Annotated in this window: 47 protein-coding genes, 3 tRNA genes and 1 pseudogene (2 of these 51 cut by a window edge); 23 read left to right on the forward strand and 28 right to left on the reverse strand. The window is 66.0% G+C overall.

The features are described 5' to 3' along the window. From CFB40_RS10500 to CFB40_RS10520, 5 genes are all read right to left on the reverse strand, one after another. Nucleotides 1–1,055, reverse strand: the 5' portion of a protein-coding gene (locus CFB40_RS10500; RefSeq protein WP_089431187.1) for a GGDEF domain-containing protein. Its footprint begins 346 nt before the window's first position; only the first 1,055 of its 1,401 coding nucleotides appear in the window; the start codon lies at nucleotides 1,053–1,055; its stop codon lies off the left edge, out of view. 261 nt (nucleotides 1,056–1,316) lie between these two features. Then, nucleotides 1,317–2,495 carry an acetyl-CoA C-acyltransferase gene (locus CFB40_RS10505; protein WP_089431188.1) on the reverse strand — a complete coding sequence of 393 codons (1,179 nt, stop codon included), beginning with the start codon at nucleotides 2,493–2,495 and terminating at the stop codon, nucleotides 1,317–1,319. 51 nt (nucleotides 2,496–2,546) lie between these two features. Next, complete coding sequence (gene pncA / locus CFB40_RS10510) at nucleotides 2,547–3,179, reverse strand: bifunctional nicotinamidase/pyrazinamidase (protein WP_046545910.1); 633 nt, start codon at nucleotides 3,177–3,179, stop codon at nucleotides 2,547–2,549. Between the two features lie 40 nt (nucleotides 3,180–3,219). Continuing rightward, complete coding sequence (locus tag CFB40_RS10515) at nucleotides 3,220–5,304, reverse strand: 3-hydroxyacyl-CoA dehydrogenase NAD-binding domain-containing protein (RefSeq protein WP_089425613.1); 2,085 nt, start codon at nucleotides 5,302–5,304, stop codon at nucleotides 3,220–3,222. Between the two features lie 187 nt (nucleotides 5,305–5,491). After that, a complete protein-coding gene (locus CFB40_RS10520) occupies nucleotides 5,492–7,135 on the reverse strand; it encodes a 3-(methylthio)propionyl-CoA ligase (RefSeq protein WP_089431189.1) in 1,644 nt (547 codons plus the stop codon). Between the two features lie 146 nt (nucleotides 7,136–7,281). Here CFB40_RS10520 and CFB40_RS10525 point away from each other — a divergent pair, with 146 nt between their 5' ends. The 5 genes from CFB40_RS10525 to CFB40_RS10545 all read left to right on the forward strand — a co-directional run bounded on the left by CFB40_RS10525 (nucleotide 7,282) and on the right by CFB40_RS10545 (nucleotide 11,093). After that, nucleotides 7,282–8,850: a protein adenylyltransferase SelO gene (locus CFB40_RS10525; RefSeq protein ID WP_089431190.1), complete on the forward strand. Its 1,569-nt coding sequence runs from the start codon at nucleotides 7,282–7,284 to the stop codon at nucleotides 8,848–8,850. Between the two features lie 44 nt (nucleotides 8,851–8,894). Then, a complete protein-coding gene (gene msrB, locus CFB40_RS10530; RefSeq protein ID WP_046545914.1) occupies nucleotides 8,895–9,326 on the forward strand; it encodes a peptide-methionine (R)-S-oxide reductase MsrB in 432 nt (143 codons plus the stop codon). A gap of 125 nt (nucleotides 9,327–9,451) precedes the next feature. Continuing rightward, nucleotides 9,452–9,982 (forward strand): septation protein A, encoded by a 531-nt coding sequence (locus CFB40_RS10535; protein ID WP_011352350.1) that lies wholly within the window; start codon nucleotides 9,452–9,454, stop codon nucleotides 9,980–9,982. A gap of 1 nt (nucleotide 9,983) precedes the next feature. Next, nucleotides 9,984–10,292 (forward strand): BolA family protein, encoded by a 309-nt coding sequence (locus CFB40_RS10540; RefSeq protein WP_021163397.1) that lies wholly within the window; start codon nucleotides 9,984–9,986, stop codon nucleotides 10,290–10,292. Between the two features lie 18 nt (nucleotides 10,293–10,310). Next, nucleotides 10,311–11,093, forward strand: coding sequence for a peptidylprolyl isomerase (locus CFB40_RS10545; RefSeq protein WP_089425616.1), 783 nt, complete (start codon nucleotides 10,311–10,313; stop codon nucleotides 11,091–11,093). A gap of 181 nt (nucleotides 11,094–11,274) precedes the next feature. Here CFB40_RS10545 and CFB40_RS10550 read toward each other — a convergent pair whose 3' ends face one another. After that, complete coding sequence (locus tag CFB40_RS10550) at nucleotides 11,275–11,820, reverse strand: GNAT family N-acetyltransferase (protein WP_089425939.1); 546 nt, start codon at nucleotides 11,818–11,820, stop codon at nucleotides 11,275–11,277. 5 nt (nucleotides 11,821–11,825) lie between these two features. After that, a complete protein-coding gene (gene purL / locus CFB40_RS10555) occupies nucleotides 11,826–15,890 on the reverse strand; it encodes a phosphoribosylformylglycinamidine synthase (protein WP_089431191.1) in 4,065 nt (1,354 codons plus the stop codon). 332 nt (nucleotides 15,891–16,222) lie between these two features. On the opposite strand from purL, the gene CFB40_RS10560 reads away from it, so the two are divergent. The 3 genes from CFB40_RS10560 (at nucleotide 16,223) to pgi (ending at nucleotide 20,858) form a co-directional block, all read left to right on the forward strand. Beyond that, complete coding sequence (locus tag CFB40_RS10560; protein WP_089431192.1) at nucleotides 16,223–17,524, forward strand: FAD-dependent oxidoreductase; 1,302 nt, start codon at nucleotides 16,223–16,225, stop codon at nucleotides 17,522–17,524. A 52-nt stretch (nucleotides 17,525–17,576) separates the two neighbouring features. Beyond that, a complete protein-coding gene (locus tag CFB40_RS10565; RefSeq protein WP_089431193.1) occupies nucleotides 17,577–19,124 on the forward strand; it encodes an NAD(P)H-hydrate dehydratase in 1,548 nt (515 codons plus the stop codon). A gap of 111 nt (nucleotides 19,125–19,235) precedes the next feature. Further along, the gene (gene pgi, locus CFB40_RS10570) at nucleotides 19,236–20,858 is read left to right on the forward strand and encodes a glucose-6-phosphate isomerase (protein ID WP_089425620.1); all 1,623 of its coding nucleotides are present in this window, start codon (nucleotides 19,236–19,238) and stop codon (nucleotides 20,856–20,858) included. Between the two features lie 68 nt (nucleotides 20,859–20,926). Here the strand turns inward: pgi and CFB40_RS10575 are convergent, their stop codons facing one another. Further along, a complete protein-coding gene (locus tag CFB40_RS10575; RefSeq protein WP_089431194.1) occupies nucleotides 20,927–21,640 on the reverse strand; it encodes an ABC transporter ATP-binding protein in 714 nt (237 codons plus the stop codon). Here CFB40_RS10575 and CFB40_RS10580 point away from each other — a divergent pair. Next, entirely contained in the window at nucleotides 21,639–22,313 is a 675-nt protein-coding gene (locus CFB40_RS10580) for an arylesterase (RefSeq protein ID WP_089425623.1), read from the forward strand. The genes CFB40_RS10575 and CFB40_RS10580 overlap by 2 nt on opposite strands. A gap of 70 nt (nucleotides 22,314–22,383) precedes the next feature. Here CFB40_RS10580 and CFB40_RS10585 read toward each other — a convergent pair whose 3' ends face one another. The 7 genes from CFB40_RS10585 to tig form a co-directional block, all read right to left on the reverse strand. Continuing rightward, a complete protein-coding gene (locus CFB40_RS10585; RefSeq protein WP_089431195.1) occupies nucleotides 22,384–24,318 on the reverse strand; it encodes a SurA N-terminal domain-containing protein in 1,935 nt (644 codons plus the stop codon). Nucleotides 24,319–24,574: 256 nt separating this feature from the next. After that, a tRNA-Asp gene (locus CFB40_RS10590) sits at nucleotides 24,575–24,651 on the reverse strand. Nucleotides 24,652–24,674: 23 nt separating this feature from the next. Next, nucleotides 24,675–24,750: transfer RNA gene (locus CFB40_RS10595), tRNA-Val, on the reverse strand. A gap of 204 nt (nucleotides 24,751–24,954) precedes the next feature. Further along, nucleotides 24,955–27,378, reverse strand: a complete 2,424-nt coding sequence (lon, locus tag CFB40_RS10600) for an endopeptidase La (protein WP_011352361.1) — start codon at nucleotides 27,376–27,378, stop codon at nucleotides 24,955–24,957. A 199-nt stretch (nucleotides 27,379–27,577) separates the two neighbouring features. Then, a complete protein-coding gene (clpX, locus tag CFB40_RS10605) occupies nucleotides 27,578–28,849 on the reverse strand; it encodes an ATP-dependent Clp protease ATP-binding subunit ClpX (protein WP_006489345.1) in 1,272 nt (423 codons plus the stop codon). Between the two features lie 163 nt (nucleotides 28,850–29,012). After that, nucleotides 29,013–29,666, reverse strand: coding sequence for an ATP-dependent Clp endopeptidase proteolytic subunit ClpP (gene clpP, locus CFB40_RS10610; protein ID WP_010092137.1), 654 nt, complete (start codon nucleotides 29,664–29,666; stop codon nucleotides 29,013–29,015). Nucleotides 29,667–29,806: 140 nt separating this feature from the next. Next, a complete protein-coding gene (gene tig / locus CFB40_RS10615; protein WP_089425625.1) occupies nucleotides 29,807–31,153 on the reverse strand; it encodes a trigger factor in 1,347 nt (448 codons plus the stop codon). 388 nt (nucleotides 31,154–31,541) lie between these two features. On the opposite strand from tig, the gene CFB40_RS10620 reads away from it, so the two are divergent. Together CFB40_RS10620 and CFB40_RS10625 are read left to right on the forward strand one after the other, a co-directional pair. Continuing rightward, nucleotides 31,542–32,687, forward strand: a complete 1,146-nt coding sequence (locus tag CFB40_RS10620; protein WP_089431196.1) for a glycerate kinase — start codon at nucleotides 31,542–31,544, stop codon at nucleotides 32,685–32,687. Between the two features lie 62 nt (nucleotides 32,688–32,749). After that, nucleotides 32,750–33,199, forward strand: a complete 450-nt coding sequence (locus CFB40_RS10625) for a MarR family winged helix-turn-helix transcriptional regulator (protein ID WP_089431197.1) — start codon at nucleotides 32,750–32,752, stop codon at nucleotides 33,197–33,199. A 133-nt stretch (nucleotides 33,200–33,332) separates the two neighbouring features. Here CFB40_RS10625 and CFB40_RS10630 read toward each other — a convergent pair whose 3' ends face one another. Next, entirely contained in the window at nucleotides 33,333–34,331 is a 999-nt protein-coding gene (locus CFB40_RS10630; RefSeq protein ID WP_089431198.1) for a 2-dehydropantoate 2-reductase, read from the reverse strand. 109 nt (nucleotides 34,332–34,440) lie between these two features. Then, the gene (locus CFB40_RS10635) at nucleotides 34,441–35,586 is read right to left on the reverse strand and encodes a helix-turn-helix transcriptional regulator (RefSeq protein WP_089431199.1); all 1,146 of its coding nucleotides are present in this window, start codon (nucleotides 35,584–35,586) and stop codon (nucleotides 34,441–34,443) included. 302 nt (nucleotides 35,587–35,888) lie between these two features. Between CFB40_RS10635 and CFB40_RS10645 the strand changes: the two genes are divergently transcribed. The 4 genes from CFB40_RS10645 to CFB40_RS10660 all read left to right on the forward strand — a co-directional run bounded on the left by CFB40_RS10645 (nucleotide 35,889) and on the right by CFB40_RS10660 (nucleotide 39,633). After that, nucleotides 35,889–36,935 carry a porin gene (locus CFB40_RS10645; RefSeq protein WP_089431201.1) on the forward strand — a complete coding sequence of 349 codons (1,047 nt, stop codon included), beginning with the start codon at nucleotides 35,889–35,891 and terminating at the stop codon, nucleotides 36,933–36,935. 20 nt (nucleotides 36,936–36,955) lie between these two features. After that, on the forward strand, nucleotides 36,956–38,164 hold the full coding sequence (locus tag CFB40_RS10650) for an MFS transporter (RefSeq protein ID WP_089425632.1): 1,209 nt from the start codon (nucleotides 36,956–36,958) through the stop codon (nucleotides 38,162–38,164). A 16-nt stretch (nucleotides 38,165–38,180) separates the two neighbouring features. Then, nucleotides 38,181–39,290: a class II histone deacetylase gene (locus CFB40_RS10655; protein ID WP_089431202.1), complete on the forward strand. Its 1,110-nt coding sequence runs from the start codon at nucleotides 38,181–38,183 to the stop codon at nucleotides 39,288–39,290. 112 nt (nucleotides 39,291–39,402) lie between these two features. After that, nucleotides 39,403–39,633, forward strand: a complete 231-nt coding sequence (locus CFB40_RS10660; protein ID WP_089425634.1) for a hypothetical protein — start codon at nucleotides 39,403–39,405, stop codon at nucleotides 39,631–39,633. Between the two features lie 104 nt (nucleotides 39,634–39,737). Here CFB40_RS10660 and CFB40_RS10665 read toward each other — a convergent pair whose 3' ends face one another. From CFB40_RS10665 to CFB40_RS10670, 4 genes and pseudogenes are all read right to left on the reverse strand, one after another. Then, on the reverse strand, nucleotides 39,738–40,031 hold the full coding sequence (locus CFB40_RS10665; protein ID WP_089431203.1) for a hypothetical protein: 294 nt from the start codon (nucleotides 40,029–40,031) through the stop codon (nucleotides 39,738–39,740). Nucleotides 40,032–40,375: 344 nt separating this feature from the next. Beyond that, nucleotides 40,376–41,140, reverse strand: coding sequence for a hypothetical protein (locus CFB40_RS37895; RefSeq protein WP_143329836.1), 765 nt, complete (start codon nucleotides 41,138–41,140; stop codon nucleotides 40,376–40,378). Between the two features lie 127 nt (nucleotides 41,141–41,267). Beyond that, nucleotides 41,268–41,780, reverse strand: coding sequence for a hypothetical protein (locus CFB40_RS37900; protein WP_143329837.1), 513 nt, complete (start codon nucleotides 41,778–41,780; stop codon nucleotides 41,268–41,270). 55 nt (nucleotides 41,781–41,835) lie between these two features. Further along, nucleotides 41,836–42,315 (reverse strand): annotated as a pseudogene (locus CFB40_RS10670) (SOS response-associated peptidase family protein); the annotation flags it as partial. A gap of 250 nt (nucleotides 42,316–42,565) precedes the next feature. Between CFB40_RS10670 and CFB40_RS10675 the strand changes: the two are divergent. After that, entirely contained in the window at nucleotides 42,566–43,441 is an 876-nt protein-coding gene (locus CFB40_RS10675; protein ID WP_089431204.1) for a nucleotidyltransferase domain-containing protein, read from the forward strand. Beyond that, nucleotides 43,441–44,103 (forward strand): hypothetical protein, encoded by a 663-nt coding sequence (locus CFB40_RS10680; protein ID WP_089431205.1) that lies wholly within the window; start codon nucleotides 43,441–43,443, stop codon nucleotides 44,101–44,103. Before CFB40_RS10675 ends, CFB40_RS10680 begins: the two co-directional genes overlap by 1 nt. A gap of 143 nt (nucleotides 44,104–44,246) precedes the next feature. Here CFB40_RS10680 and CFB40_RS10685 read toward each other — a convergent pair whose 3' ends face one another. Together CFB40_RS10685 and CFB40_RS10690 are read right to left on the reverse strand one after the other, a co-directional pair. Continuing rightward, complete coding sequence (locus CFB40_RS10685) at nucleotides 44,247–44,630, reverse strand: DUF2514 family protein (protein ID WP_179255266.1); 384 nt, start codon at nucleotides 44,628–44,630, stop codon at nucleotides 44,247–44,249. Nucleotides 44,631–44,902: 272 nt separating this feature from the next. Beyond that, nucleotides 44,903–44,989: transfer RNA gene (locus CFB40_RS10690), tRNA-Leu, on the reverse strand. Between the two features lie 240 nt (nucleotides 44,990–45,229). Here CFB40_RS10690 and hpnD point away from each other — a divergent pair. Beyond that, on the forward strand, nucleotides 45,230–46,063 hold the full coding sequence (gene hpnD / locus CFB40_RS10695) for a presqualene diphosphate synthase HpnD (protein ID WP_089425636.1): 834 nt from the start codon (nucleotides 45,230–45,232) through the stop codon (nucleotides 46,061–46,063). Nucleotides 46,064–46,087: 24 nt separating this feature from the next. On the opposite strand, the gene CFB40_RS10700 is transcribed toward hpnD, so the two are convergent. The 3 genes from CFB40_RS10700 to CFB40_RS10710 form a co-directional block, all read right to left on the reverse strand. Then, on the reverse strand, nucleotides 46,088–47,308 hold the full coding sequence (locus tag CFB40_RS10700) for a DUF1501 domain-containing protein (RefSeq protein WP_089431207.1): 1,221 nt from the start codon (nucleotides 47,306–47,308) through the stop codon (nucleotides 46,088–46,090). A gap of 67 nt (nucleotides 47,309–47,375) precedes the next feature. Beyond that, nucleotides 47,376–48,878 carry a DUF1800 domain-containing protein gene (locus CFB40_RS10705; protein ID WP_089431439.1) on the reverse strand — a complete coding sequence of 501 codons (1,503 nt, stop codon included), beginning with the start codon at nucleotides 48,876–48,878 and terminating at the stop codon, nucleotides 47,376–47,378. A 132-nt stretch (nucleotides 48,879–49,010) separates the two neighbouring features. Then, nucleotides 49,011–49,289, reverse strand: a complete 279-nt coding sequence (locus tag CFB40_RS10710) for a hypothetical protein (RefSeq protein WP_011352385.1) — start codon at nucleotides 49,287–49,289, stop codon at nucleotides 49,011–49,013. A gap of 258 nt (nucleotides 49,290–49,547) precedes the next feature. On the opposite strand from CFB40_RS10710, the gene ompR reads away from it, so the two are divergent. From ompR to CFB40_RS10735, 4 genes are all read left to right on the forward strand, one after another. After that, nucleotides 49,548–50,282: an osmolarity response regulator transcription factor OmpR gene (ompR, locus tag CFB40_RS10720; RefSeq protein WP_006478565.1), complete on the forward strand. Its 735-nt coding sequence runs from the start codon at nucleotides 49,548–49,550 to the stop codon at nucleotides 50,280–50,282. 40 nt (nucleotides 50,283–50,322) lie between these two features. After that, entirely contained in the window at nucleotides 50,323–51,684 is a 1,362-nt protein-coding gene (locus CFB40_RS10725) for an ATP-binding protein (RefSeq protein ID WP_089425640.1), read from the forward strand. A gap of 189 nt (nucleotides 51,685–51,873) precedes the next feature. After that, nucleotides 51,874–52,422: a peroxiredoxin gene (locus CFB40_RS10730; protein WP_006478563.1), complete on the forward strand. Its 549-nt coding sequence runs from the start codon at nucleotides 51,874–51,876 to the stop codon at nucleotides 52,420–52,422. A gap of 76 nt (nucleotides 52,423–52,498) precedes the next feature. Beyond that, nucleotides 52,499–53,026, forward strand: coding sequence for a carboxymuconolactone decarboxylase family protein (locus CFB40_RS10735; RefSeq protein ID WP_011352388.1), 528 nt, complete (start codon nucleotides 52,499–52,501; stop codon nucleotides 53,024–53,026). Nucleotides 53,027–53,162: 136 nt separating this feature from the next. Here the strand turns inward: CFB40_RS10735 and ispF are convergent, their stop codons facing one another. Together ispF and ispD are read right to left on the reverse strand one after the other, a co-directional pair. Further along, complete coding sequence (gene ispF / locus CFB40_RS10740; RefSeq protein WP_089431208.1) at nucleotides 53,163–53,648, reverse strand: 2-C-methyl-D-erythritol 2,4-cyclodiphosphate synthase; 486 nt, start codon at nucleotides 53,646–53,648, stop codon at nucleotides 53,163–53,165. Nucleotides 53,649–53,675: 27 nt separating this feature from the next. After that, complete coding sequence (ispD, locus tag CFB40_RS10745; RefSeq protein WP_089425642.1) at nucleotides 53,676–54,386, reverse strand: 2-C-methyl-D-erythritol 4-phosphate cytidylyltransferase; 711 nt, start codon at nucleotides 54,384–54,386, stop codon at nucleotides 53,676–53,678. Nucleotides 54,387–54,493: 107 nt separating this feature from the next. Here ispD and mfd point away from each other — a divergent pair, with 107 nt between their 5' ends. Next, nucleotides 54,494–57,671, forward strand: the 5' portion of a protein-coding gene (gene mfd, locus CFB40_RS10750; protein WP_089431209.1) for a transcription-repair coupling factor. It continues 293 nt past the right edge of the window; 3,178 of the gene's 3,471 nt are visible here — the first part of the coding sequence; its start codon is at nucleotides 54,494–54,496; the stop codon falls past the right edge of the window.

Here is a 57,671-nt window from a genome sequence, read left to right on the forward strand (position 1 = left end):
TCGTTGATGTTCTTGAAATTGTCGAGATCGAGCGCGAGCAGGCAGAACGGCGTGCCGTCGCGCTCGGCCCGCACCATCTCGCGCTCGACCTGCGCGATGAACTGCCGGCGGTTCGACGCGCCCGTCATCGGATCGGTCGCGGCCATGTATTCGAGCTTCTGGTTCGTGCGCCGCAGCTCCTGCAGCGCGCTCTCGGTGCGCGCCATCGATTCCGACAGCCGGCTCATCAGGTCTTCCTGGCTGTAGATCGCCGAGAACGAGCGCGTCGTCTGCAGCGCCTGCACGACACCGTAGCTGAGCAGGAAGAAGCCGCCGGCGAAAATCGCATGCGCGAGCCACCACATGTGATTCCACGGCTTGCCGAGAATGAACGCGAGCGACGACAGCGCGAACGCCATGATCGACACGCCGTAGATCACCATCAGCGGCGAGCGGATCCGCCGCGCGAGCAGCACGGCGACGTTCAGCAGCGAGAACAGGAGCGCGCCGCCTTCCATCGACAGCCGCGTGCCCGGCGCGCCCGCGACCTGCGAGTACGCGATGTACGCCACGACCACGTTGACGATCACGAAGAACACGATCCACGGCAGCCACGTGCGCACGCTCGTGCGCTTCTCGAGGCGATCGGGCGGACGCGAATACGACAGCAGGCCCGTGAGCAGCAGGATCGACATCACGAGCCGCGACGCGGGCCCGTACAGCAGGAACAGCCAGATGTTGTGATGCGCCATCCCGGTGAACGCACCGTGCAGCGCATAGATCATCGCGAAGCCGAGAAAGCCAAGTGTCAGCCAGCGCAACAGCGGCTCGCCGGACGACCGGTAGCAGACCCACGTCACGTAGGTGACGAACGCGCCTTCGAGCGTCGCGGCGGCGATCGCGATTTCATGGAACGCGTGGTTCTCGAACACGACGTGCGGATCGCTGAAGAACCACAGATAGGCGATCAGATAGGCGGGCAGCAACGCGAATCCGACCAGCAGGCATTTCGCGTAGAGCCTTGCGGCCGCGCTGACGACGCGCGGCGGTTCCCCGGCTGCATAGGTCGTACTCATTCGGTCCCCGGTCGGTCTGCTGCGTTGGTTCGAACCTTCGCGGCACGGATCGCACGACGCACGATCCGGCCCATCGTGCCGAAAGGCAAATGTCAGAGCAAGTATAGGTGGGGCAATTCGTTTGACAAGTAAGGGGAAACGGCATTACCGGGCGCATGCCTTTTGCTTCCCGATTGTTTCGAATGGCGGATCGGTCGCGCCGATTCGCGTCGCGGCCGCCGGTCTCGCCGAAGCGAAACCGCGGCCGCTCCGTGCCAAAGATCAGAGGATTTCGAACAGGCCGGCCGCGCCCTGCCCGCCGCCGATGCACATCGTGACGACCGCGTACTTCACGCCGCGCCGCTTGCCTTCGATCAGCGCATGGCCCGTCAGGCGTGCGCCTGACACACCGTACGGATGGCCGACCGCGATCGCGCCGCCGTTCACGTTCAGACGATCCTCAGGAATCCCGAGCGTGTCGCGGCAGTACAGCACCTGCACCGCGAACGCTTCGTTCAGCTCCCACAGGCCGATATCGTCGACCTTCAGCCCTGCCTGCTTCAGCAGCTTGGGCACCGCGAACACGGGGCCGATGCCCATCTCGTCCGGCTCGCAACCGGCCACCGCGAACCCGCGGAACACGCCGAGCGGCTGCAGCCCCTCGCGCTGCGCGGCGTCGGCGCTCATCACGACGCAGGCCGACGCGCCGTCCGAGAACTGGCTCGCGTTGCCCGCGGTGATCACGCCACCCGGCACGGCCGACCGGATCTTCGATACGCCTTCGAGCGTCGTGTCGGGGCGAATCCCTTCGTCGGCCGAGACTGTCACTTCCTTCGTGAACAGACGGCCCGTCGCCTTGTCGGCCACGCCCGCGAGCACGGTGATCGGCACGATCTCGTCACGGAAACGCCCGGCTTCCTGTGCCGCCGCCGCGCGCAGTTGCGACTGCACGCCGTACTCGTCCTGCCGCTCCTTCGAGATGCCGTAGCGCTTCGCGACGTTCTCGGCCGTCTGCAGCATGTTCCAGTAGATCTCGGGCTTGTGCTGGACGAGCCAGCCTTCCTGGATCATGTGGTGGTTCATCTCGTTCTGCACGCACGAGATCGATTCGACGCCGCCCGCGACATACACGTCGCCTTCGCCCGCGATGATCCGCTGCGCGGCCAGCGCGATGGTCTGCAGCCCGGACGAGCAGAAACGGTTCACCGTCATCCCCGGCACCGTCACGGGCAGCCCCGCGCGCAGCGCGATCTGCCGCGCGATGTTCGCGCCGGTCGCGCCTTCGGGGTTCGCGCACCCCATGATCACGTCCTCGACGCGTGCGGGGTCGAGCTTCGCGCGTTCAACAGCGGCCGCGACCGCGTGGCCGCCGAGCGTCGCGCCGTGCGTCATGTTGAACGCACCGCGCCAGGATTTCGCCAGCGGTGTGCGGGCGGTCGATACGATTACGGCTTCGGTCATGCGAGTCTCCTTCGGTCCTGCTTCATGTCCTGAATCGGATGGGGAATTGCGCTACGCCGCCGGGCGTGCGCCCGCGGACGTCACATGCGCGACGCCCGCTGCCTGCATCTGCTGCCATGCGTGGGCGAGCGACCCGTTCAGGTCGATCGCGCGGCACGCATCGTTGATCACCGCGGCTTCAAAACCGGCCGCGCGCGCATCGAGCGCCGACCACGCGACGCAATAGTCGGTCGCGAGCCCGCAGCACCACACGCGCTTCGCGCCGAGCTCGCGCAGATAACCCGCGAGCCCGGTGCGCGTCGTGCGGTCGGCTTCGACGAACGCGGAATAGCTGTCGACCTGCGCGTCGCCGCCCTTGCGGATCACGAGCCGCGCGTGCGGGATGTCGAGATCGCGATGCAGCGCCGCGCCGTCGGTGTCCTGCACGCAGTGCACGGGCCACAGCACCTGCTCGCCGTACGGCAGCGCGAGCGTGGAGAACGGTTCGCGGCCCGGGTGATTCGCCGCGAACGACACGTGCTCGCGCGGGTGCCAGTCCTGCGTCAGCACGACCTGGTCGAAGCGTTGCGCGAGCGCGTTGATCACCGGCACGACCGCGTCGCCGTCCGGCACCGCGAGCGCGCCGCCCGGCATGAAGTCGTATTGCACGTCGATCACGAGCAGGACGTCGTCGGTGCGTTTCATTGCGTTTCTCCGGGTGTGCGTGGCGCCGCGATCCGGCGCGTCAGCCGTTGAACCCGCGGCCGGCCTTCGCGAGTTCCGCGATCGACGGCGCGAGCTGCCATGCGTCGCCGTTCGGTGCCGCCGCATAGCGGCGAATCGCGCGCTCGACGTTGTAGAGGCCGACCACGTCCGCGTACAGCATCGGGCCGCCGCGCCACAGCGGGAAGCCATAGCCGGTCAGGTAGACCATGTCGATGTCGGACGCCTTCGACGCGATCTTCTCCTCGAGGATCTTCGCGCCTTCGTTGACGAGCGCGAACACGAGCCGTTCGACGATCTCGTCGTCGCCGATCTTGCGACGCTCGACACCGCGCTCCTTCGAGTATGCGACGACCATCTCGTCGACGAGCGACGACGGCTTCGCCTTGCGATCGCCCGGCACGTAGTCGTACCAGCCGGCGCCCGTCTTCTGGCCGAAGCGGCCCTGCTCGCACAGGCGGTCGGCGATCTTCGAGTAATGGAGATCGGGCTGCTCGACGTAGCGGCGCTTGCGGATCGCCCAGCCGATGTCGTTGCCGGCGAGGTCGCTCATCCGGAACGGGCCCATCGCGAAACCGAATTTCTCGATCGCACGATCGACCTGCGCGGGCAGCGCGCCTTCCTCGAGCATGAAGAGCGCCTGGCGGATGTACTGCTCGATCATCCGGTTGCCGATGAAGCCGTCGCACACGCCCGACACGACCGCCGTCTTGCGGATCTTCTTCGCGACGGCCATCACGGTGGCGAGCACGTCCTTCGCGGTCTGCGCGCCGCGCACGACCTCGAGCAGCTTCATCACGTTCGCCGGGCTGAAGAAGTGCATGCCGACGACGTCCTGCGGACGCTTCGTGAACGCCGCGATCTTGTCGACGTCGAGCGTCGACGTGTTCGACGCGAGAATCGCGCCCGCCTTCGCGACTTCGTCGAGCTTCTTGAACACCTGCTCCTTCACGCCGAGTTCCTCGAACACGGCCTCGACGATCAGGTCGGCGTCCTTCAGGTCGTCATAGGACAGCGTCGGCGTGATCAGCGCCATGCGCGCGTCGAGCTTCTCCTGCGAGAGCTTGCCCTTCTTCACCTGCGCATCGTAGTTCTTGCGGATCGTCGCGACGCCGCGCTCGAGCGCGTCCTGTTTCGTCTCGAGCAGCGTGACGGGCAGCCCGGCGTTGACGAAGTTCATCGCGATCCCGCCGCCCATCGTGCCCGCGCCGATCACGCCGACGCGGCGGATCTCGCGCAGCGGCGTATCGGCCGGCACGTCGGGAATCTTGCTCGCGGCACGCTCGCCGAAGAACGCGTGCCGCAGCGCGCGGCTTTCCGGCGTCATCATCAGCGCGACGAAACCCTCGCGCTCGGCCACGCTGCCCTTGTCGAAGCCGTGCAGCACGCCGGCCTCGATCGCGTCGATGCACTTGTGCGGTGCGGGGAAATTCGATGCGGCGGCCTTCGCGGAATTGCGCGCGAACTGGATGAAGCCGGCGGCGTTCTCATGGACGATCTTGCGATCGCGCACGCGCGGATGCGGCCCCTTCTGCGCACCGACCTTGCGGGCGAACGCGACGGCCGCGTCGAGCAGGTCGCCATCGGCCATTTCGTCGAACAGCCCGCTCTTCGCGAGTTGCTCCGACAGCACGGGTGCGCCCGACACGATCATGTTCAGCGCGGTTTCGAGCCCCACCGCACGCGGCAGGCGCTGCGTGCCGCCCGCGCCCGGCAGCAGGCCGAGCTTCACTTCGGGCAGCGCGACCTGCGTGCCGGGCGCGGCAATGCGGTAGTGCGCACCGAGCGCGAGCTCGAGGCCGCCGCCCATCACGACGCTGTGCAGCGCCGCGACGACGGGCTTCGCGCTCGCTTCCACCGCGCGGATCACGGTGTGCAGCGTCGGCTCCTGCAACGCCTTCGGCGTATTGAATTCGGTGATGTCGGCGCCGCCCGAGAATGCGCGTCCCGCGCCGGTCAGCACGATGGCTGTCACCGACGGATCCTGCGCGGCGCGATCGAGCGCGTCCATGACGCCCTGACGGGTCGACAGGCCGAGCCCGTTGACGGGCGGATTGTTGAGCGTAAGGACGGCCACGCCGTCACGAGTCGAGTAATCCACTGCCATCTGCCTGCCTCCATGCATCGCGCGCCGGGGTGGCTGCGCTTCATTGTGCGCGGTCGAACAGCCGCATGTCCTGATGAACGGAGTCAGCATACAACGAAAAAGCACGGTCGTTCAATTTGAATTTTGTCCCCGATCCGGGGACGGATCGGGCGACCGCGTCACGAGCCGCTGCCGGCCCGAACCCGTGTTACGGCTCGCAGACCGCCGTCGGCAACACGTAGTCGCGGAACGTCTCGCGCAGCTTCAGCTTCTGCAGCTTGCCGGTCGCGGTGTGCGGCAGCGATTCGACGAACACGACGTCGTCGGGAATCCACCATTTCGCGACCTTGCCTTCGTAGAACGCGAGCAGCGCGTCGCGGCTCAGGTTCGCCCCTTCGCGCGGCACCACGACGAGCAGCGGGCGCTCGGTCCATTTCGGGTGCGCACAGGCGATGCAGGCGGCCTCGGCCACGCCCGGGTGCGCGATCGCGACGTTCTCGATGTCGATCGAGCTGATCCACTCGCCGCCCGACTTGATCACGTCCTTGCTGCGATCGGTGATCTGCAGGAAGCCGTCGGGGTCGATCGTCGCGACGTCGCCGGTCGGGAACCAGCCGTCCGACAGCGGCGACGATTCGCCGCGAAAGTAGTGATCGATCACCCACGGGCCGCGCACCTGCAGCTCGCCGAACGCGACGCCGTCCCACGGCAGTTCGTGGCCGTCCTCGCCGACGATCCGCATGTCGACGCCGCAGATCACGCGCCCCTGCTTCTCGAGCAGCTTGCGCTGCGCGTCGAGCGGCCGCTGCGACTGCGCCCAGTTGAGCTTCGCGAGCGTGCCGAGCGGCGACAGCTCGGTCATCCCCCATGCGTGGATCACACGCACGCCGTATTCGTCCTCGAAGGTGCGCAGCATCGCGGGCGGGCACGCGGAGCCGCCGATCACCGTGCGGTTCAGCGTCGAGAAGCGCACGCCGGCCTCGCGCATGTAGTTGAGCAGGCCGAGCCACACGGTCGGCACGCCCGCGGAAAACGTCACGCGCTCGGCCTCCATCAGCTGGTACAGCGATTTCCCGTCGAGATCCTTGCCGGGCAGCACCAGCTTGCCGCCCGTGAGCGGCACCGCGTACGGCAGCCCCCATGCGTTGACGTGGAACATCGGCACGACGGGGAGCACGGCGTCCATCGCCGACAGGTTCATCGCGTCGGGCAGCGCGGCGCCGTACGCGTGCAGCACGGTCGAGCGGTGCGAATACAGCACGCCCTTCGGGTTGCCGGTCGTGCCCGACGTGTAGCACAGCCCCGACGCCTGCTGCTCGTCGAGGCGCGGCCAGTCGTAGCGGCCGTCCTCCGCTTCGACAAGCGTTTCGTAGCAGAGGAACGGCGTCGGGCCAGACGGCAGGTGCGCGGCGTCCGTCATCGCGACCCAGCCCTTCACGTGCGGGCATTGCGGTGCGATGGCATCGACGAGCGGCGCGAAATTGATGTCGAAGAAGACGTAGCGGTCTTCCGCGTGATTGACGATGTACGCGATCTGCTCGGGGAACAGGCGCGGGTTGATCGTGTGGCACACGGCGCCCATGCCGCCGATCCCGTAATACGCTTCCAGATGCCGGTAGCCGTTCCATGCCAGCGTACCGACGCGATCGCCGGTTTCGACGCCGAGCCGCGCGAGCGCCTGCGCCAGCTGCTTCGCGCGGCGTTCGCAGTCGCGGTACGTGTAGCGATGCAGATCGCCTTCCACGCGCTTCGACACGATCTCCGTGTCGCCGGCGTGCCGCGCGGCGTGAGAAATCAGCGAGGACACCAGCAACGGCATGTCCATCATCTGGCCCAGCAACGGCTTACCCATCGTCTCGTTCTCCGTGAGGATGCGAATCGGTGCCTCTGCGGCGCGCCCGTCAGCGGCCCCGGACGGGCGTGGCGCACGGTGCGCGGGCCACCATGCGGGCGGCGCGGCGCCGCCTTACAATATCGGCTTACCCAGAGGCGCTCAACATGTCGTTTTCCCGAAGCGCAGCCGATCCGGCTGACACCCTCCCCGATCTCGCCGCCACGCTCGGCGAGCCCGCCACTGGCGCGTTCGTCACGCTCGGCGACGCGTTTCATACGCGGCTGCCGGCCGCGCCGCTTGCCGCGCCCTACGTCGTCGGCTTTTCCGATGAAGTCGCGCAACTGCTCGACCTGCCGCCGTCGATCGCCGCGCAACCCGGCTTCGCCGAGCTGTTCGCCGGCAACCCGACGCGCGACTGGCCCGCGCACGCGATGCCGTACGCATCGGTGTATTCCGGCCACCAGTTCGGCGTGTGGGCCGGCCAGCTCGGCGACGGCCGCGCGCTGACGATCGGCGAGTGCACCGGCACGGACGGCCGCCGCTACGAGCTGCAGCTGAAAGGCAGCGGCCGCACGCCGTACTCGCGAATGGGTGACGGCCGCGCGGTGCTGCGCTCGTCGATCCGCGAATTCCTGTGCTCGGAAGCGATGCATCACCTCGGCATCCCGACCACGCGCGCACTGACGGTGATCGGCTCCGACCAGCCGGTGGTGCGCGAGGAGATCGAGACGTCGGCCGTCGTCACGCGCGTGTCGGAGAGCTTCGTGCGCTTCGGCCACTTCGAGCACTTCTTCTCGAACGATCGCCCCGACCTGCTGCGCCAGCTCGCCGATCACGTGATCGACCGCTTCTATCCGGATTGCCGCCACGCCGACGATCCGTACCTCGCGCTGCTCGAAGCCGCGACGCTGCGCACGGCCGACCTCGTCGCGCAGTGGCAGGCCGTCGGCTTCTGCCACGGCGTGATGAACACCGACAACATGTCGATCCTCGGCGTGACGATCGACTACGGCCCGTTCGGCTTCGTCGACGCGTTCGACGCGAACCACATCTGCAACCACTCGGATACGAGCGGCCGCTATGCATACCGGATGCAGCCGCGCATCGCGCACTGGAACTGCTATTGCCTCGCGCAGGCGCTGCTGCCGCTGATCGGCCTGCAACACGGCATCGCCGACGACGATGCGCGCGCCGAACGTGCGGTGGAAGACGCGCAGGCCGTGCTCGCGACGTTCCCGGAACGTTTCGGCCCCGCGCTCGAACGTGCGATGCGCGCGAAGCTCGGCCTTGAGCTCGAACGCGAGAACGATGCCGAGCTCGCCAACAAGCTGCTCGAGACGATGCATGCGAGCCACGCGGATTTCACGCTGACGTTCCGCCGGCTCGCGCAGCTCTCGAAGCACGACGCGAGCCGCGACGCGCCCGTGCGCGACCTGTTCATCGACCGCGACGCGTTCGATGCGTGGGCGAACCTCTACCGCGCGCGGCTGTCCGAGGAAACACGCGACGACGCGGCACGTGCCGCCGCGATGAACCGCGTGAACCCGAAATACGTGTTGCGCAACCATCTGGCCGAAGTCGCGATCCGGCGCGCGAAGGAGAAGGATTTTTCGGAAGTCGAGCGGCTCGCGCAGATCCTGCGCCGCCCGTTCGACGAACAACCGGAGCATGAAGCGTACGCCGCGTTGCCGCCCGACTGGGCCGGGTCGCTCGAAGTGAGCTGCTCGTCCTGAGCCCCGACCCGCGCGTATCGACCGACCGATCAGGAGAACCCCACATGTCCCACGATTCCGACGACAAGACCTTCCCGTACGAGAAGGACGACGCCGAGCTGCGCCGCCGGCTCACGCCGATGCAGTACGAAGTCACGCAGCATGCGGCCACCGAGCGCGCCTTCACCGGCGAATACACCGACACCGAAGACGACGGCATCTACAAATGCGTCGTCTGCAGCACGCCGCTGTTCGAGTCTGGCGCCAAGTTCCACTCGGGCTGCGGCTGGCCCAGCTACTTCAAGCCGCTCAACGGCGAGGTGATCGACGAAAAAGTCGACTACTCGCACGGGATGGTGCGCGTCGAGGTGCGCTGCAACCACTGCGGCGCGCATCTCGGCCACGTCTTCGAGGACGGCCCGCGCGACAAGACCGGTTTGCGGTACTGCATCAATTCGGCTGCGTTAAACTTCGAGTCCCGACCCGAAAACGAATGAGCGGCGCCGGGCGGATCCGCGGGGCGCCCCTCGCGCCGCCGCCCCGATCCGCTCCGGCGGTGCCTGGCGGGTCCCTACAACGGTGAAAGGCCGCGCAAGCGGCCTTTCACGCAGCTGCGAGCGCCATGAAATTCCTGTTCGATCTGTTTCCGATCATCCTGTTTTTTGCCGCCTTCAAGGTCTGGGGCATCTTTACCGCCACCGCCGTCGCGATCGTCGCGACGCTGGCCCAGGTCGCCTGGGTTGCCTTCCGGCACCGGAAGGTCGACACGATGCTGTGGGTCAGCCTCGGCGTGATCGTCGTTTTCGGTGGCGCCACCCTCGTCCTGCATGACGAGAAATTCATTCAATGGAAACCGACTGTGCTGTACTGGCTGTTTGCGATCGGGCTGCTCGCCGCGCGCTATGCGTTCGGCAACAACCTGATCGAGAAGATGATGGGCAAGCAGCTCACGCTGCCGCACCCCGTGTGGGACAAGCTGAACGTCGCGTGGGCGCTGTTCTTCGCGGTGCTCGGTGTCGCGAACCTGTACGTGGTGCACAACTTCACCGAATCGCAATGGGTGAACTTCAAGCTGTTCGGCACGACGGGCGCGATGGTCGTATTCATCATCCTGCAGAGCCTGTGGCTCACGAAATACCTGAAGGACGAGTGACATGACGGACGCCTTTCTCCACGCGTCGCCCGACGAACGCATCGCGCTGATCGAAGCGCGCCTCACCGCGGCGCTCGCCCCGCTGTCGCTCACCGTGCGCGACGACAGCGCGCAGCACGCGGGCCACGCCGGCGCGTCCGCCGGCGGCCATTTCACGGTCACGATCGTGTCGGCCGCCTTCGCGGGCAAGCCGCGCGTCGCGCGACACCGGCTGGTGTATGATGCGCTCGCTGATGCGATGCAGCGCGGCATTCATGCGCTCGCGATCGTGGCTTACACGCCCGAAGAATTCAACGAATCTTCAATCTAGTCTCATTAGGAATTCCCGATGATCCTGAAATCCCCCCGCCTGTGGGTCGCGGCGGCTGCTTTTGCAGCGGCACCGGCATTTGCCCAGAACATCGCCGTCGTCAACGGCACGCCGATTCCGAAGTCGCGCGCCGACGCGATGGTGGCTCAGCTCGTCCAGCAAGGCCAGACCGACAGTCCGCAACTGCAGCAGGCCGTGCGCCAGGAACTCGTGAACCGCGAAATCCTGATGCAGGAAGCGATTCGTGAAGGCATCCCGAACCGTCCGGACGTGAAGGCGCAGGTCGCCGTCGCGCAGCAGACCGTCGTGCTGCGTTCGATGATCGAGAGCTTCCTGAAGAAGAACCAGCCGACCGACGCCGAAGTGAAGGCGCGCTACGACGACCTCGTCAAGGGCGCCGGCGGCAATCGCGAATACCACCTGCACCACATCCTCGTCAGCGACGAGCAGCAGGCGAAGGACCTGATCGCGAAGATCAAGGCCGGCGCGAAATTCGAGGATCTCGCGAAGCAATACTCGAAGGATCCGGGTTCGGGCAAGAACGGTGGCGATCTCGACTGGTCCGACCCGAAGGCGTACGTACCGGAATTCGCGGCGGCCGCGCAGAAGCTGCAGAAAGGCCAGATGACCGACACGCCGGTGAAGACGCAGTTCGGCTGGCACATCATCCGCGTCGACGACATCCGCGACATCGCCCCGCCGCCGCTCGAGCAGGTGAAGCAGCAGATCGCTCAGCAGCTCGTGCAGCAGAAGCTGCAGGCGTTCGAGGAAGGCCTGCGCCAGCAGGCAACGGTCAAGTAACGCCGGCACGCGCCACACGCGCATCGAAAAACCGCTCTTCAGAGCGGTTTTTTTATTGCCCGCGCACACTGCCTGCGGACGAGTCACGATGCGCTTCGCTTGCAGCCCGGCAAAAGAAAAAGGCCGCTCCGAAGAGCGGCCTTTCCCGTGCCGGATTCGCGCGCACCGCAAGCGCGGCAGGCTACGCGGGATAGAACACGTCGTGATAGCGAACGTCACCCGACGGCCGCGGCGCCGAGTCGTCGAACGACAGCGCGAGGAAATACCCGGGCGGCACGCCCGGGAACACGATGTCGCCGGATGGCGCAAAGCCGAACCGCGTGTAGTACGCGGGTTCGCCGAGCAGCACGCAACCGCGCGCGCCAAGCCGGCGCAACGCGTCGAGCCCTGTGCGCACCAGCCCCGCACCGATGCTCTGCCGCTGGCAGTCGGGCAGCACCGCGAGCGGCGCCAGCCCGTACCAGCCCTGGCTGCCGGACGGTTCGCCGCCGATCGACACCGGCGAGAACGCGACGTGCCCGATCACGCGGCCGTCGCGCTCCGCGACGAGCGAGACGCTCAACGCACCGTCCGCACGCAGCGTATCGACGATCCGCCGTTCGAACTGCCCGCCTTCCGGCTCGCCCGCGAACGCGGCGACGATCACGCGGCCGATCGCGTCGGCCTCGCTGGCACGCTGATCGCGCAGCGTGACGACCTCGACCGGCGCGTGCGGGTCGAACATCATCCCGATCAGCCGATCCAGCGGCGCGCGTTGCGGAACACGCGCATCCACGGGCTCGCTTCACCCCAGCTTTCCGGGTGCCAGCTCATTGCGACCGTGCGATGCACGCGCTCCATGTGCGGCATCAGCACCGAGAAGCGGCCGTCGGCCGTCGTGACCGACGTGATGCCGGCCGGCGAGCCGTTCGGGTTGAACGGATAGCGCTCGGTCGCTTCGCCGCGGTGATCGACGAAACGCATCGCGACCGCGACGCGATCGATGTCCCCCTGCTGCGAGAAGTCCGCATAGCCTTCGCCGTGCGCGACCGCGACCGGAATCCGCGAACCTTCCATCCCCGCGAAGAAGATCGACGGCGACTTCTCCACTTCGACGAACGAGAAGCGCGCCTCGAACTGCTCGGACTTGTTGCGCGTGAACTTCGGCCACGCATCCGCGCCTGGGATCATCGACGCGAGGCTCGACAGCATCTGGCAACCGTTGCAGATGCCGAGCGCGAACGTGTCGGGACGCGCGAAGAAGGCCGAGAACATGTCGGCGAGGTTCGCGTTGAAGCGGATCGTCTTCGCCCAGCCTTCGCCCGCGCCCAGAACGTCGCCGTACGAGAAGCCGCCGCATGCGACCGCACCCGCGAAATCGGCGAGCGTGGCACGGCCGGCGAGCAGGTCGCTCATGTGCACGTCGTGTGCATCGAAGCCCGCGCGGTCGAACGCGTAGGCCGTTTCCAGATGCGAGTTCACGCCCTGCTCGCGCAGGATCGCGACGCGCGGCCGTGCGCCCGTCGCGATGAACGGCGCGGCGATGTCGTCGGCCGGATCGAAGCTCAGCACCGGCGAGATGCCCGGATCGGCCGCGTCGAGCAGTGCGTCGTATTCGGCATCCGCGCATGCGGGGTTGTCACGCAGGCGCGCGATGCGCCAGCTCACTTCGCTCCATGCGCGATGGAGTTCGGTGCGCGGTGCGTCGAAGATCTTCTTCGCGTCGCGGTATACCTCGATCACGTCGCGATCGTTGACCGAGCCGATCACGTGCGAGCACGCCGACAGGCCGAACTCGCGCAGCGCGCCGAGCACCGCGTCGCGATCGGTCGCACGCACCTGCACGACGGCGCCGAGTTCCTCGGAGAACAGCGCGCGCAGCGTGCGATCCTCGCGGCGGCCGCTCGTCTGCTTCGCCCAGTCCTTCGCGTCGCCGTAGTCGGATTCGTGATTCGGGTCGAGCGTCAGCATGTCGACGTTCAGCGACACGCCCGCGTGGCCCGCGAACGCCATTTCGCACACCGTCGCCCACAGGCCGCCGTCCGAGCGGTCGTGGTAGGCCAGCAGCTTGTCTTGCGCATTGAGCGACTGGATCGCGTTGAAGAAGCGCTTCAGGTCTTCCGCGTCGTCGACGTCCGGCGTCGTGTCGCCGACCTGCTGCGTGACCTGCGCGAAGATGCTGCCGCCCATCCGGTTCTTGCCGCGGCCGAGATCGATCGCGATCAGCACGCTGTCGCCCGCGTCGGCGATACGGCGCAGTTGCGGCGTCAGGTGACGGCGCACGTCCTCGACCGGTGCGAACGCGGAGATGATCAGCGACACCGGCGACACCACTTCCTTCGCGACGCCCTGCTCGTCCCACTTCGTCTTCATCGACAGCGAATCCTTGCCGACCGGGATGCCGATCCCGAGCGCCGGACACAGCTCCATGCCGATCGCCTTGACCGTGTCGAACAGCGCGGCGTCCTCGCCGGCCGTGCCGCATGCCGCCATCCAGTTTGCCGACAGCTTCAGCTTGTCGAGCGACGCGATCGGCGCGCTCGCGATGTTCGTGATCGCCTCGCCGACCGCCATGCGGCCCGATGCCGGCGCATTGATCACGGCAAGCGGCGTGCGCTCGGCCATCGTCATCGCCTCGCCCTTGAAGCCCGCGTAGTCGAGCGCGGTGACCGCGCAGTCGGCCACCGGCACCTGCCACGGGCCGACCATCTGGTCGCGCACCGACGTGCCGCCGACCGAGCGGTCGCCGATCGTGATCAGGAACGACTTGCTGCCGACCGTCGGGTGCTTCAGCACGTCGACCGCGACCGCCGACAAGGCGATGCCCGTCACGTCGACCGGCGCACGCTCGGTCGCCACGCGGGTGACGTCGCGATGCATGCGCGGCGGCTTGCCGAGCAGCACTTCCATCGGCATGTCGACCGGGTATTCGTCGGCGCCCGTCGCTTCGTCGTCGACGAGCTTCAACTGGCGTTCGTCGGTCGCGACACCGACCACCGCGAACGGGCAGCGCTCGCGGGCGCAGATCGCCTCGAAGCGCGGCAGGTCGGCCGGCGCGATCGCCAGCACGTAGCGCTCCTGTGCTTCGTTCGACCAGATTTCGCGCGGCGACAGGCCCGATTCCTCGAGCGCGACCTTGCGCAGCTCGAAGCGCGCGCCCTTGCCCGCACCGTCGACGATCTCGGGGAACGCATTCGACAGGCCGCCCGCGCCGACGTCGTGGATGCTCAGGATCGGGTTTTCCGCGCCGAGCTGCCAGCAGCCGTTGATCACTTCCTGTGCGCGACGCTCGATTTCCGGGTTGCCGCGCTGCACCGAGTCGAAGTCGAGTTCGGCCGTGTTCGCGCCGGTCGCCATCGAGCTCGCGGCGCCGCCGCCCATCCCGATCCGCATGCCCGGGCCGCCGATCTGGATCAGCAGCGAGCCGGCCGGCACGTCGTGCTTGTGCGTATGTTGGTCGGCGATGTTGCCGAGACCGCCCGCGATCATGATCGGCTTGTGATAGCCGTGCACCTTCCCGCCGACGTTCTGCTCGTACACGCGGAAATAGCCGCCGAGGTTCGGACGGCCGAATTCGTTGTTGAACGCGGCGCCGCCGAGCGGGCCGTCGATCATGATCTGCAGCGGTGACGCGATGCGGTCCGGGCGGCCGTACGGGCCGTGCGCCTCGTTCGGGTTGCGCTCGCCGACCGGCTGGGCCGCGTCACGTGCGTTTTCCCACGACTGGCGTGCGTCGGGCAGATCAAGGTTCGACACGGTGAAGCCCGTGAGGCCGGCCTTCGGGCGCGCACCGCGGCCCGTCGCGCCTTCGTCGCGGATCTCGCCGCCCGCGCCGGTCGCCGCACCCGGGAACGGCGAGATCGCCGTCGGGTGGTTGTGCGTCTCGACCTTCATCAGCGTGTGCGTGAGCTCGGTGTGGCGGCCATAGCGTTCACCCGGCTCGCCGGCCGCGCCTGCGTTGCGCGGGAACCAGCGCTCGGCTTCGGCGCCGACCATGATCGATGAGTTGTCCGAATACGCGACGATCGTGCCCTGCGGGTTCAGCTTCTCGGTGTTGCGGATCATCGCGAACAGCGACATGTCCTGCGCCTCGCCGTCGATCGTCCACTGCGCATTGAAGATCTTGTGGCGGCAGTGCTCGCTGTTCGCCTGCGCGAACATCATCAGTTCCACGTCGGTCGGGTTGCGTTCGAGCTTGCGGAACGCATCGACCAGGTAGTCGATCTCGTCGTCGGCGAGCGCGAGGCCCAGCTCGACGTTCGCGCGTTCGAGCGCGCCGCGGCCGACGCCCAGCACGTCGACGCGCGCGAGCGGCTTGGCCGGCAGTTCGTCGAACAGGTGCTTCGCGTCGTCGCGTGCCGCGACCACGCTTTCGGTCATCCGGTCATGCAGCGCGGCCGCCACGGCTGCGCGCGCGTCGTCCGACAGCGCCTTCTTGCCGCCGAGCAGGCCCGACTTCAGCGTGACCGTGAATTCGACGCCGCGCTCGATGCGACGCACCTGCGTGAGGCCGCAGTGCTGCGCGATGTCGGTCGCCTTGCTCGCCCACGGCGAGACCGTGCCGAAACGCGGCAGCACGACGAAGGTCTCGGCCGTGCCCTTCTCGGCCGCCGGCTCGAACGGCGCGCCGTAGTGCATCAGCGCGTCGATGCGCGCGCTGTCGTCGGCCGACAGCGGCTCGGCCGCATTGACGAAGTGCAGGAACTGCCCGCGCACCGCGACGATGTTGGCGTCGATTTGCTTGAGCGTGTCGAGCAGACGGGTTTGACGGAAATCGGAGAGGGCCGAAGCGCCGGGAAAACACGAGAAGTGAGCCATGGGCTGGACTGACGTCGATGAGTCGCGCAAGGTGGCGACGTGGGGCGAAAGGAAGGCCGTAATTATACCCGGAAGTCGGTCGCCCCAGACCGGCCAATCGGTAGCGTGCATGCACCGCGACGGTGCCACGGTGCGCGCCGTGTACAGCCCGCCCGCCGGGCCGCCCCCGCGCGGGCGCGGCAGCCGGCGGCCGTGGCACGGCTGCACGGTCCGTGCTCGCCCGGCGCCGGTTCCCGCGATTTTGGCGCTATCATTCCGGGTTCACCGGGCCGGGGCCCTCAGCGAATTCTCACCGGGCGGCGCCTGCGCGCCGCCCGTCATCGAAGCAATCCATGGATGTCATCGTCATCGGCGGCGGAATCAGCGGCGTCGCCACCGCCTACCAGCTGCGCGCGGCCGGCCATCGCGTGTGCGTGGTCGAACGTCACGCCACCGTCGCGCAGGGTGCGACCTACGGCGACGGCGGCGCGCTGCTGCCGAGCCCGCTCGACGTCTGGTTCGGCCCGACCTTCATGCGCCAGCGCCAGCCGCGCGACAGCGGCATCGTCTACAAGCCGGGCTTCAACGGCGGCGTGCGCCGCTTCGTCAAGCAGCTCGGCACGCTGCGCGAACCCGACGCGTTCGCCGCCCAGTACGCGCGGCTGCGCCCGCTGATCGATGCGTCGCGCGACACGCTCGCCGACATCGAGACGCGCCTCGAACTCGAATTCGAACAGAAGCCCGGCATCCTGCACGTGGTGCGCGATCCGCGCGACTGGGACGCGATGCAGCCGGCGCTCGACCTGCTGCGCACGCTCGACCAGCCGTACCGCCTGCTCTCCGCCGACGAATGCGCGACGCTCGAACCGTCGGTGCCGGCCGAGCCCGGCTTCGCCGGCGGCGTGCTGCTCGAGACCGAACGCACCGGCAATTGCCCGCTGTTCGCGAAACTGGTCAAGCAGACGCTCGACGAGCATGGCGTGCAGTTCCGCTTCGGCGCGGAAGTCGCCGCGATCCGCGTCGACACCGGCCGTGCCGCGGTCGAGCTCGTCCCGCCCGGCGACCGGCGTGCGTCGAACGCACGCGAGGTCGACGTGATTTCCGCCGATGCGATCGTGGTCGCCGCCGGCGCCGGCAGCCTGCCGCTGCTCGACCGGCTCGGCTGGCGCCTGCCGCTGCATCCGGTGCGCGTCCATACGCTCACCGCGCCGGTCGCGTACGAAGAACATGCGCCGCACCTGAACGTCATCGATTCGATCAAGCGGATCTCGATCACGCGCACCCACCAGCGGCTGCGCGTCGGCGGCGGCGCGGTGCTGCAGAGCCTGCCCGAGACCGCGAAGCCGCTCGCCGAGCCGCTGTCCGAGGCCGCGCTCGCGCTGCTCGGCCAGGCCGTCCACGACTGGGTGCCCGGCGCCGCGCGCATCTCGGCCGCGTTGTCGTGGCAAGGCACGCAGTTGCTGTCGCCGGACGGCCTGCCGGTCGTCGGTCCGACCCCGCATCCGCGCGTGTTCGTCAATTTCGGGCATGGCCCGGCCGGCTGGGGGCTCGCCTGCGGGTCTGCTAAAGTGGTGACCGACTATCTGGGCGGCGACGTGCAGCACTGGCCCGCCGACACGCTCGCCGCGCTGCGCGCCGGGCGCTTCACGACCTGACCGCCGCGGGCCCGTCCCCGGCGGCCACCTAGCCAGCCGCCACGACCCCGCGATGACCGTCAATACCCGCCCGCTCCCCGATTCCGATCCGATCGCGCTGCTGCGCGTCGCCGACCTGCGCACGGCCGAAACCGACGCCGCGGCGGCGCTGCCGCCGCATACGCTGATGGGTCGCGCCGGCGCCGCCGCCGCGCACTGGCTGTCCGAGCGCATGGCCGGCGACGACCGCCCCGTGTGGTTCGCGGTCGGCCCGGGCAACAACGGCGGTGACGCGCTGGTTGCAGCCGCTCACCTCCAGCAGCTTGGCGTCGCCACGCAAGCGTGGATGCCGGTGCCAGTCAAACCAGACGACGCGCAATGGGCGCTCGGCCTCGCGCGCGCAGCGGGCGTACCGCTATCCGCCACACCGCCTGCTTCGCTGGACAGCTTTGCATGGGTCGTCGACGGGCTGTTCGGCATCGGCCTCGGCCGCGCGCTCGACGGCGCATTCGCCGAGCAGGCCCAGCGCATCGCCGCGCATGCGCGCAGCGGCGGCCACGTGCTCGCACTCGATGTGCCGAGCGGGCTCGACAGCGATACGGGCCAGATCGTCGGCGCGGGCGTCGCCGTCGCCGCCACCCATACGCTCACCTTCATCGCCGCGAAGCCGGGCCTCTATACGGGCGAAGGCCGCGATCTCGCCGGCGAGATCGACGTCGCCTCGCTCGACGTCGCGCCACCCGCCGCGCCGGCCATCGTGCTGAACGCGCCCGCGCGGTTCGCCGCCGCCCTGCCCACGCGCGCATTCGCGTCCCACAAGGGCACGTTCGGCAGTCTCGCGGTACTCGGCGGCGACACGGGCATGTGCGGCGCGCCGATCCTGGCCGCCCGCGCCGCGCTGTACGCCGGTGCCGGCAAGGTGCACGTCGGCTTCCTCGGCGCCGGCGCACCGCCGTACGACCCGCCGTTCCCCGAACTGATGCTGCGTCCGGCCGACGGCCTCGATCTCGGCGCGATGACCGCCATCGCGGCCGGCTGCGGGCTGGGTACGCGCGAGGCCGCGGCGACGCTCGTGCGTGACGTGCTCGCACACGATGCCGCGACGCTGCTCGATGCCGATGCGCTGAACCTCGTCGCGACACATGCCGATCTCGCGGCCGCCGTCGCCACGCGCGGTGCGCGCGGCAATCCATGCGTGCTGACGCCGCATCCGCTCGAAGCCGCCCGGTTGCTCGGCAGCGACACGGCGACTATCCAGCGCGACCGCGTCGCAGCCGCGCAGGCACTTGCGACTCGTTATGCGGCGCATGTCGTGCTGAAAGGCTCGGGCACGGTGATGGCGGCACCCGACGGCCGCGTGACGATCAATCCGACCGGCAACGCGGCGCTTGCCACGGGCGGCACCGGCGACGTACTCGGCGGACTGATCGGCGCGTTGCTTGCGCAGCGCGTCGCACCGTACGAGGCAGCGCTCGCGGGCGTCTACCTGCACGGCCTCGCGGCCGATACGCTGACCGCACACGGCACCGGCCCGGCCGGACTCACGGCCGGCGAACTCGCGCCGATGGTGCGCACGCTGATCAATCGCCTTTTTTACGCGTCGCCGCGCGCCGACACATAAGGCCGCTATACTGACTGCCCCGCCGCACGGCGGGCCCTCTCGTCCGCCGGCCTTCCGATCCCGATGAGCCGGCGCGGCATTCCTCCCGATTCACGCTTCACTCGAACCGCCATGACGCTGAATTCGCTCCCCGCCTGGACTGCCCTTCAATCCCACTTCGAGCAAATCCGCCATGCTCGCCTGCGCGACTGGTTCGCGCCGGAAAACGATCCCACGCCGACGCGTGCCGAACGCTTCACGCTCGCAGGCGGCGGCCTCGCGGCCGATTTCTCGAAGAACCGCATCAATGACGAGACGCTGCGCCTGCTCGTGCAGCTCGCACGTGACGCGGGCGTCGAAGCACGCCGCGACGCGATGTTCGCGGGCGAGATCGTCAACCCGACCGAAGGCCGTGCCGCGCTGCACACCGCGCTGCGCGCGACCGATCCGCAAGCGCCGTTCCATGCACAGATCAGCGCCGAGCGCGCGAAGATGGCGACCTTCGCGCGCGCCGTGCGCAGCGGCACGTGGACGGGCTACACCGGCAAGCGCATCCGCCACGTGATCAACATCGGCATCGGCGGCTCCGATCTCGGGCCGAAGATGGTCGTGCATGCGCTGCACCACGTCGCGACGCCTGAAATCACCACGCACTTCGTGTCGAACGTCGACGGCGCCGATCTCGCGCGCGTGCTCGAACAGGTCGATCCGGAGGAAACGCTCGCGATCATCGTGTCGAAGACGTTCACGACGCTCGAGACGATGACGAACGCACGCTCGCTGCGCGACTGGTTCGTCGCGCGCGGCTGCCCCGAGGACGCGCTCGCGAAGCACTTCGTCGGCGTGTCGGCGAACCCGGCCGAAGTCGTGAAGTTCGGCATCGCCGCGGACAACGTGTTCGAAATGTGGGACTGGGTCGGCGGCCGTTACTCGCTGTGGTCGGCGGTCGGCCTGTCGATCATGATCGCGATCGGCCCCGAGCAGTTCGACGAGCTGCTGGCCGGCGCGAACGACATGGACCGTCATTTCCGCGAAGCGCCGCTCGAGCGCAACCTGCCCGTGCTGCTCGGCCTGATCGGCATCTGGTACCGGAATTTCTTCGGTTCGCAGAGCTATCTCGTCGCACCGTATTCGGAAGCGCTGCACTACCTGCCGTCATACCTGCAGCAGCTCGAAATGGAGAGCAACGGCAAATCCGCGCGCCTGGACGGCACCTTCGTCGACTACCCGACCTCCGCCGTCACGTGGGGCGAGCCGGGCACCAACGGCCAGCACGCGTTCTTCCAGATGCTGCACCAGGGGCCGACGATTGTGCCGATCGACTTCATCGCGGTGCTGACGCCCGAGCATCCGCTCGCGAGCCATCATCCGAAGCTGCTGGCGAACTGCTTTGCGCAGAGCGAGGCGCTGATGCTCGGACGCACGCTCGACGAAGCGCGCAAGGTCGCGGGGCCGGGCAAGGAAGCGCTCGCGCCGCACCTGACGTTCCCGGGCAACCGCCCGACGACGACACTGCTCGTCGATGCGCTGACGCCGCGCACGCTCGGCGCGCTGATCGCGTTGTATGAACACAAGGTGCTCGTGCAGGCAACGGTGTGGGACATCAATCCGTTCGACCAGTGGGGCGTCGAGCTCGGCAAGATTCTCGGCAAGGTGGTGGAAGCCGACCTGACGGCCGAGTCGGTCGATCCAGCCAAGCACGACTCGTCGACCACCGCGCTGATCGAGCGCGCCCGCGCGGCGCTGAAGCGCTGACGCTCTCGGGTAGCGGCGTCATGCCGATGCCGGCCGCGCAGCCCTGCTTGCGCGGCCGGCCGCTCAATTCAGGTGCCGCGCTGCTCCGCGTGCGGCTCGACGATGCGTCCGGCGTCGATCGTCACGGTCGTCGCACAGCGGCGTGCAAGTTCGACATCGTGCGTGACGAGCACGAGCGTGGCGCCGTGCGTGCGGTTCAGTTCGAACATCAGGTCGATGACCGCATGGCCGGTGGCCGCATCGAGGCTGCCGGTCGGCTCGTCGGCGAACAGGATCGCCGGGCGCGTGACGAATGCGCGTGCAAGCGCGACACGCTGCTGCTCGCCCCCGGACAATAGCTTCGGATAATGCGCGGTACGCTCGCCGAGACCGACCTGCACGAGCAGCGCCTGGGCACGATCGGCTGCTTCACGTGCGCTGATGCCTCCCTGCAGCTCGAGCGGCAGCATGACGTTCTCGAGCGCCGTCAGGTGCGGCATCAACTGGAACGACTGGAACACGAAGCCGACTGCGCCGTTGCGCAGCGCCGCGCGCGCATCCTCGTCGAGCTGGTCGAGCGCACGACCGAGCAGGCGAACCGTGCCGCTCGTCGCGCTGTCCAACCCTGCAAGCAGGCCAAGCAGCGTCGATTTACCCGACCCCGACGCGCCGACGATCGCGAGGCTGCTGCCCGGCTGCACGGCGAACGTGATGCCGTCGAGGATCGTCAGCTCGCCCGTTGCATCGGCGACCCGCTTGCATACGTCATGGACTTCGATGATCGGATCGGTAATCTTGAACATGGACACGACATTTCGCTGGAAAAGACGCGCGGCGGTCGCCGCGCTGCTGGGCACCCTGCTCGCTGCCACCGTGCCGGCGCGCGCCGCAACGACGCCGGCGGCGACATCAGGCCAGCCCGTGATCGTCGTGCTCGGCGACAGCCTGTCGGCCGAATACGGGCTGCCGCGCGACACCGGCTGGGTGGCATTGCTGCGGCAACGGCTCACGACCGAGCGAATCGATTATAGCGTCGCGAACGCCAGCGTCAGCGGCGACACCACGAGCGGCGGCCGCGCGCGGCTGCCCGCGGTGCTGCAACGGCTCAAGCCGTCGATCGTCGTCGTCGAGCTCGGGTCCAACGATGCGCTGCGCGGCGTGCCGCTCGCCACGACCGAGCAGAACCTGCGCGACATCATCGCAGGCGCACGACAGGCGCGGGCGAAGGTCGTGCTGGTCGGCATGTATGTGCCACCCAATTACGGCCCCGACTACACGCAGAAGTTCCACGCCGTCTATACGCGGCTGTCGAAGGATCTCGGCGTGCCGCTCGTGCCGTTCCTGCTGGCCGGCATCGAGAACAAGCCGGAGTTGTTCCAGGCCGACCAGATGCACCCTGCACAACAGGCGCAAGGCATTCTTCTCGACAACGTCTGGCCTGCGCTGAAGCCGCTGCTCGGCAAGCCGCGCGGCTGACGCTGCCGCCCCGCCGGAAAACAAAAAGCCCCGCATGAAGCGGGGCTTTTTGTTGCGTGCGAAACGACGCTCAGTTGTCGCCGTCCTGCGACTGGCTGGCCGTCGTACCGTACAGCTTCACCTTCGAGCGGTCACGCAGCGCAGCAAGATACGCTTCGCCTTCGCTCTGCGCGTCGACCTGCGCCATCTGCTGCTGCGCGGCGGCCAGTTGCTGCGGATCGACCGCCGAACCCGGGATCACCGCGCTCACGCGGTAGATCGCGTAGCCGTCCGCGCCGAGATCGACACCGACGTACGCCGGCAGCGTCTTCGCATCGACCTTGTACACGGCGCTCAGTGCAGCCGGCGTCAGGCCCTGTGACTGCGTGCGCGACACCTTCTGCGCGGCCGCGAACCCGTCGACCGATTTCGACTTCTGCAGTTCGGCAAGCTTCGCCGCGCCGTCCTTCTTCGCGAGTTCGGCAGCCTGTTCGGCCACGACCTTCTGGCGCACGACGTCCTTGATCGCGTCGAGCGCGGGCACGGCGGCCGGCTTGTAGTCGGTCACGCGCGCCGAGATCAGCGTGTTGTTGCCGACGTCGATCGCCTGCGTGTTGTTCTGGCTCTTCACCGAGTCGTTGGCGAACACGGCGGCCAGGAACTTCGGATTGTTCAACGGGCTCGTCGGCGGCAGCTGCGGATTCGGCGTCGGCGTGACGGTGGCCGTCTGGATCGTCAGCTTGTACTTGTCCGCGGCCGGCTGCAGCGTCTTCGCCTTTTCGTAGACGGTGGACGTGAAACCTTCCGCGTTGTCCGTGAACGCCTTCGATGCGTACTGCTGCTTGAGGTCGACTGCGATCTGGTCCTTCACGTCGGCGAACGGCTTGACGGCGGCCGGCTTCACTTCCGTTGCCTTCAGGATGTGGAAGCCGAGATCCGACTGCACGACACCGCTCACGTCGCCCTGCTTGAGCGCGAACGCGGCATCGTCGAACGCCTTGCCGCCCGCCGTCGAGCCACGCGTAATGAAGCCGAGGTCGCCGCCCTTCGCGGCAGACGGTGCGTCCTGCGAGCTCTTCTGCGCGACCTGCGCGAACTGGTCCGGATGCGCCTTCACGTCGGCCAGCAGCTGCTCGGCCTTCGTCTTCGCTGCAGCCTTGTCGGCCGCGCTTGCGCTGCCCGGCGCGGCGATGAAGATGTGGCTCACGCGCACCTGCGCTTCGGTGCGGAAGTGCGTCGGGTTATCGTCGTAGAACTTCTTGATGTCCGCCTCGGTCGGCTGCGCGCTCGCGGCCGCTGCGGCAGGCGAATACACGAGGTACTGGATCGTCGCGGTCTCCGGCGTCGCGAAGCTCTGCTTGTGCGCGTCATAGTACGCGGCGAGCTGCGCATCGGTCGGCTGGACCTTCGCGGCGAAGTCGCTCGTCTTCAGCACGAGCGCCTGCACTTCGCGCTGCTGCGCGGCGAGTTCGGACAGGCGTTGCGCGAGGCTCTTCGGCGTGAATGCGCTCGACACGATGCTGGCCGGAATCTGTTGCAGAGCGAGGCTGTAGCGCACGCGCTCCTGATACTGCTCGGGCGTCATCCCCTGGAACGACAGCAATTGCGCATAGCGCTCGACATCGATCGAACCGTCGGGCTTCTTCAGCGACGCAATCATCGGGTCGCTCATCAGCGCGTCGCGCACGGCGTTGTCGGATGCGGTCAGGTGCAGACGTTGGGTCTCGTCGGCCAGCACGCGTTGCTGGATCAGGCCGTCGAGCACCTGCTTGCGGTGCTCGGGCGTATCGAACATCTTGACGTCGAACTGCCCGCCGAGCGCCTGACGCGCCTGGTCGATCTGCTGACGGAACGCGCCGTCGAATTCGACCCGCGTGATCTTGTGCCCGTTGACTGCCGCGACGTTCGCGCTGTCGTCGAAGAAGCCGCGGAAGCCTTGGATCCCGACGAAACCCAGCCCCGGCAACACGATCAGGAGCAGGAGCGCCATCATCAGGCGCTGGTGATTACGGAAGAAATCGAGCATGCGTGACCGGAAAATTGGACAAAACGTCCGATATTACAACATACGGGGTGGGACGGGAGAAAAGCAGACGTAGCGTCCGCGAGTACGGCGCGGCAAACAGGCGCACAAAACGAAAGTGCCCGCACTCGGCGGGCACTTTCGTTTGTCTGGCGGAGCGGACGGGACTCGCCTGCATCGTGCAGGCCGCGGCTGCGCTTGCAGGCGCTGCCCTAAACGCAAATGAAAAAGCCCGCACAAGGCGGGCTTCTTCATTTTCTGGCGGAGCGGACGGGACTCGAACCCGCGACCCCCGGCGTGACAGGCCGGTATTCTAACCGACTGAACTACCGCTCCTTGGTCTGGCTGAATCAGGAAACTGGTGGGTGCTGAGGGGTTCGAACCCCCGACCTACGCCTTGTAAGGGCGCCGCTCTACCAGCTGAGCTAAGCACCCGTTTCCGATTCGTTCTGGCTGCGATCTGCGTTTCGGCATCAACAACCAGCGAGCCCGCAAGTTTAATTCATCCCCGATCATTTTGCAAAGCCCTGACGCGAATTTTTTAAACGTTCGCGCACACGATTCGGCTACGCATAAAAAAACCCGCGGCCATGCCGCGGGTTTCGTGAACAACCGTCAGGAACGACGATGTCCCGATGCTTAGTGCTTGACGAATTCCGTCGAGCCGGCATCCTTCGCCGCATCGGCGACCGGTGCCGCCGCCTTCGCCTCTTCTTCCGGCGGCAGCGGGGTCGGCGAACGCTCGAGCGCGAGTTCCAGCACCTTGTCGATCCAGCGGACCGGCACGATCTCGATCGCGTTCTTCACGTTGTCCGGAATCTCGGCGAGATCCTTCACGTTCTCTTCCGGGATCAGCACGAGCTTGATGCCACCGCGATGCGCGGCGAGCAGCTTCTCCTTCAGACCACCGATCGGCAGGACTTCACCACGCAGCGTGATTTCGCCCGTCATCGCGACATCGGCACGCACGGGGATACCCGTCAGCACCGACACCAGCGCGGTCGTCATCGCACCACCCGCGGACGGACCGTCCTTCGGCGTCGCGCCTTCCGGCACGTGGATGTGGATGTCCTGCTTCTCGAACGCTTCGTCCTTGATGCCGAGACGACGCGAGCGCGAGCGCACGACCGAACGTGCCGCCTCGACCGACTCCTTCATCACGTCGCCGAGCGAACCCGTACGGATCACGTTGCCCTTGCCCGGCATCACCGCGGCTTCGATCGTCAGCAGATCGCCACCGACTTCCGTCCACGCGAGGCCCGTCACCTGACCGACCTGGTTTTCCTTCGCCGCGAGGCCGAAGTCGTACTTGCGTACGCCGAGGAACGTATCGAGGTTTTCGCCGTCGACCTTGATCGCGCCCGATGCCTTCTTCAGCAGCAGCATCTTCACGACCTTGCGGCAGATCTTCGACACTTCCCGCTCGAGCGAACGCACACCGGCTTCACGCGTGTAGTAGCGGATGATGTCGCGGATCGCCTGCTCGGTGACCTCGATCTCGCCTTCCTTCAGCCCGTTGTTCTTCTTCTGCTTCGGCAGCAGGTAACGCTGGGCGATGCTGACCTTCTCGTCTTCCGTGTAACCCGACAGACGGATCACTTCCATCCGGTCGAGCAGCGGCGGCGGGATGTTCAGCGAGTTCGACGTCGCGACGAACATCACGTCCGACAGGTCGAAGTCGACTTCGATGTAGTGGTCGGCGAACGTGTGGTTCTGTTCCGGATCGAGCACTTCGAGCAGCGCCGACGACGGATCGCCGCGGAAATCCATGCCCATCTTGTCGACTTCGTCGAGCAGGAAGAGCGGATTGCGCACGCCGACCTTCGTGAGGCTCTGCAGGATCTTGCCCGGCATCGAACCGATGTACGTACGGCGGTGACCACGGATCTCGGCTTCGTCACGCACGCCGCCGAGCGCCATCCGGACGAACTTGCGGTTCGTCGCGCGGGCGATCGACTGGCCGAGCGAGGTCTTGCCGACGCCCGGGGGCCCGACGAGGCACAGGATCGGCGCCTTCACCTTGTCGACGCGCTGTTGGACCGCGAGATACTCGAGGATGCGTTCCTTCACCTTCTCGAGGCCGAAGTGATCCTCGTCGAGCACCTGCTCGGCGTTCGACAGGTCGTTGTTGACCTTGCTCTTCTTGCGCCACGGCAGGCCGATCAGCGTGTCGATGTAGTTGCGCACGACGGTGGCTTCCGCCGACATCGGCGACATCAGCTTCAGCTTCTTCAGCTCGGCGTCGGCCTTCTTCTTCGCTTCCTTCGGCATGCGCGCGGCGTTGATGCGCTTCTCGAGTTCCTCGAGATCCGCGCCCTCTTCGCCTTCGCCCAGTTCCTTCTGGATCGCCTTGACCTGTTCGTTCAGGTAGTACTCGCGCTGGCTCTTTTCCATCTGGCGCTTCACGCGCCCGCGGATGCGCTTTTCGACCTGCAGGATGTCGATCTCGGCTTCGAGCTGCGCGAGCAGGTGCTCGAGGCGCTCGATGACCGGGAACATCTCGAGGATGTGCTGCTTCTGGTCGAGCTTCAGCGGCAGGCGCTCGGCGATCATGTCGGCGAGGCGGCCCGCTTCGTCGATGCCCGACAGCGACGTGAGAATCTCCGGCGGGATCTTCTTGTTCAGCTTCACGTACTGGTCGAACTGCGACACGATCGCGCGGCGCAGCGCTTCCGTTTCAGCGCTGTCGGCGTGATCGGGTTCGAGCGGCATCACTTCGCAGGAGAATTGCGTTTCCTGCTCTTCGATCGACAACGCCTTCGCGCGCTGCAGGCCCTCGACGAGCACCTTCACGGTGCCGTCCGGCAGCTTCAGCATCTGCAGGATGTTGGCGATACAACCGACCTCGTACATGTCCTTTTCGGTCGGTTCGTCCTTGGCCGCGGTTTTCTGGGCGACGAGCATGATGTGCTTGCCGCCTTCCATCGCTGCTTCGAGGGCCTTGATCGATTTCGGCCGGCCCACGAAGAGCGGAATCACCATGTGCGGGAAAACGACGACATCCCGCAGCGGCAGCAGCGGGAGCGTGATGCGTTCCGGCGGGAGAAGTTGGGTGCCTGACATTTCATTTCCCCATGAGTGGAATCAATTGTTCGGTAATTGAGGCCGCCACAACGAATTGCAAGCCTTCAAGTGCGGGAAATATTCGGTAAGAAAGTAACCACCGCGTGTCGAGTCAGAGTTACCCACAAGATAAACGAAAAAAAGCCGCCCACGGTCTCATGAACGGCCTTTTTCGCAGAACATCGTCTCGGCAAGCCGGTCAGTTCGAACCCGCCACCTTCGGCGTGTCCTCGTAGATCAGCAAAGGCTTGCCGTCGCCATCGATGACGTTCTCGTCGATGATGACCTTGCTGACCCCTTTCATCGTCGGCAGCTCGTACATCACGTCGAGCAATGCCTGTTCGATGATCGAACGCAAACCGCGCGCGCCGGTCTTGCGGCGGATCGCCTTGCGGGCGACTGCCTGCAGTGCGCCCGGCCGGATCTCCAGCTCGACGCGCTCCATCGCGAACAGCTTGTGATACTGCTTGACGAGCGCATTCTTCGGTTCGACCAGGATCTTCATCAGCGCGGCTTCATCGAGCTTGCCGAGCGTCGCGACCACCGGCAGGCGGCCGATCAATTCGGGGATCAGACCGAATTTGATCAGGTCTTCCGGTTCCGTTTCGCGCAGCACTTCGCCCGCGTCGCGTTCCTGCTTGCTCTTGACCGTCGCGCCGAAGCCGATGCCGGTTTTCTCGGTACGGTCGGTAATCACCTTTTCGAGGCCGTCGAATGCACCGCCGCAAATGAACAGGATGTTGGTCGTGTCGACCTGGATGAAATCCTGGTTCGGGTGCTTGCGGCCGCCCTGCGGCGGCACCGATGCCATCGTGCCCTCGACGAGCTTCAGCAGCGCCTGCTGGACACCCTCGCCCGACACGTCGCGCGTGATCGACGGGTTGTCCGACTTGCGGCTGATCTTGTCGATTTCGTCGATGTAGACGATCCCGCGCTGGGCCTTGTCGACCTCGTAGTTGCAGTTCTGCAACAGCTTCTGGATGATGTTCTCGACGTCCTCGCCGACGTAGCCGGCTTCGGTCAGCGTCGTCGCATCGGCGATCACGAACGGCACGTTGAGCAACCGCGCGAGCGTCTGCGCGAGCAGCGTCTTGCCGGAGCCCGTCGGGCCGATCAGCAGGATGTTGCTCTTCGACAGCTCGACGTCGTCCTTCTTGTCGAGATGCTTCAGGCGCTTGTAGTGGTTGTACACGGCCACCGCGAGGATCTTCTTCGCGCGCTCCTGGCCGATCACGTACTGATCGAGGATGTCGCGAATTTCCTGCGGGCTCGGGAGATCCGACCGGGACAGGCTGGCCTCGACGCCGGCGGCAGCCGCCTCGTCGCGAATGATTTCGTTGCAGAGGTCGATGCATTCATCGCAGATGAACACCGACGGGCCCGCGATGAGTTTTTTCACCTCATGCTGGCTCTTTCCGCAAAACGAGCAATACAACAGCTTCTCGCTGTTCGAACCTTTTTTGTCCGCCATGAATGTAGAGCCTCCGGACAGGTAAATGACATGATACGCCGATTGCTCCGGACGCCGCGCCTAGGGCGCGACCGGAGCCGGCTGGATGCGCTTGCCGCAGATGCTCAGGGCACTCGGGACGTTTGAGGGCGCCGCCCGAATCGGGGCGGCACCCCGTTTAAGCTCACGGGCGCTTCAACAGCACCTGATCGATCAGCCCGTACGCCTTCGCGTCCTCGCTCGACATGAAGTTATCACGGTCGGTGTCGCGCGCGATGCGCTCGACGTCCTGGCCCGTGTGCTGCGCGAGCAACTGGTTCAGCCGCTCCTTCAGGTAGAGGATTTCGCGTGCCTGGATCTCGATGTCGGATGCCTGGCCGCGTGCGCCGCCGAGCGGCTGGTGAATCATCACGCGCGAATTCGGCAGCGCGAAACGCTTGCCCTTCGCACCCGACGCGAGCAGGAACGCACCCATGCTGGCCGCAAGGCCCATGCACAGCGTCGACACGTCCGGCTTGATGAACTGCATCGTGTCGTAGATCGCCATGCCGGCCGACACCGACCCGCCCGGGCTGTTGATGTACAGGCTGATGTCCTTGTCGGGATTCTCGCTCTCGAGGAACAGCAATTGCGCGACCACGAGGTTGGCGGTCTGGTCGTTCACTTCGCCGACCATGAACACCAGGCGCTCCTTCAGGAGACGCGAGTAGATATCGTACGAACGCTCGCCGCGGCCGCTCGTTTCGACGACGATCGGCACCAGCCCCAGCGCTTGCGCCTCGAAACCCTGCGGCGCGTTCGAAGCAAGCATGTCCAGCAATTCAGCGCGAGTGATCATTCAATGAACCTTGTTCGAATGGAAAATTGAACGGAAGGAAGCCGCCCGCTCAATCGCCATATTAATGGCAACCGTGCGCTTGACGTAAAAACGGCGTGCGGGCCGTCGCTCCGACAGCCGGCACGCCGCTAGAGCAACACTTACGCTTGCGCCGACGCGCTCGCGAGTGCTTCGAAGCTCACTTCCTTGTCCGTCACCTTCGCCTTGCCCAGCACGAAATCGACGACGTTGCTTTCAACGACGAACGCTTCCATCTCGGCGAGGCGCTGCTGGTTCGAATAATACCAGCGGACCACTTCCTTCGGGTCTTCGTAGCTCTTCGCGAACTCGTCGACTTCCGCGCGGATCTGTTCCGGCTTCGCTTCGAGGCCGTTCGACTTCACGAGCTCGGCCAGCACGAGGCCCAGCTTCACGCGGCGTTCTGCCTGCTCGGTGAACATCTCGGCCGGGATCGGTGCGTCCTTCGCGTTCGGCACGCCACGCTGCGCCAGATCCTGGCGAGCCATTTCGACGAGGCGTTGCTGATCCTGCTCGATCAGCGCCTTCGGCACGTCGAGTTCGGAAATCTTCAGCAGCGCGTCCATCACCTGGTTCTTGACGATCGACTGCGTGCGACGCTTCGCTTCGCGCTCGAGGTTTTCCTTGATCTCGGCACGCATCTTCGTGAGGTCGCCGTCTTCGATGCCGAGCGACTTCGCGAATTCAGCGTCGATTTCCGGCAGGTGCGGCCACTCGATCTTCTTCATCGTGACCGTGAACTGCGCCGTCTTGCCCGCGACGTCCTTGCCGTGGTAGTCCTCCGGGAACGCCAGGTCGAACGTGCGCGATTCGCCGACCTTCAGGCCCAGCGCTGCGGTTTCGAATTCCGGCAGCATGCGGCCTTCGCCGAGCACGAACGGGAAATCTTCAGCCGTGCCGCCCTGGAACGCGACGTCGTCGATCTTGCCGACGAAGTCGACCGTCACGCGGTCGCCGTCCTTCGCTGCGGTGTCCGCGCCGCCGTCGCCGTGCTCGCCGGCTTCGCCACGTGCGTGGAAGTGCACGCGCTGCTTGCGCAGGATGTCCAGCGTGCGGTCGATTTCGGCGTCGCCGATCGACGTCGTCGAGCGCTCGACTTCAGCCGTCGCCAGATCGCCGATCTTGACTTCCGGGTAGACCTCGAACGTCGCGTCGAACGCGTATGCACCTTCAGCCTGCTCCTGCTTCGGCTCGAAGCTCGGCTGGCCAGCGACGCGCAGGTTTTCCGCGCGGCTGATCGTGAAGAATTCCTGGCCGATCTTGTCGCTCAGCACTTCCGCCTCGACCTGACCCGCGTACTGTTGCGCGACCATCTTCACCGGCACCTTGCCCGGGCGGAAACCCGGCATGCGCACGGTCTTCGCGAGTTTCTGGATACGGGCGTCGATTTCCTTCTGCACGGTGTCTTTCGGCAGGGAAATCGTCACGCGGCGTTCAAGCTTGCCGAGGTTCTCAACAACGTTAGCCATGGCTTCAATCGTCCTAAAATTATTCGAGCGAATCGGGTTTTCCTTGCCGTGCCTGCCTGCGGCGTGATGTGTGTCACATCCACTCGCCGCGCCGGAGCGCCACGCCATCCCTGCACGCGCCGGATGGCTAGCGCAAGCGGCTCGGAGCACGGCTTTGGCCGGAAGAATCGACTATTCTAGCAAACAATTTTCATCACACCGCCAGATCGGCGCGACACGCATGCGTCCGCGCCGCGTCAACCGCCCTTTGCACGGCAATGCAAGCGGATCGCCGCTATGCCGAACGCCGTATCCACCACGGGCCCGCCATCCTGTAAGCTCCAATTGAAGGGTCGCCGCCGTCGCGGCCCCGCCATTCTTCACACCAATCACGCCTTCCGGAGACACCATGCCGCAACACCCGTCCGCGCCTGTCGTCGTCATCGCGCCCGATTCGTTCAAAGGCTCGCTTTCCGCCGAGCAGGTCGCGGACGCGATCGCCACCGGCATCCGCCGGGCCCGGCCCGACGCCGTCGTGCGCTGCTGCCCGATGGCCGACGGCGGCGAAGGCACGCTCGACGCGATGCTGGCAGGCGGCGGCACGCGGCGCGCACTGCGGGTGGCCGGCGCGTCGCTCGCGGCACGCGATGCGGCGGTCGGCGTGATCGACGCGCGCACCGCGATCGTCGAGACGGCGGAGATCGTCGGCATTACGGATCCGGTCGGCATGAGCGTGCCGGTCGACGCGCGCAGCACGCGCGGGATGGGCGAGGCGATCCGCACGCTGCTCGACGAAGGCGTGCGCCGCTTCTTCGTCGCGCTCGGCGGCAGCAGCACCAACGACGCGGGCGCCGGGCTGCTCGCAGGCCTCGGCCTGCAGTGCTTCGACGCGGCCGGCCAGCCGGTCGAGCCCGTGCCGTCGCGGCTCGCCGATATCGCACGCATCGACGCGTCGGGGCTCGACCCGCGGCTGAAGGAAACGGAATTCATCGGCATGTCCGACGTCGACAACCCGCTGACGGGCGCGCACGGCGCGACCGCCGTGTTCGGCCCGCAAAAGGGCGTGACGCCCGGGCACGTTGCGACCCTCGACGCCGCCCTCGCCCGCTTCGCCGACCTCCTCGAAGCCGCCCTCGACCGTCGCAGCCGCGACCTGCCGGGGGCCGGCGCGGCAGGCGGCCTCGGTTTCGCGCTGCACATGCTCGGCGCGCAGTTCGAAGCGGGCGCCGAAGTGGTCGCGCGGCAGGTCGGCCTCGATGCGGCGCTCACCGGCGCCGACTGGCTGATCACCGGCGAAGGCCGCTCGGACGTGCAGACGCTGCATGGCAAGGCGCCGTTCATCGCGTGCCGCCACGCGCAGGCCGCCGGCGTGCCGGCGTCGCTGCTGTCGGGGGCGGTCGACCCGGCGGCGCTGCCGCGCCTGTCCGAACATTTTTCCGGCTGCTTCTCGCCGGCTCCCGGGCCGATCACGCTCGACGTCGCGATCCGCGACGCGGCCAATCTGCTCGCGAACGAAGCGGAGCAATTGACACGCCTGAAGTACGGCGCACACTGACCGTTGACCCGAGCGCGCGATACAGGAACAATCGGGCCCGCCCTTTTTCTTCAGGATTCGACATGAAAGGCCGTCAAGCCGGGCTCGATCAGTTTCTGACCTATCGCCTCCACGCGCTCACGAAGCAATCCGACCGCGGGATCGGCGAGGTGTACCGGCACAAGCTCGACATCTCGCTGCCCGAGGCGCGCGTGATCGCCGCCGTCGGCGCCTTCGGCCCATTCTCGATCATGGATCTCGCACGCCACACCAACCTCGACAAGAGCCAGGCGAGCCGGGCAGCCGAGGCGCTGCTGCGCCAGGGGCTGCTCGAGCGCAGCGCAAGCGAGGAGGATGGCCGGATCGTGCTGATCGCGCTGACCGCCGACGGCCGCGCGCTGCATCGCAAGATCATGCCGATCGTGCGCAAGTGGAACGACGGCTTGCTTGCGTGCCTGTCCGACAGCGAACGCCAGACGTTCGAACGGCTGCTCGACAAGGTCGTCGCGCACGCGACCGAGCGGGACGACTGAGCCGCAACACGGGCACGGCGCCCGCAGTATTGATCCGACGAATTTGACGGGCCGCCCCGGTCGCCTCACCGGCGACGCGGGCGGCCCGCTTTGCGTCATGCGGCGCGTCGCGCATGCAGCGGCCCCGCCCGCGCTACAGCCCGCTGTTCGCCGCGCGCTGGCGCAGCAGCCCGAGCACCGCGTCGCAATACGGGGTCGGCACGCCGAGCTTGCGCCCGAGTTCAGGGAACACGCCGAGGATCGGCCCGATCTCGAGCGCACGCCCCGCTTCGAAATCCTGCAGCATCGACGTCTTGAACGCGCCGAGCTTGCGCGTGACCGCGATCCGCTCGGGCCCGCTCATGCCCGTCGACAGACCGAGCCTCGCGCCGATCGCCGCCGCCTCCTCCATCATCCGCAGCGCGAGATCCTGCGTGAACGGATCATCGAGCAGCTGCTCGGCCGTCGAGCCCGTCAGCGCGCTCAGTGGATTCATGTTCATGTTGCCCCACAGCTTCGTCCAGATCTCGGTCCGGATCGCGGGCGTCGACTCGACGTCGAAACCGCCCGCGGCGAGCGCCGCGGCGAACCGGGCCGTGGCGACGTCAAGCCGCGGATCGGGCGCACCGACGATCAGCCGGTTGCCGCGCCCACGGCGCACGATGCCCGGCGCGTCGGTACTCGACGACAGGTGCACGACGCAACCGATCGCCTGCGCCGGCGGCAACGCCGCCGACACCGCGCCGGCCGGATCGACCGCATCGAGCGACACGCCGTCGAGCGCCCCTTCGAGCCCGTGCGTGAACCACCACGGCAGGCCGTTCATCGCCGCGACGATCACGGTGTCCGGCCCGACCAGCGGCGCGATGCGCGCGGCCAGCGCCGGCAACGCCTGCGCCTTCAGGGCGATCACCACGTAGTCCTGGACCCCGAGCGCGGCCGCATCGTCGCTCGCCCGCACCGGAACCGACGCTGTCTCGCCCGCCTCGTCGATCACACGCACGCCGTGCGCATTCAGCGCATCGAGCGTCGCGCCACGCGCATACGCGCTCACGGTCATGCCGGCCCGCGACAGCGCGGCCGCGAGCAACCCGCCGATCGCGCCGACCCCGACCACCGCCGCGCGCACCGACCCTGAATTCGTGTCGTTCATGATGGAATTCCGTCTCCTGGGAGCTGACGAGCATAACGCTCAATAGTTGCGGGCACAACCATTCGCGTGACCGCATGCAACGTGCGGCGGTCGTGCGACTCAGCGCAATTCAGCGCGACTCGCCACCGGCTTCCACCGGCTCGTCGTCGGCCGCACTGCCCGTTGCGCCGAGCACGCCGGCGATCTGGCTCTTGTCGTGCATGCCGAGCTTGCGGTACGCGCAGCGCAGGTAGTGGCGCACGGTCGTCGGCGAAATCGCCATCTGTTGCGCGACTTCCTTGTGCGAGCGCCCTGCGCCGTAATAGCGGATCGCCGCGAGCTCGCGCGGGCTCAGCCGGTCGAGCAGCGAGCGCGGCCGCGCCTCGATCTGGAACAGGCCCGCAACCGGCACGCACTGGATTCGCAGCGCATCGCCGACGAACGGCTGGCCCGACTGGCGCCGCAAATGCGCGACGAGCGGCTCCGGCACGCGCGCACCGGCCCATGCCGGCCATTCGGTGCGCAGCACGTCGTCGAAACCGTGATCGGCATGGTGAAGCACGCCGAAGTTGTCGCACAGTGCACGCGCCGCCGGCACGACCGTTTCGCCGCGTTCGCGCGTGAGTTGCGCGGCGCGATTGATCGTCAGCGCCGCCGCGAGATGCGGAATCACTTCCTCGAAGCGGCGTGCATCGTCATCGCTGAACGGGCGATTCAGGCCCTGGCGGTAGATCGACATGAACGTCGTCAGGCCGAACCGGCGATCGAGCGTGCACACGCACATCAGTTGTGCGAGCCCGTACTTCACGCACCAGTCGCGAAACCGGGCATCGAGCCCCGGTTCTACGACCGACAGCCGCACCGCATGGCCATGCGCGCCGCGCAGCGTGCGGTGCGCGAGCGGGTCGCAATCGCGCACGCGCTTCCAGTCGCTGAAGAATGCGTGCGGCAGACGGTACAGGAAGCTGTTGTGCATCACCGGGCCGGTCGGCACGTGAGTCGCGACGCCCGTCCATGCGGCGTCGAACGGGACGAGCGCCTGCAGCAGCGAAAAGAAGCGGTATTCGAATTCGCCGATGCCGGACCGTGCGGCAACCGCGTACAGGTCGAGCAGCATCAGCCCGAGTTCGCGCTGCGATGCATCACCGTGCGTGACACCGTCGAAATCGGCGCGCCGGGACGGCAGCGGCGGCCAGGCGAAGTCGTCGAGCACGATGGCGGCCGGCACGTCGCGCAGCGCATCGAGATCCTGCCCGAAATCCGTCGTGATCCTCACCTTCCGCTCCCCTGCCCGTTCGGGCTGCTGATGTGCGCAACGACACCGATCGATTATAGCGATCGGCTTTTTTGACGGGCCACGGTGCCGGAACGGGCGCCAGCCCCATCCATTTGAACGGTGCACGGCACGTTGCTGCTCCGCAGCACGCCGCGCGACGGCACCGCGCCGCTTGTGTGTCGCGCACCACGGGTTTTCCACACCGTTCATCTGTACGACTGTTCGAAGGTTTTCCCGCTGCGGACACTGCGTCGCGACGACACCAACGACAAACCGATGCAGGACGGTATGGAGAACCCCACGTGACGAAACCCCGCTTCATCCGCACGGCCGCGGCCGTCGCGACGCTTGCCGCGTGCAGCGCTGCCGCGCACGCGCAGTCGAGTCTCACGCTGTACGGCGCGCTCGACGCCGGCGTGCAATACCTGACGCATGCCGACGGGCGCCACTCGGCCGTTCAACTGCAGAACTACGGCATCCTGCCTTCGCAGATCGGGCTGAAGGGTCACGAGGATCTCGGCGGCGGCTGGCGTGCGCTGTTCAAGCTCGAACAGGGCCTCAACCTCAACGACGGCACCGCGACCGTGCCCGGCTATGCCTTCTTCCGCGGTGCGTACGTCGGCCTCGCGGGGCCCGTCGGCACCGTCACGCTCGGCCGGCAGTTCAGCGTGCTGTTCGACAAGACGCTGTTCTACGACCCGCTCTGGTATGCGTCGTACAGCGGCCAGGGCGTCATCGTGCCGATGACCGCGAACTTCATCGATCACTCGGTCAAGTACCAGTCGCCGACGTTCGCCGGCTTCGACGTGGAGGCGCTTGCCGCGACGTCCGGCGTCGCCGGCAATACGCGCGCCGGACGCGTGCTCGAACTCGGCGGCCAGTTCACGAGCAACGGCCTGTCGGTCAGCGCGGTACTGCATCAGGCACATGGCGAGGTTTCGGCGGCCGACGACACGTCGGCGCGCCGCCGCGAGCTCGGCACGCTCGCCGCGCGCTATGCGTTCGCCACACTGCCGCTCACCGTCTATGCGGGCGTCGAACGCCTGACCGGCGATCTCGACGCGGCACGCACGATCGTCTGGGGCGGTGCGCGCTACCAGATGTCGAGCGAGATCGGCCTGAACGCGGGCGTCTACCACACCGACTCGCGCACGCCGGCAATCGGCCACCCGACGCTGTTCATCGCGAGCACCACGTATGCGCTGTCGAAACGCACCGTCGCCTACGTGAACCTCGGCTACGCACGCAACAGCGGCCAGAGTTCGCAGACCGTCTACGAATACGACCCGACGCCGCTCGCCGGCGCATCGCAGTTCGGCGCGATGGTCGGCATGTACCACCTGTTCTGATCCCCACACGAGAACCCGCCATGAAAACCCTTTCACCGGATGCCGCACTCCCGTCCGACGGCCGTGCATCGACCTTCGCGCGCTCGACGCTCGTCGCGCTCGTCGTATTCGCGGCCATCACGCCGCTGCTGCTGCTCGTGGCACCCGCGGTCGCGGGCCAGCTCGCGACGCAGCTCGGGCTGTCCGCGTCGCAGATCGGCACCTACTTCTTCGTCGAACTCGGCGCGTTCAGCCTCGCGACCGTGCCGTCGTACCTGTGGCTCGGCCGGGTCGACGCGCGCCGCGTCGCCGCGTTCGCCATCGCGCTGTTCGGCGCGGGCAACCTGCTGACCGCGCTGTGGATGCCGGGCTTCGTCGCGCTGCTCGCGCTGCGCGCCGTCACCGCGCTCGGCGGCGGCTCGCTGATGGTGCTCTGCATGACGAGCGCCGCGACGAGCGAGAACAGCGACCGCGTGTACGGCCTGTGGGTCGTCGGCCAGTTGATCGCGGGCGCGATCGGCCTGTTCGTGCTGCCGCATGTGTTCGCTGCGTTCGGGTTGCGCGCGCTGTATGTCGCACTCGCCGCGCTCGCGCTGGTCGCGGCGCCGCTGTCGCGCGGCTTTCCGTCCACGCTGGGCACGCGAGCCACACCCGCGCAGAACGCGCGCAACGCTGCGGCGCAGACACCGCAAAGCTTCGTCGTGCTCGCGATCGGCGCGGTGCTGACGTTCTATCTCGCGATCGGCAGCGTGTGGACGTTCGCCAGCCGCGCCGCGACCGAAGCCGGGCTCGATCCGCAGTCGACCGGCAACGTACTCGCGATCGCAAGCGTGATGGGGATCGCCGGTGCGGCGTTCGCGTCGTGCGCAGGCGGCCGGCTCGCGCGGCGCGCGATGCTCGCGGCCGGTTACGCGCTGCTGGCGGCCTCGCTCGTCGCGCTCGCGGTCATGCGGCACGCCGGCGGCTACAGCGCGGCGATCTTCGCGTTCAAGTTCGCGTGGACGTTCGTCCTGCCGTTCATCCTCGCGACCGTCGCGCAGATCGACACGTCGGGCCGCCTCGTGGCCACGCTCAATTTCGTGATCGGCGCGGGCCTCGCGGCCGGCCCGCTGCTCGCCGGGCTGATGCTCGATGCGGGCGGCACGATGCGCGCGCTGTTCACGGCCGCGACGGCCGTCGCAATCGTGTCTTTCGCGGCGTTGCGCCACATCGATCGCCGCACGCGCCCTTCCATTTCCACCCAACCGTGACAGGTCACGCACATCCATGAATCGCACTGCCTTCTTCACCGACGAACGCACTTTCTGGCATACCGGCGGCACGCACGCGCTGTTCTTCCCGGTCGGCGGCTGGGTCCAGCCGCCGTCGAGCGCGGGCTACGCGGAATCGCCCGATTCGAAGCGCCGCTTCCTGTCGCTCGTGCAGGCCTCGGGCCTGGCCGCGCAGCTCGACCTGCGCGGCGCCGAGCCGGCCTCGACCGCCGATCTGCTGCGCATTCATCCCGCACACTATCTCGACGCGTTCCGCGCACTCAGCGACGCGAACGGCGGCGACCTCGGCGATCTCGCGCCGTTCGGCAAGGGCAGCTACGAGATCGCTGCGCTGTCGGCCGGACTCGCGATCGCGGCCGTCGATACGGTCCTCGGCGAACGTGCGACGAACGCCTTCTCGCTGTCACGACCGCCCGGCCATCATTGCCTGCGCGATCGCCCGATGGGCTTCTGCCTGCTGGCGAACATCCCGATCGCGATCGAGGCCGCCCGCGCGAAACACGGCATCGAGCGCGTCGCGGTGATCGACTGGGACGTGCACCACGGCAACGGCACGCAGTCGATCTACTACGACGATCCGGACACGCTGACGATTTCGCTGCATCAGGACCGCTGCTTCCCGCCCGGCTACAGCGGTGCCGACGACCGCGGCGAAGGCGCAGGCGTCGGCGCGAACCTGAACGTGCCGCTGCTCGCGGGCAGCGGCGACGATGCGTATCGCTACGCGTTCGAACGAATCGTGCTGCCGGCGCTGGAGCGTTTCCGGCCCGATCTGATCATCGTCGCGAGCGGCCTCGACGCAAGCGCGGTCGATCCGCTCGCACGCATGCAGTTGCATACCGACAGCTATCGGTTCATGACGCATGCGGTGAAGGAGGCCGCGCAACGCCATTGCGGCGGGCGGCTCGTGATCGTGCACGAAGGCGGCTATTCGGAGGCGTACGTGCCGTTCTGCGGGCTCGCGATCGTCGAGGCGCTGGCGGGTGTTCGCACCGACGTCGCCGATCCGATGCTCGACCTCGCGATCGCGCAGCAGCCGGGCGCACGGTTCGTTGCGTTCCAGCGCGAATTGCTCGACGAACTGGCTACGTCGTTCGGGTTGTAGCGCGCCGGCGGACGCGACGAGGGCCGGCCGGCGCCGGCCCTCTTGCGCGATCGATGCGGATGGGGTTTCCTGTGCTTTTATCCCCGTTCCGGCCCGAAGCCGCACTCTTCCGATGAAATCGTCCCCGCGCGATCACAATGACGATACCAAGACGCGCCGCCAGCCTTCGAAGCTGGTCCTGAACATCGCCGCCGTGACGGTCGGCCTCATCACGTTCGCGATCGGCGCGGCGTGGGTGATCTATAGCTGGGTCGTCGATCGCGAAGCGCAATATTTCGCGATCCCGCTGGTGTTCTCGGTGCCGGTGATCGTGGCGGTCGCGATCCGGAGCTTCTGGGAATAGGCATGCCTGGAATGACGCAGCGCCGCGGGTCGGGCGACGCGCGGCGCTGGTATCCGGCTTGTTTCAGATGAAGCGGGAATTCCCGCGGTTCGCTTGCGGGCCGGTCACAGGCCGGAGGACGCACACGGATCGGGGACTGTGCCCCGATTCCCGCCGATGACGAGGGTGGGCCCGGTGCCGGTCAGGAACCTGGCGGCCGCTATCAGCACACGTTCCGTCGTCAGCGACTCATCACTCGAAATCTGCCGCTTCGAGTAGGCGTAACACTCCGGGGGCATGACGAACCGCTGCACTGGCTTTGCGCTCCAGGCTATGTTGTCGGCGGGCGTCGTGGCAAATGCCGGCGCAGCGAGTATCAGCGCCAGTACGGAAATCGGAACGCGGACGGTGTTTTTCATCGATGGCCCTCGGCGTAATTGTGTTTCTTATAGGGAAAGCGAACACGATATTACACGCGGCACGAATATTCGCGCACCGCTTGCCCCGGCGCTCGTGCCGGGAAAAGCACCGACATCAACAAAAAAGCGCTGCGGTCAATCGACCGACAGCGCTTTTGGGTGAACGGCCCCTCACTGAGGCGCATTCGACTTCTGGTGCGTGAGGCCGAACTCGAACTGACGCACAAATAAAGGGTAACATCGATCGATGGGTATTTTTTGGGGAGTAGCTTCGAGTATCGGCATACGACTCGAACTCGCTACACCGTCAAGCCTCGGACTGCGCGGCTATCCAACCCCTCGCCTCATCGATTTACCGCGCCTTTAACGAGCGCCCAAAGTCCAGAGTAAAGCTCGGTCAGCCTTGGACCGGTTAGATCCTCCAGTCGCCCAATCCGTTCCGGCATCATCCGCACCACGGGGGTCAGTAATGTTCCCACTAGTTCCCATGAGCCTGTCAATTCATTCACGTCGGACACGCGTGTCCCGTCGATCTGAAGCAACGCAGCAACCACGAAGAGCGGCCCGCCGGGCTTGAGCCCGAGACGCATAAAGGACGCTTGAAGTGCGTCGGCATCACACACTGCTGATTCCTTCAATCCATGCAAACCGGTCATGCCATGACGCGGGTCCACAGGTACAGTGCACGCAATCTCGATCATGCCCGCGACGTGGTCAGCATCGCGAATGTTGAGACTGCGACCACTGATTGAGTCATCGTGGATATGGACGTATGCTCGGCGCGGCCCCCCGAGCGTGTATGGCTCGGCGGAGCAGTATGTCCGCTCCGGGATGCCCTTGGTGCGATCAGCGATAGCGTAGCCGCCAGGACTCGCAGAGCGGAGCGCATTGACAGCATCCTGGGGCCACCCGTAGCTAGGTCGAATGTCCTTCGAACCTTCCGCGAGCGCGAGCAGTACGAATAATGGACGGGGAGTGAGCGGCACGATTAATCCCCCCGTGCCGGCGGGGCTGGCGAGGGAATCGATGCGCTTATTGAGCTTCATGCACACGAATCCAGCGGAGTCATCGGCGGCCGAAGGAGCAATATTGTTTTGGTAGTTATCCATTAGATTTTCGTGAGCGTAGTTGCGCTGGCAACACTACTTGCCCGGTACTGACCGGTTGCGAAGAACCTGTACCAACCGTTCCAAGACGCGCGCAATTGGCGCGCAAATCGATCTGTAGGCGCGCCGCCTACGCCGCCAGTTGGGACAGACGCGCTCCGTCCCCAAAGAGTGGGCCGAATGTCCCGTACACACCAGCGTTCAAAGGCAGGCAGGCGAGCAGAACCGCGAGCGACGCTTTCACCAGCTTTTCATTACGGTCTCTACGCTCGTCGTCCGGTATCCAGAATTTGCCTCCGTGGCATAGGTTATTTCTCACTCGCCTTACCATCAGCAGAGCCTGAGCCGAGGCACGGAGCGCACCATCGGGCGGGGATTCTTTCCAATGGAGCCGTTGACCGACCAGCACCTGCTTTCGCGGCGGAGATGTCACGAGATAGGTGGCTGCCTCGCGAAATCCGGGCTCGTCCAGGTTGTCAAATTCGTCCGCGATACTGCGGGCAAATGCGTCCCAGTCTGGGTCTACCCTGTTTTCGCCACCGATAGCGAAACCGGAATTCTTCAGCGCGTACTCATAGCGCGAGAAAACCCCCATAAAACCGGTCACCAGATCAGGTGTTATCGGAAGCAACTGTTCAAACATGTATCGGCCTCGCCCCGTAGTTTAGTAGTGGCGCACATACTACCATCGCGATCCCTCAATAAATTGCCGGTTCAGCGGCCATACCCTCAGCTGGATGTGGCTGTAGCATCGCGCGCGCCGCCTCGATATTCGGCGTCGTCAGCCACTCGGCATAGTCCTCCGGCCGCACGATCACGACGAAACGCTTTTCGTCGTTCGGTTTGTGCATTCGGGACATGAGGGGATGACCGTCCGCATTGACGGTCAACATCGACATGCCAATCAAAGACCGGCCGTCCTGATCCTCATAGCGCTTCCAGATGCCCGCCACGCAATACGGATGCCAGCCAGCTAGGCCGATCCGATGCCACACGTTCTTGCCAGTCTCATAGCACGGCTCGAATATCCACTGTGCCGGAATCAAGGACCGCCGCCCCTCCCGCCAAGACTTGCGGAATAGACGCGACTCGCCGACCGTTTCCGTGCGCCCGTTCATTGTGTCGAGTTTGCGCCTTTTCTTCCCCTTTTCGTCCACACGCTCCGGTTGCGTGAACTTCGTGAACTTCGGCTAGAAGCCACCGCTACCGTTGGCCGCCAATCGCTTACTGAGATTCGCCGTCGGGTTGATCCATCGTCAGTTTGCCGCGGTATGGCTCTTGTGTCTGAAGATTGAAGGTTGTTACGCTGATGTGTAGATGACAAGATTCTTGGAAATTATGAGCTTTGGGTACGATAATACCCGTTACCACTCGCCCCACACCCCAGATATCCACACAAAAGCCGTTAACGATTCGAAAAGGAAAGAAATGAGTCTGGAAGACAAACTATCTGGATGGACAGGCCCTTCGAGCAACTCTGAACAAGAGAAACAAGATCGGACTGAACGAATGATTCGTGACGCCATAACGTCGCACTCTGCTTTTGATAACTGCTCCTTGAAGATATATGCCAAGGGATCTTATGCCAACAACACCAATGTACGTGCAGATAGCGACGTAGATATTGCGGTTGAATGCACGGACGCTCTTTATTGGGAGGAGGAAAAATCAGGCAACCATCCACCCGGAAAGCCATACGAGGGGATATGGACTCCAGAAAAACTTAGATCAGAACTTGTTGCCGCCCTGAAAGCAAAATTTCCCAATCAAGTGGATGTTTCGGGAACAACAGCCATACAGATAAATTCCGGATCTGCACGAGTTGACGCCGATGTCGTTCCATGCTTTAGCTACCGATACTATTTTGAAAATGGAACGAGAGATGGAACTAAGATATTCAAGACGGATGGCAAAAACATCATCAACTATCCCGCGCAACAATTGGAGAACGGCATTGCCAAGAACAAACAGACGGGCTATGCATACAAGAAGGCGGCAAGACTTTTAAAACGCATAGAAAATTCTATGGCGGCAGATGGCGTATTTCGGGAGCTACCGTCATTTTTTATGGAATGCCTTGCGTTTAATTGCCCGAATTCGGTGTTCGACCACTCAACATGGACGGCCTGCCTTCGAGCGATGCTTTTTCATATTTGGAGTCAACTTCAGGGCGATGAACCTTCTACTGGTAGGTGGGTAGAGGCAAACGGCTGCTTCTATTTATTTCATCCGCATCAAAAATGGACGCGCCAAGATGGGCGGGAGTTCGCAAAATCGGCCTGGTACTATTTTGAGTTTAAATAATGCGAAACGCCACACTTAAAAACTCGCTTTATCTACTTATTGGGGTTTCCGCCTTAGCGTGGTTTTTGCTGGCCCACTTAAATGGCCTCGATCTTTCAAAAATCAAGGACTTCTTCGGCCTTGTTCCAAAAGTTGTAAGCATCGATCTTTTGGTTGTTACTGCATTTGTCAAATGGGGATGGAGATTCAAGGCATTTAGAGGATGGCTCGTACCATTTCCAGATTTGAGTGGGACGTGGATAGGCCACATTTACTCCGATTGGGAAAACCCTCAAACCGGAGAAAAACCACCCCCCATCCCCGTAATGCTTACCGTAAAACAGTCTTTTTTTCATGTTAGTTGCGTAATGCGCACAAGCGAAATGGAAAGCTCCTCTTATTCTGAAGGGTTTCTCATCGACCCTGACAGGCAAATTAAAAATGTAGCGTATTCTTATACTAGCAAACCAAGAGTTAGCCTGAACGACAGGAGCATCCCACATGACGGAACAGCGGTTTTTCAGATTATCGAGAAACCAAAATTAAAGCTGACGGGGAGATACTGGACGGAGAGATTAACGAAGGGCGAAATTATCCTCGAATATCACTCGACCGACTTACTGGAGGATTTACCACAATCAATTGGCGAGCATCCAGTGACTGAACCTCAAAATAGACGTTAACATGTAATTCGAGCCGACCGAGCTACACGCAGCGACTTAGGGCCATTGGTATGTCAACTTTCCGACTAACACCGACGACCATCCCAGAGTTCCCGGAAACAGACGACAACTGACAAAGAAGCCCGCGCTAGGCGGGCTTCGCTTCATTGGCTGGCAGTCAGGGCGTCGCAGTCTGCTGCACACTCGTTTCCGGCGATTCTTGCCCGATCAAGCGCGCTTGCCAACGCTTCATTTCGCTCGACAGATTCCCCGAACACGTCGGCAAACAAAACGATAGCGTCGGCTCCTGCCGGGCCGTCGCCGGCAGCGGCGGAACGCGCGCGGGCGACGAGGGAATCGACCGTACCGCGCAGGCTTGCAGCGGTGGCGCGAGCGGCAAACTCAGCAGCCAGAGCCGCGTCGCGTTGAGTCTTTGCGTTGTTGGCATTCTCCGTTTGTTGATCGACTCGCCGCTGCTCCACTTTCCGCGCCGCCGTAATGGCATCCGTGCCGTTGCCCGGAGAACAGAGCGCGAATTCGGCCGCCAACCCTCCGCAGATTGAAGGATCGGGCGCACACGGGTCGGCACGTATATGTCCACGCGCCGACGCCCACGCCTTAGCTTCGCGCTGCCTTCAAAACCGTCTTTGTAGGGGTAATTGAAACCATCGTGGGGAATGCCGTGGGGAGATTTTGCGTACTCGATCCCCCAATTATCACCCAAGAGCGTTGATTTGTGCTGTATGTCTGTACAGTGAGGGCCGCTAACCCCTTGATTTACCGTAAATCAACAGAGGGTGTTGATTCACTTTATAGCTGTTGGTGCGTGAGGCCGGACTCGAACCGGCACACCCTTGCGGGCGTCAGGACCTAAACCTGGTGCGTCTACCAATTTCGCCACTCACGCGCATTTCTGTCGCCTGACCACGCGGCACGAAAGATGCATGACCACGCGCCCGGGACATCGCGCCGGTTGGTTTGTAACCGGCACGCCCGATCAGGCGAGCGCGAGATTCTACCCGATCCGCGCGGGCTTGTCTCGCCCCTGCCGGCACCCGTCGTGCAGCGGTGCTAGAATGCCGCGCTCGACGTTTCGGCACCGCGCCGCCGCGCGTCCCCCGAACCCGCCCCCCACACGATTCCGCCCGTGAACTTCGACGACTACTGTCAGCAAAAGGCCGCCCCTGCGGGCTCCAGCGTCTACTACGCGCTGCGTCAGGCGCCGCACGCCACGCAGCCGCGCCTGACCGCGCTGTTCGCGCTGCGCCGCGAACTCGAGGAAACCGTCAAGGAAACCAGCGACCCGACCGTCGGACACACGAAGCTCGCGTGGTGGCACAAGGAACTCGCGGCACTGGCCGACGGGCAGCCATCGCACCCGGTCACGAAGGCGCTCGCGCAGCATCATCCGGCGATCGCCGCCGAGGCCGATGCATTGCGTACGCTCGTCAACGGTTACGGGATGGATCTCGAACAGGCACGCTACCTCGATTTCGCGAACCTACAGCGCTATATCGCACAGGTCGGCGGCACCTTCGCGTCGCTGGTCGCGCGCGCAAGTTCGCCAAACCCGGCGGATCCGCAACCGTGGGCCGCGGACGCCGGCCGCGCGCTGATGCTCGCGCAGTTCGTGCAGGATCTCGGCAACGACGCACGCCACGGCCGCATCTATCTGCCGATCGACGAACTGCAGCGTTACAACGTGACCGCGGCCGATCTGCTGAACCGCCGCTACAGCCCGGCCTTCACCGAATTGCTGCAATTCCAGACGGCCCGCGCGCGCGAAGCGCTCGTGGCCGCCGAAGCGGCGATCCCGGCATCGGAACGCCGCGCCCAGCGCACGCTGCGCGCGCAGATCGCGCTGGCCGGCTCGCTGCTCGACGAAATCGCGCGCGACGGCTACCAGGTGCTGCATCAGCGCATCGCGCTGACGCCGATCCGCAAGCTGTGGATCGCGTGGCGCACCGCGCGCCGCCGCTGATCCTCACGCCTCACGCCTCACGCCTCACGCCTTCAACAACGGCAGCGTATCGAAGCGCTGCTGCAGCACGCGGGTCGCGTCGAGCCCCCACCATGGCCCGAGCACGGTCGCGTAGAGCTGGCGGAAATCGACCGCGACGGGCAGGTTGCCGTTGCCGTCGAGCCGACCGAGCGCCGGCGGCGCACCGTACAACCCGCCGGCTACGCGCCCGCCCATCACGAAATGCGGCGCGGCCGTGCCGTGATCAGTACCGTTGCTCTGGTTCTCGCGCACGCGCCGCCCGAATTCCGCATACGTCATCACGAGCGTCTGGTTCCAGCGCCCGAGTTCGATCAACGCGCCGCGCATCGCGCTCATCCCTTCCGCGAACTGCTTGAGCAGCGCAGCCTGCTGCCCCGGCTGGTTCTGGTGCGTATCGAAGCCGTTGAGCGTCAGACGCAGCACCGCGACGCCATCCTGCGCACCCGGGCCGGACGCTTCGCACGCAGCCAGCACCTGCATCGCGGTCTTGACCGACGTGCCGAACGCGCCGGCCGGAAAGGCGGTCCTGAATTCACGCATCCCGCCGCGCGGACGCAGCCGGTCGGCCGCCTTCACGATGTCGTTCTCGACGTCGATGATGTGGGCGAGCGCGGGGTTCTGTTCGCGCAGCGACGACGGCTCGGCAAGCCGGGCCGCACGAATGAACTGCGCGGGATTGACGAGCGCGATCGCACGCGCACCGTTCGAGAGCGGCCCCATCTCGGCACTGCCGAGCACGACGCCGTCGGCCGCGAAACCGGGCGGCACGGGCGCCTGCGCGAACGTGCGCGTCAGCCAGCCTTCGTGCAGATACTGATCCGAGCGCGACGCGGTATCCCAGATCTCGATCGAGCGGAAATGCGACAGGTTCGGCTGCGGATAGCCGACGCCCTGCACGACCGCGACCTGCCCGTCGCGCCACAGCGGCATCAACGGCGCGAGCGACGGATGCAGCCCCGTGTGCGCGTCGAGTTGCAGCACCTGCTCGCGCTTGATGCCGATGCTGCGACGGAACTGGTAATACAGCGGGTCCGCATACGGCACCACCGTGTTGAGGCCGTCATTGCCGCCCTTCAGCTCGACGAGGATCAGCACGTTCGCGTACCCGGCCGCCGGTTGGCGCCCCGCCTGCGCCACGGCAGCCGCCATCGCAGGCGCCTGCCACATCGACACGCCGGCCGCGGCCGCGGCGCCTGTCAGCGTCAGAAAATCACGTCGGTTCATCGCGCATCCTTTGGTTCACCGTCCGACACCTTTGCCGCACCGGCTCCCCGCTTGATCGTCGTTCGAATCATTTCAGTTGATAGGCCGGATCCATCAGCAGCGCCTCGAGATACGCGCTGCCGGTCGAATCCGTATCGATCGCCGCGACCGGCGACAGTTGCAGCACCGCATGCTGCAACTGAAGCTCGGTCGACAAACCGGCGATCGCCTGCGGCCGCGCGCGATATTGCGCAAGCCAGCGCTCGAGGTCGAAACGCAGGCCGGCGCGCGCGGGCTTGGCAGGCGTTCCGTGCATGCCGGCAGCGGACGCCGTCTCGACCACCGGCATCGCATGCGCGCGGGCATTCGGCGGCGGCACCATCGCATGCGCCGGCGGGTGCATGCCGGCCGTCTCCGTCGCGCGGAACAGTTGCTCGACGAACTGCTTGCGCGCGAGCAGCGTGGTGCTGTTGATCCACAGCGCGCCGCCCGGCCAACCCTTCACGTTCGGCGGATAGAACAGGTTCTGCCCGAGCGTGCGCACGGTGTTCGCGAGCATCTGCGGATCGCCGTATGAAACCTCGAACAGCCGCACCGACCCGACGACGAACTCCGCCGGGGACTTGACGAGCACGCCGCGATTGCGAGGATCCCAGAAGGCGTCGGTCGACCACAGCGCGGCGAGCGCCGCGCGAATGTCGTAGCCGCTCGAACGAAACCGTTCGGCCACCGCATCGAGCGCGCCCGGATCGGGCGTATCCGACACGAACTCGCGCCACAGCTTGGCCGCAATGAAACGCGCGGTACCGGGCCGCTTCAGCAGGATGTCGAGAAAGCCGTCGCCATCGAACGGCCCCGTTTCGCCGAGGATCGTCTTGTCGCCGGCGTCGTGCAGATCCGGCCGAACCTCGAAGCGATACGTATCGGGGTCGACCGTCCAGCCCGTCATCGCACGCGCGGCTTCGGTCACGTCGTTTTGCGTGTAATGCCCTTCGCCGAGCGTGAACAACTCCATCACCTCGCGCGCGAAATTCTCGTTCGGGCGCCCCTTGCGATTGCTCGCGCCATCGAGGTACTGCAGCATCGCCGGATCCTTCGCGACCGCATGCAGCAGCACGCCGAAGTTGCCGAGCGCCTCGCGGCGAAACAGCGCGTTCTGCGCCGCCATCGTCTGCGGGTAAGGCACCTTGTCCTGCCCCGACGTGAAGTGCCCGTGCCAGAACAGCGTCATGCGCTCGGTGAGCGGCGACGGCGTGACGATCATCTCGTTGACCCACGCCGCGCGCAGCGCATCGTACCGAACGTTGCGCTCGCGCTGCTCGTCGCGCCGCATGTCGGGCGTCAGCGCCTGGCGCTGCGCGCGCGTCGGCGGCAACTCGGCGATCCAGTCGGGCCAGGTCGTGACGGGGTCGCGGCGAACGTTGCCGAGCGTGTCGGCCACGACCTGCGCGCGCGTCATGCCGACGACGCGCGCAACATCGGCGGGCGCGGGAGAAAAACCGGTACGACTCAGGAAAAACAATGCATCGTCCGCATCGAGCGGCGACTGCATGGCGGGCGACGGCGCCGGTGCGGCAGCGTTCGCTTTCATCGTCATGGACTCCCGGAGCGCACCGGCGGTGCGGATGCCGGTACAACGGCAATCGGCAGGCGAAAGTTGACGGAAAAATTGCTACGAATCTTTTCCGCGCGAAGTATGTCGCTCCGGGCGAAAGACGGCGTGTCAGCGCTTGTACAGCTCGCGAACGGCGTCTTCGATGTGCTGGCGCAAAAGGTGGCGTTCCTCGGGCGTCATGTGCCCGTCGCGGCGGCGCTGTTCGAGATCGGGAGGCACGGCGGAACGAACCGTCATCTCGGCGGTACGATCGGACTGCGGCGCTTTGCCGCGCGGCAGCTTGCGCGACGATGCGCCCTGCTCGGGGCGCTGCGCATACGCGAAGTTCGACGCATACGGACCGGCAAGCGCGATCGTCAGCATCAGTGCAATCCGGGCAGATCGCATGACCGTCCTCGCTTCTTTGGTCGATTTGTTCCCTTCGTCACGCGGCAACCGGCTACCTCTGGTACTTGAAAAACCCTGCGGAATTCGGGTGTGCAAAGATGGATGATGGAGTGCAGGGGAGTATCTACCGAATTTCGGCTTCGAGTAAAGGAATCTCTATAGCCTGCCTTTACTCGGCGCGACACTACGGGTAAATTTTGTAACCGACTGTAACGCACGAAAATACGCGGCCGTGCGTCAATTCCCATTCGCGATAAGATGCCGATCATGGAAACGAAAAACCCCTCCAAGATTCTCGTCGTTGACGACGACCCGCGCCTGCGCGATCTGCTGCGCCGCTATCTCGGCGAGCAGGGTTTCAATGTCTACGTCGCGGAAAACGCGACCGCAATGAACAAGCTCTGGGTACGCGAGCGTTTCGACCTGCTCGTGCTCGACCTGATGCTCCCGGGCGAAGACGGCCTGTCGATCTGCCGCCGCCTGCGCGGCAGCAACGACCGCACGCCGATCATCATGCTCACCGCGAAGGGCGAGGACGTGGATCGCATCGTCGGCCTCGAGATGGGCGCCGACGATTACCTGCCGAAGCCGTTCAACCCGCGCGAACTCGTGGCGCGCATTCATGCGGTGCTGCGCCGCCAGGCGCCGGCCGAACTGCCGGGCGCGCCGTCGGAAACCACCGAGGTGTTCGAGTTCGGCGAGTTCTCGCTGAACCTCGCGACGCGCACGCTGACGAAGTCGGGCCAGGAAATTCCGCTCACCACCGGCGAATTCTCGGTGCTGAAGGTGTTCGCGCGTCATCCGCGCCAGCCGCTGTCGCGCGAAAAGCTGATGGAGCTCGCACGCGGCCGTGAATACGAAGTGTTCGACCGCAGCCTCGACGTGCAGATCTCGCGCCTGCGCAAGCTGATCGAACCGGATCCGGGCAGCCCGCGCTTCATCCAGACTGTCTGGGGCCTCGGCTACGTGTTCATCCCGGACGGCGCCGCCTGATCTTTTTCCTTTCCGGTTTCGCCCGCCCACGGCCCGTCCCATGCGTATCGACCGGCGCCTCCTTCAGCTCGCGTTCGGCGGGCTGTTCTGGCGCACCTTCCTGCTGATCGCGCTGCTGATCTCGGTCAGTCTCGCCGCGTGGTTCCAGAGCTTTCGCGTAATCGAGCGCGAGCCACGTGCGCAGCGCGTGGCTCTCCAGCTCGTCGCGATCGTGAAGCTCACGCGCACCGCCCTGCTCTATTCCGATCCCGATTTGCGGCGCGCGCTGCTGCAGGATCTCGAGAGCAACGAGGGCGTGCGCGTATACCCGCGCGAGAAGACCGACAAGTTCAAGCTGCAGCCCGACGAATCGCTGAACCGCCTGATCGAACACGACATCCGCAGCCGCCTCGGCGACGATACCGTGATCGCGCAGTCGGTCAACGACATTCCCGGCGTGTGGATCAGCTTCAAGATCGACGACGACGATTACTGGGTCGCGCTCGACCGCGACCAGCTCGACAACGTCACGGGCCTGCAGTGGGCCGGCTGGGGGCTGTTCGCACTCGCGTTGTCGCTATTCGGCTCCGCGTTCATCACCAGCCTGGTAAACCGGCCGTTCTCGCGGCTCGCGCTCGCCGCGCGGCAGATCGGCTCGGGCCAGACACCCGAGCTGCTGCCCGAGCGCGGGATGGGCGTCGCGGCCGAGACCAATCGCAGCTTCAACCAGATGGTGCGCGACCTCGAGCAGCTCGAGGCCGACCGCGCGCTGATGCTCGCGGGCATCTCGCACGACCTGCGCACGCCGCTCGCGCGGCTGCGGCTCGAAACCGAGATGAGCCCGTCCGACCAGGCGACCAAGGACGCGATGGTCGACGACATCGAGCAGATGGATCGCATCATCGCGGCCTTCATCGACTACGCCCGGCCGTCGCAACGCAAGCCGGAGCCCGTCGATTTGTCGTCGATCGCGCAGGAAGTCGCCGCCCGCGTGTCGGGCGAGGATGGCGTCGAGATCCGCACGCGGCTCGCGCCGAGCGCGGTGATCGAAGCCGACGAGACCGACATGCGCCGCGTGATCGGCAACCTCGTCGAGAACGCGCGCAAGTATGGCCAGAGCACGCAGGACGGCGTGTCGCGCATCACGCTCGAGACGCGCGTGTCGCACGCGCGCGTCGAGCTGTCGGTGAGCGACGAAGGCCCCGGCATCCCCGAGGATCAGCTGCCGCTCGTGATGCGGCCGTTCTACCGCGTGGACACCGCGCGCACCAAGGCGGACGGCACGGGCCTCGGGATGGCGATCGTGCTGCGCCTCGTCGGCCGCTATCGCGGCGCGCTGCGGCTGCGCAACCGCAACCCGGAAGCGGGCCTCGAAGTCACGCTCGAATTCCCCGGCGCCGGCAAGGCGCGTGCGACTGCGTGACGCGCTCGCGCACGCTTCTTGCGCTGCACACTATCGATCCGGTTGAAAAAAGCTATGAGGCTCGTTAGTCAAAATCTATTGAAGCGACTAACTAATAGTGTTATATTTTTGCCCATGCTGTCACATCATCGTTGCAGCACCGAGGTAGCTTGACTCAGTCTTCTTCCCAACTCATACAGGAGTATCCGCATGAAAACCGTGGGCGATAAACTCGAAGCTTTCACCGTCGTAGCCGCGAAGCCGGGCTTCAACAATCACGAGGAAAACGGCCAGTCGGCGTTCGAGACCGTCACCGAAGCGTCGTTCCCGGGCAAGTGGAAGATCATCTACTTCTATCCGAAGGATTTCACGTTCGTGTGCCCGACGGAAATCGTCGAATTCGCGAAGCTCACGAAGCAGTTCGAAGAGCGCGATGCCGTCCTGCTGGGCGGCAGCTCGGACAACGAATTCGTCAAGCTCGCATGGCGCCGTGAGCACAAGGACCTCGACAAGCTGAACCACTACTCGTTCGGCGACGTCAAGGGCGAGCTGATCGACCAGCTCGGCGTGCGCGACAAGGAAGCCGGCGTGGCCCTGCGCGCAACGTTCATCGTCGATCCGGACAACACGATCCAGCACGTTTCGGTGAACAACCTGAACGTCGGCCGCAGCCCGGAAGAAGTCCTGCGGATTCTGGACGGCCTGCAAACGGACGAACTGTGCCCGTGCAACCGTGCAGTCGGCGGCGCAACGCTGTAAGCGCATCGATGCACGAAGCCCGCGGCGCACGTCCTGCCTGCGGGCTTTTTTAACGGCCAACCCATAGGAGATATCAATGGAATTCATCGATTCGATTAAGGCACGTATTCCCGACTACGCGAAGGACATTCGCCTGAACCTCGACGGCACGATCTCGCGCTCGTCGCTCGAAGGCACCGACGCGGTGGGCGTCGCGCTGGCTGCGGCCATCGCGGCGAAGAGCACGGTGCTCATCAAGACGATCCGCGAAGCCGGCGTCCTGTCGCCCGAAGAGACGAACGCCGTGCTGACGGCGGCCGCGCTGATGGGGATGAACAACACCTGGTATCCGTATGTCGAGATGGCCGACGATGCCGACCTGAAGACGCAACGCGCCGAGCTGCGGATGGGCGCGTATGCGACGCACGGTGGCGTCGACAAGCGCAAGTTCGAGATGTACGCGCTCGCCGCATCGATCGTCGGCAAGTGCCACTTCTGCGTGAAGTCGCACTATGCGCTGCTGAAGAACGAGCAAGGGATGACCGTCACGCAGCTGCGCGACGTCGGCCGTATCGCGTCGGTGATCAATGCCGCCGCGCAAGTGATCGCCGCAGAAGGCGAATAAGCGGTTGCACCACCCGGCCGGCAACCGCGCCGGCCCGGTCGCCGCGCCAAACGAAAATGCCACGCACCCGCGTGGCATTTTTCATTTCCGCAGCGCGGCGCAGCGCAGCGGGCGAACCGCGCGCCGCCGCCCGGCGTCAGCCGCCCTGCTTCACCAGCAGCGCGGCGGCCTGCGCCTCGATCCCTTCGCCACGGCCCAGATAGCCGAGCTTCTCGTTGGTCTTCGCCTTCACGTTCACGCGATCGAGCGGCAGTCCGAGATCGGCCGCGATGTTCGCGCGCATCCCGTCGATATGCGGTGCCAGCTTCGGCGCCTGCGCGATCACGGTGCTGTCGACGTTCTGGATCGTGAAGCCGGCAGCCTTGACGCGTGCGGCGCACTCGCGCAGCAGCACGCGGCTGTCGGCGCCCTTGAACGCCGCGTCCGTGTCGGAGAAGTGGCGGCCGATGTCGCCGAGCGCCGCCGCGCCGAACAGCGCGTCGGTGATCGCGTGCAGCAGCACGTCCGCGTCCGAGTGGCCGAGCAGGCCGCGTTCGTACGGAATCGTCACGCCGCCGATGATGAGGGGGCGCCCCTCGACGAGCTGGTGCACGTCGTAGCCTTGTCCGATTCTGAAATCCATGCGTATTCCGATTGTGAGGGGTGAAAGTCAGGAAGCGTTCGAGGAGCGTGCGAGGATCGCTTCCGCGAGCGCGAAATCTTCCGGGTACGTGACCTTGAAATTGCGCAGGCTGCCCTGCACGACGCGCGGCGTATGGCCGGCCCATTCGATCGCGCTCGCCTCGTCGGTCAGGTCGTGCCCTTCGCGCTGCGCGCGCAGGATCGCCTCGCGCAGCATGCCGATGCGGAACATCTGCGGCGTCTGCGCCTGCCACAGCGCGTCGCGCGACTCGGTGCGCGCGATCGCGTCGCCGCCGGCCGGCACGCGCTTGAGCGTATCGGCCACCGGCAGCGCGACGATGCCGCCGACCGGATCGTCCTTCAGCGTCGCGACGAGCGTGCGAATCAGCTCCGGCGTGATGCCCGGGCGCGCGGCGTCGTGCACCAGCACCCAGTCATGGTCGGTCGCGCCGAATTCGGCCAGTTCGAGCAGCCCGTTCAGCACCGACGCCTGGCGCGAGCCGCCGCCGCAGCGGCGCACCGCGAAGCGCAGGCCCGCGAAGCGGCGCGCATCGAAGTGGGAATCGTCGGGCGCGAGGACGACGAGCGTCTGCGCGAATTCGCTGCACGCGTCGAACGCGGCAAGCGTGTAGTGCAGCAGCGCGCGGCCTGCCAGCGTGCGGTATTGCTTCGGCACGGCCGAGCCGGAGCGGCTGCCGGTGCCGGCACAGGGAATCAGGGCGAAAAGTCGGGGAGTCACGAAGGGAAACGCCGGAAAGATGAAATCGAGAAGCGGATTTTATAATAGGTCTTTCGTCTCGACCGGCGCACCGCGATGCGCCCGTGCACGCCACCCCTGTCGTCCCTATGCCAGATAACGCTTCCACCCCGTCCGCCTCGCCCGTTGCCCGCGTCAAGCCCGGCCAGCGCTTCGCCTTCGACGGCGCGCATGGTTCCGCCGACGCGCTCGCCATCGCCCGTTATCTCGCCGACAACCGCCAGGACGTGCCGCTCCTCGCGGTGATCTGCGCGAACGCGGTCGACGCGCAGCGGCTCTCGCAGGAAATCCGCTACTTCTCGCCCGACGCGCGCGTGCGCCTGCTGCCGGACTGGGAAACGCTGCCGTACGACACGTTCTCGCCGCACCAGGATCTCGTGTCCGAGCGGCTGGCCACGCTGCACGACCTCGGCGAGGGCCGCTGCGACATCCTGCTCGTGCCCGCAACCACCGCGCTGTACCGGATGCCGCCCGCGTCGTTCATGGCCGCGTACACGTTCGCGTTCGCACAGGGCGAGCGCCTCGACGAGGCGAAGCTGAAGGCGCAGCTCACGCTGGCCGGCTACGAGCACGTGAGCCAGGTCGTGCGGCCCGGCGAATACTGCGTGCGCGGCTCGCTGATCGACCTGTACCCGATGGGCTCGCCGCTGCCGTACCGAATCGACCTGTTCGACGACCAGGTCGACTCGATCCGCGCGTTCGACCCGGACACGCAGCGCAGCCTCTACCCGGTACGCGACGTGCGCCTCCTGCCCGGCCGCGAGTTTCCGTTCGACGAAGCCGCGCGCACGGCCTTCCGCAGCCGCTGGCGCGAGACCTTCGAAGGCGACCCGAGCCGTGCGCCGATCTACAAGGACATCGGCAACGGCGTGCCGTCGGCCGGCATCGAGTACTACCTGCCGCTGTTCTTCGACGAAACCGCCACGCTGTTCCACTACCTGCCGCAGGATGCGCACCTCGTGTTCACCGGCGATCTCGAGGCGTCGATCCGGCGCTTCACGGCCGACACGAAGCAGCGCCATGCGTTCCTCGCGCACGATCGCGAGCGGCCGATCCTCGAGCCGCAGCGCCTGTTCCTGTCCGACGAGGATTTCTTCGCATTCGCGAAGCCGTTCGCCCGCGTCGTGCTGCCCGCGCAGCCGGCCGGCGGCTGGGCGACGGCGCTGCCCGAGCTCACCGTCGACCGCCATGCCGACGATCCGCTCGCGTCGCTGCGCACGTTCGTCGAATCGTCGGGCAAGCGCGTGCTGCTGACGGTCGAATCGGCCGGCCGCCGCGAGACGATCCTGCAACTGCTCGCCGAACACCATCTGCGCCCCGCGTCGAACGACCACTTCGCCGGCTGGCTCGAGAGCGACGCACGTTTCGCGCTCGGCGTCGCGCCGCTCGCGAACGGCTTCGCGGTGCCGGGCGAAGGCTACGCGGTCGTCACCGAAACCGAGCTGTACGGCGCCCTCGGCCGCCGCACGGGCCGCCGCCGGCAGGAACAGGCGAGCAACGTCGACGCGATGGTGCGCGACCTGTCGGAGCTGAAGGTCGGCGACCCGGTCGTCCACGCACAGCACGGCATCGGCCGCTACATGGGCCTCGTGTCGATGGATCTCGGCGAAGGCGAAACCGAATTCCTGCATCTCGAATACTCGGGCGACAGCAAGCTCTACGTGCCGGTCGCGCAGTTGCACGTGATCTCGCGCTACAGCGGCGCCGATCCCGACAGCGCGCCGCTGCACGCGCTCGGCTCCGGCCAGTGGGAACGCGCGAAGCGCAAGGCCGCGCAGCAGATCCGCGATACCGCCGCCGAGCTGCTGAACCTCTACGCCCGCCGCGCGGCCCGCGAAGGCCACGCGTTCTCGCTCGATCCGCGCGACTACGTGAAGTTCGCGGAAAGCTTCGGCTTCGAGGAAACGCCCGACCAGGCGGCCGCCATTGCCGCCGTGATCGGCGACATGACGAGCGGCAAGCCGATGGACCGCCTCGTGTGCGGCGACGTCGGCTTCGGCAAGACCGAGGTGGCGCTGCGCGCCGCGTTCATCGCGGTGCTGGGCGGCAAGCAGGTCGCGCTGCTGTCGCCGACCACGCTGCTCGCCGAGCAGCACACGCAGACCTTCGCCGACCGCTTCGCGGACTGGCCGGTGCGCATCGTCGAGCTGTCGCGCTTCAAGACCACGAAGGAAGTCAACGCGGCAATCGCGCAAATCAACGAAGGCAGCGTCGACATCGTGATCGGCACGCACAAGCTGCTGTCGTCGGACGTGCAGTTCAAGCGCCTCGGCCTCGTGATCATCGACGAGGAACACCGCTTCGGCGTGCGCCAGAAGGAAGCGCTGAAGGCGCTGCGCGCGGAAGTCGACGTGCTGACGCTCACCGCGACGCCGATCCCGCGCACGCTCGGGATGGCGCTCGAAGGGCTGCGCGATTTCTCGGTGATTGCCACCGCACCGCAGAAGCGGCTCGCGATCAAGACCTTCGTGCGCCGCGAAGAGGAAAGCGTGATCCGCGAGGCGATGCTGCGCGAACTGAAGCGCGGCGGCCAGGTGTACTTCCTGCACAACGAGGTCGAGACGATCGAGAACCGCAAGGCGATGCTCGAGGCGCTCGTACCCGAAGCACGCATCGTGATCGCGCACGGCCAGATGCACGAACGCGAACTCGAACGGGTGATGCGCGATTTCGTCGCGCAGCGCGCGAACGTGCTGCTGTGCACGACCATCATCGAGACCGGCATCGACGTGCCGAGCGCGAACACGATCATCATGCACCGCGCGGACAAGTTCGGCCTCGCGCAGCTTCACCAGCTGCGTGGCCGCGTCGGCCGCTCGCACCACCAGGCGTATGCGTACCTGCTGGTCCACGATCCGCAGGCGCTGACCAAGCAGGCGCAGCGCCGGCTCGAAGCGATCCAGCAGATGGAGGAACTCGGTTCGGGCTTCTATCTCGCGATGCACGACCTCGAGATCCGCGGCACCGGCGAAGTGCTCGGCGACAAGCAGTCCGGCGAGATCCACGAGATCGGCTTCCAGCTCTATACCGACATGCTGAACGACGCGGTGAAGGCGCTGAAGAACGGCAAGGAGCCCGACCTCACCGCCCCGCTCGCCGCGACGACGGAAATCAACCTGCATGCGCCGGCGATCCTGCCGGCCGACTACTGCGCGGACGTGCAGGAGCGGCTGTCGCTGTACAAGCGGCTCGCGAACTGCGAACACGGCGACGCGATCGACGGCATCCAGGAAGAGCTGATCGACCGCTTCGGCAAGCTGCCGCCGC

The organism is Burkholderia sp. AU31652 (assembly GCF_002223155.1).
Classification (GTDB): domain Bacteria; phylum Pseudomonadota; class Gammaproteobacteria; order Burkholderiales; family Burkholderiaceae; genus Burkholderia.

Bases quoted from the DNA above. Each gene is read 5' to 3' on its own strand.
- CFB40_RS10505 (WP_089431188.1), bottom strand. From the start codon at position 2,495: ATGACCGAAGCCGTAATCGTATCGACCGCCCGCACACCGCTGGCGAAA.
- pncA (WP_046545910.1), bottom strand. From the start codon at position 3,179: ATGAAACGCACCGACGACGTCCTGCTCGTGATCGACGTGCAATACGAC.
- CFB40_RS10515 (WP_089425613.1), bottom strand. From the start codon at position 5,304: ATGGCAGTGGATTACTCGACTCGTGACGGCGTGGCCGTCCTTACGCTC.
- CFB40_RS10520 (WP_089431189.1), bottom strand. From the start codon at position 7,135: ATGGGTAAGCCGTTGCTGGGCCAGATGATGGACATGCCGTTGCTGGTG.
- CFB40_RS10525 (WP_089431190.1), top strand. From the start codon at position 7,282: ATGTCGTTTTCCCGAAGCGCAGCCGATCCGGCTGACACCCTCCCCGAT.
- msrB (WP_046545914.1), top strand. From the start codon at position 8,895: ATGTCCCACGATTCCGACGACAAGACCTTCCCGTACGAGAAGGACGAC.
- CFB40_RS10535 (WP_011352350.1), top strand. From the start codon at position 9,452: ATGAAATTCCTGTTCGATCTGTTTCCGATCATCCTGTTTTTTGCCGCC.
- CFB40_RS10540 (WP_021163397.1), top strand. From the start codon at position 9,984: ATGACGGACGCCTTTCTCCACGCGTCGCCCGACGAACGCATCGCGCTG.
- CFB40_RS10545 (WP_089425616.1), top strand. From the start codon at position 10,311: ATGATCCTGAAATCCCCCCGCCTGTGGGTCGCGGCGGCTGCTTTTGCA.
- CFB40_RS10550 (WP_089425939.1), bottom strand. From the start codon at position 11,820: ATGATGTTCGACCCGCACGCGCCGGTCGAGGTCGTCACGCTGCGCGAT.
- purL (WP_089431191.1), bottom strand. From the start codon at position 15,890: ATGGCTCACTTCTCGTGTTTTCCCGGCGCTTCGGCCCTCTCCGATTTC.
- CFB40_RS10560 (WP_089431192.1), top strand. From the start codon at position 16,223: ATGGATGTCATCGTCATCGGCGGCGGAATCAGCGGCGTCGCCACCGCC.
- CFB40_RS10565 (WP_089431193.1), top strand. From the start codon at position 17,577: ATGACCGTCAATACCCGCCCGCTCCCCGATTCCGATCCGATCGCGCTG.
- pgi (WP_089425620.1), top strand. From the start codon at position 19,236: ATGACGCTGAATTCGCTCCCCGCCTGGACTGCCCTTCAATCCCACTTC.
- CFB40_RS10580 (WP_089425623.1), top strand. From the start codon at position 21,639: ATGGACACGACATTTCGCTGGAAAAGACGCGCGGCGGTCGCCGCGCTG.
- CFB40_RS10575 (WP_089431194.1), bottom strand. From the start codon at position 21,640: ATGTTCAAGATTACCGATCCGATCATCGAAGTCCATGACGTATGCAAG.
- CFB40_RS10585 (WP_089431195.1), bottom strand. From the start codon at position 24,318: ATGCTCGATTTCTTCCGTAATCACCAGCGCCTGATGATGGCGCTCCTG.
- lon (WP_011352361.1), bottom strand. From the start codon at position 27,378: ATGTCAGGCACCCAACTTCTCCCGCCGGAACGCATCACGCTCCCGCTG.
- clpX (WP_006489345.1), bottom strand. From the start codon at position 28,849: ATGGCGGACAAAAAAGGTTCGAACAGCGAGAAGCTGTTGTATTGCTCG.
- clpP (WP_010092137.1), bottom strand. From the start codon at position 29,666: ATGATCACTCGCGCTGAATTGCTGGACATGCTTGCTTCGAACGCGCCG.
- tig (WP_089425625.1), bottom strand. From the start codon at position 31,153: ATGGCTAACGTTGTTGAGAACCTCGGCAAGCTTGAACGCCGCGTGACG.
- CFB40_RS10620 (WP_089431196.1), top strand. From the start codon at position 31,542: ATGCCGCAACACCCGTCCGCGCCTGTCGTCGTCATCGCGCCCGATTCG.
- CFB40_RS10625 (WP_089431197.1), top strand. From the start codon at position 32,750: ATGAAAGGCCGTCAAGCCGGGCTCGATCAGTTTCTGACCTATCGCCTC.
- CFB40_RS10630 (WP_089431198.1), bottom strand. From the start codon at position 34,331: ATGAACGACACGAATTCAGGGTCGGTGCGCGCGGCGGTGGTCGGGGTC.
- CFB40_RS10650 (WP_089425632.1), top strand. From the start codon at position 36,956: ATGAAAACCCTTTCACCGGATGCCGCACTCCCGTCCGACGGCCGTGCA.
- CFB40_RS10655 (WP_089431202.1), top strand. From the start codon at position 38,181: ATGAATCGCACTGCCTTCTTCACCGACGAACGCACTTTCTGGCATACC.
- CFB40_RS10660 (WP_089425634.1), top strand. From the start codon at position 39,403: ATGAAATCGTCCCCGCGCGATCACAATGACGATACCAAGACGCGCCGC.
- CFB40_RS10665 (WP_089431203.1), bottom strand. From the start codon at position 40,031: ATGAAAAACACCGTCCGCGTTCCGATTTCCGTACTGGCGCTGATACTC.
- CFB40_RS37895 (WP_143329836.1), bottom strand. From the start codon at position 41,140: ATGGATAACTACCAAAACAATATTGCTCCTTCGGCCGCCGATGACTCC.
- CFB40_RS37900 (WP_143329837.1), bottom strand. From the start codon at position 41,780: ATGTTTGAACAGTTGCTTCCGATAACACCTGATCTGGTGACCGGTTTT.
- CFB40_RS10675 (WP_089431204.1), top strand. From the start codon at position 42,566: ATGAGTCTGGAAGACAAACTATCTGGATGGACAGGCCCTTCGAGCAAC.
- CFB40_RS10680 (WP_089431205.1), top strand. From the start codon at position 43,441: ATGCGAAACGCCACACTTAAAAACTCGCTTTATCTACTTATTGGGGTT.
- CFB40_RS10700 (WP_089431207.1), bottom strand. From the start codon at position 47,308: ATGAACCGACGTGATTTTCTGACGCTGACAGGCGCCGCGGCCGCGGCC.
- CFB40_RS10705 (WP_089431439.1), bottom strand. From the start codon at position 48,878: ATGAAAGCGAACGCTGCCGCACCGGCGCCGTCGCCCGCCATGCAGTCG.
- CFB40_RS10710 (WP_011352385.1), bottom strand. From the start codon at position 49,289: ATGCGATCTGCCCGGATTGCACTGATGCTGACGATCGCGCTTGCCGGT.
- ompR (WP_006478565.1), top strand. From the start codon at position 49,548: ATGCCGATCATGGAAACGAAAAACCCCTCCAAGATTCTCGTCGTTGAC.
- CFB40_RS10725 (WP_089425640.1), top strand. From the start codon at position 50,323: ATGCGTATCGACCGGCGCCTCCTTCAGCTCGCGTTCGGCGGGCTGTTC.
- CFB40_RS10730 (WP_006478563.1), top strand. From the start codon at position 51,874: ATGAAAACCGTGGGCGATAAACTCGAAGCTTTCACCGTCGTAGCCGCG.
- CFB40_RS10735 (WP_011352388.1), top strand. From the start codon at position 52,499: ATGGAATTCATCGATTCGATTAAGGCACGTATTCCCGACTACGCGAAG.
- ispF (WP_089431208.1), bottom strand. From the start codon at position 53,648: ATGGATTTCAGAATCGGACAAGGCTACGACGTGCACCAGCTCGTCGAG.